46 protein-coding genes (1 of these 46 running past the window's edge) are annotated in these 52,834 nt (G+C 67.4%); 29 read left to right on the forward strand and 17 right to left on the reverse strand.

The features are described from left to right. From AB4Z47_RS21300 to AB4Z47_RS21310, 3 genes are all read right to left on the reverse strand, one after another. Window positions 1-1,674, reverse strand: partial view of a glycosyltransferase gene (locus tag AB4Z47_RS21300; protein ID WP_441953057.1) — the 5' portion only. 267 nt of this gene lie to the left of the window's left edge; only the first 1,674 of its 1,941 coding nucleotides appear in the window; its start codon is at window positions 1,672-1,674; its stop codon lies beyond the left edge, outside the window. 85 nt (window positions 1,675-1,759) lie between these two features. After that, complete coding sequence (gene glf / locus AB4Z47_RS21305; RefSeq protein WP_441953058.1) at window positions 1,760-2,992, reverse strand: UDP-galactopyranose mutase; 1,233 nt, start codon at window positions 2,990-2,992, stop codon at window positions 1,760-1,762. Window positions 2,993-3,398: 406 nt separating this feature from the next. Continuing rightward, entirely contained in the window at window positions 3,399-4,121 is a 723-nt protein-coding gene (locus AB4Z47_RS21310; protein ID WP_441953059.1) for an SDR family NAD(P)-dependent oxidoreductase, read from the reverse strand. A 105-nt stretch (window positions 4,122-4,226) separates the two neighbouring features. Between AB4Z47_RS21310 and AB4Z47_RS21315 the strand changes: the two genes are divergently transcribed. Next, a complete protein-coding gene (locus AB4Z47_RS21315; RefSeq protein ID WP_441953060.1) occupies window positions 4,227-4,871 on the forward strand; it encodes a TetR/AcrR family transcriptional regulator in 645 nt (214 codons plus the stop codon). A 231-nt stretch (window positions 4,872-5,102) separates the two neighbouring features. Here AB4Z47_RS21315 and AB4Z47_RS21320 read toward each other — a convergent pair whose 3' ends face one another. Continuing rightward, entirely contained in the window at window positions 5,103-5,867 is a 765-nt protein-coding gene (locus AB4Z47_RS21320; protein WP_441953061.1) for a MerR family transcriptional regulator, read from the reverse strand. Window positions 5,868-6,185: 318 nt separating this feature from the next. Further along, entirely contained in the window at window positions 6,186-7,874 is a 1,689-nt protein-coding gene (locus AB4Z47_RS21325; RefSeq protein WP_441953062.1) for a SpoIID/LytB domain-containing protein, read from the reverse strand. Between the two features lie 307 nt (window positions 7,875-8,181). Between AB4Z47_RS21325 and AB4Z47_RS21330 the strand changes: the two genes are divergently transcribed. Beyond that, complete coding sequence (locus AB4Z47_RS21330) at window positions 8,182-10,506, forward strand: N-acetylmuramoyl-L-alanine amidase (RefSeq protein ID WP_441953063.1); 2,325 nt, start codon at window positions 8,182-8,184, stop codon at window positions 10,504-10,506. 438 nt (window positions 10,507-10,944) lie between these two features. Here the strand turns inward: AB4Z47_RS21330 and AB4Z47_RS21335 are convergent, their stop codons facing one another. Next, complete coding sequence (locus AB4Z47_RS21335) at window positions 10,945-11,745, reverse strand: HAD family hydrolase (RefSeq protein WP_441953104.1); 801 nt, start codon at window positions 11,743-11,745, stop codon at window positions 10,945-10,947. 184 nt (window positions 11,746-11,929) lie between these two features. Between AB4Z47_RS21335 and AB4Z47_RS21340 the strand changes: the two genes are divergently transcribed. The 10 genes from AB4Z47_RS21340 (at window position 11,930) to AB4Z47_RS21385 (ending at window position 25,024) form a co-directional block, all read left to right on the forward strand. Then, window positions 11,930-12,907 carry an ABC transporter permease gene (locus AB4Z47_RS21340; RefSeq protein WP_441953064.1) on the forward strand — a complete coding sequence of 326 codons (978 nt, stop codon included), beginning with the start codon at window positions 11,930-11,932 and terminating at the stop codon, window positions 12,905-12,907. A 73-nt stretch (window positions 12,908-12,980) separates the two neighbouring features. Beyond that, the gene (locus tag AB4Z47_RS21345) at window positions 12,981-13,901 is read left to right on the forward strand and encodes an ABC transporter permease (protein ID WP_441953065.1); all 921 of its coding nucleotides are present in this window, start codon (window positions 12,981-12,983) and stop codon (window positions 13,899-13,901) included. Between the two features lie 202 nt (window positions 13,902-14,103). After that, on the forward strand, window positions 14,104-15,846 hold the full coding sequence (locus AB4Z47_RS21350; RefSeq protein WP_441953066.1) for a dipeptide ABC transporter ATP-binding protein: 1,743 nt from the start codon (window positions 14,104-14,106) through the stop codon (window positions 15,844-15,846). Between the two features lie 13 nt (window positions 15,847-15,859). Next, window positions 15,860-17,560: an ABC transporter family substrate-binding protein gene (locus AB4Z47_RS21355; RefSeq protein WP_441953067.1), complete on the forward strand. Its 1,701-nt coding sequence runs from the start codon at window positions 15,860-15,862 to the stop codon at window positions 17,558-17,560. Window positions 17,561-17,592: 32 nt separating this feature from the next. Beyond that, window positions 17,593-19,272: an ABC transporter family substrate-binding protein gene (locus AB4Z47_RS21360; RefSeq protein ID WP_441953068.1), complete on the forward strand. Its 1,680-nt coding sequence runs from the start codon at window positions 17,593-17,595 to the stop codon at window positions 19,270-19,272. A gap of 50 nt (window positions 19,273-19,322) precedes the next feature. Then, on the forward strand, window positions 19,323-19,925 hold the full coding sequence (locus AB4Z47_RS21365; RefSeq protein WP_441953105.1) for a hypothetical protein: 603 nt from the start codon (window positions 19,323-19,325) through the stop codon (window positions 19,923-19,925). 83 nt (window positions 19,926-20,008) lie between these two features. Further along, window positions 20,009-20,731 (forward strand): FadR/GntR family transcriptional regulator, encoded by a 723-nt coding sequence (locus AB4Z47_RS21370; RefSeq protein ID WP_441953069.1) that lies wholly within the window; start codon window positions 20,009-20,011, stop codon window positions 20,729-20,731. 23 nt (window positions 20,732-20,754) lie between these two features. After that, window positions 20,755-21,471: a sterol desaturase family protein gene (locus tag AB4Z47_RS21375; protein WP_441953070.1), complete on the forward strand. Its 717-nt coding sequence runs from the start codon at window positions 20,755-20,757 to the stop codon at window positions 21,469-21,471. Window positions 21,472-21,739: 268 nt separating this feature from the next. Then, window positions 21,740-22,696, forward strand: coding sequence for a hypothetical protein (locus AB4Z47_RS21380; RefSeq protein WP_441953071.1), 957 nt, complete (start codon window positions 21,740-21,742; stop codon window positions 22,694-22,696). A 36-nt stretch (window positions 22,697-22,732) separates the two neighbouring features. After that, complete coding sequence (locus AB4Z47_RS21385) at window positions 22,733-25,024, forward strand: heavy metal translocating P-type ATPase (protein ID WP_441953072.1); 2,292 nt, start codon at window positions 22,733-22,735, stop codon at window positions 25,022-25,024. 79 nt (window positions 25,025-25,103) lie between these two features. On the opposite strand, the gene AB4Z47_RS21390 is transcribed toward AB4Z47_RS21385, so the two are convergent. Further along, window positions 25,104-25,973: an NAD(P)H-binding protein gene (locus AB4Z47_RS21390; protein ID WP_441953073.1), complete on the reverse strand. Its 870-nt coding sequence runs from the start codon at window positions 25,971-25,973 to the stop codon at window positions 25,104-25,106. A 94-nt stretch (window positions 25,974-26,067) separates the two neighbouring features. On the opposite strand from AB4Z47_RS21390, the gene AB4Z47_RS21395 reads away from it, so the two are divergent. The 3 genes from AB4Z47_RS21395 to AB4Z47_RS21405 all read left to right on the forward strand — a co-directional run bounded on the left by AB4Z47_RS21395 (window position 26,068) and on the right by AB4Z47_RS21405 (window position 28,137). After that, window positions 26,068-26,880, forward strand: a complete 813-nt coding sequence (locus AB4Z47_RS21395; protein ID WP_441953106.1) for a helix-turn-helix domain-containing protein — start codon at window positions 26,068-26,070, stop codon at window positions 26,878-26,880. Between the two features lie 134 nt (window positions 26,881-27,014). After that, window positions 27,015-27,773, forward strand: coding sequence for an SDR family NAD(P)-dependent oxidoreductase (locus AB4Z47_RS21400; RefSeq protein WP_441953074.1), 759 nt, complete (start codon window positions 27,015-27,017; stop codon window positions 27,771-27,773). Window positions 27,774-27,783: 10 nt separating this feature from the next. Beyond that, complete coding sequence (locus tag AB4Z47_RS21405) at window positions 27,784-28,137, forward strand: MerR family transcriptional regulator (RefSeq protein ID WP_441953075.1); 354 nt, start codon at window positions 27,784-27,786, stop codon at window positions 28,135-28,137. Between the two features lie 90 nt (window positions 28,138-28,227). Here AB4Z47_RS21405 and AB4Z47_RS21410 read toward each other — a convergent pair whose 3' ends face one another. Then, the gene (locus AB4Z47_RS21410; RefSeq protein WP_441953076.1) at window positions 28,228-28,416 is read right to left on the reverse strand and encodes a hypothetical protein; all 189 of its coding nucleotides are present in this window, start codon (window positions 28,414-28,416) and stop codon (window positions 28,228-28,230) included. A gap of 123 nt (window positions 28,417-28,539) precedes the next feature. Here AB4Z47_RS21410 and AB4Z47_RS21415 point away from each other — a divergent pair, with 123 nt between their 5' ends. Next, window positions 28,540-28,767 (forward strand): hypothetical protein, encoded by a 228-nt coding sequence (locus AB4Z47_RS21415; RefSeq protein ID WP_441953077.1) that lies wholly within the window; start codon window positions 28,540-28,542, stop codon window positions 28,765-28,767. A gap of 153 nt (window positions 28,768-28,920) precedes the next feature. On the opposite strand, the gene AB4Z47_RS21420 is transcribed toward AB4Z47_RS21415, so the two are convergent. Continuing rightward, window positions 28,921-29,667 (reverse strand): lysophospholipid acyltransferase family protein, encoded by a 747-nt coding sequence (locus AB4Z47_RS21420; protein ID WP_441953107.1) that lies wholly within the window; start codon window positions 29,665-29,667, stop codon window positions 28,921-28,923. Window positions 29,668-29,879: 212 nt separating this feature from the next. On the opposite strand from AB4Z47_RS21420, the gene AB4Z47_RS21425 reads away from it, so the two are divergent. Beyond that, window positions 29,880-30,776, forward strand: coding sequence for a hypothetical protein (locus AB4Z47_RS21425; protein WP_441953078.1), 897 nt, complete (start codon window positions 29,880-29,882; stop codon window positions 30,774-30,776). Between the two features lie 42 nt (window positions 30,777-30,818). Continuing rightward, entirely contained in the window at window positions 30,819-32,357 is a 1,539-nt protein-coding gene (locus tag AB4Z47_RS21430; RefSeq protein WP_441953079.1) for a Rieske 2Fe-2S domain-containing protein, read from the forward strand. Window positions 32,358-32,474: 117 nt separating this feature from the next. On the opposite strand, the gene AB4Z47_RS21435 is transcribed toward AB4Z47_RS21430, so the two are convergent. The 3 genes from AB4Z47_RS21435 to serS all read right to left on the reverse strand — a co-directional run bounded on the left by AB4Z47_RS21435 (window position 32,475) and on the right by serS (window position 37,275). After that, complete coding sequence (locus AB4Z47_RS21435) at window positions 32,475-33,806, reverse strand: DMT family transporter (RefSeq protein WP_441953080.1); 1,332 nt, start codon at window positions 33,804-33,806, stop codon at window positions 32,475-32,477. A gap of 244 nt (window positions 33,807-34,050) precedes the next feature. Further along, entirely contained in the window at window positions 34,051-35,838 is a 1,788-nt protein-coding gene (locus AB4Z47_RS21440) for a putative bifunctional diguanylate cyclase/phosphodiesterase (RefSeq protein ID WP_441953081.1), read from the reverse strand. A 174-nt stretch (window positions 35,839-36,012) separates the two neighbouring features. Then, window positions 36,013-37,275 (reverse strand): serine--tRNA ligase, encoded by a 1,263-nt coding sequence (gene serS, locus AB4Z47_RS21445; RefSeq protein ID WP_441953082.1) that lies wholly within the window; start codon window positions 37,273-37,275, stop codon window positions 36,013-36,015. 92 nt (window positions 37,276-37,367) lie between these two features. Here serS and AB4Z47_RS21450 point away from each other — a divergent pair, with 92 nt between their 5' ends. From AB4Z47_RS21450 to AB4Z47_RS21475, 6 genes are all read left to right on the forward strand, one after another. Next, window positions 37,368-39,074: an aldehyde dehydrogenase family protein gene (locus AB4Z47_RS21450; RefSeq protein WP_441953083.1), complete on the forward strand. Its 1,707-nt coding sequence runs from the start codon at window positions 37,368-37,370 to the stop codon at window positions 39,072-39,074. A gap of 74 nt (window positions 39,075-39,148) precedes the next feature. Beyond that, window positions 39,149-40,270, forward strand: coding sequence for a septum formation family protein (locus AB4Z47_RS21455; protein WP_441953084.1), 1,122 nt, complete (start codon window positions 39,149-39,151; stop codon window positions 40,268-40,270). Window positions 40,271-40,280: 10 nt separating this feature from the next. After that, window positions 40,281-40,631 carry a metallopeptidase family protein gene (locus AB4Z47_RS21460; RefSeq protein ID WP_441953085.1) on the forward strand — a complete coding sequence of 117 codons (351 nt, stop codon included), beginning with the start codon at window positions 40,281-40,283 and terminating at the stop codon, window positions 40,629-40,631. Window positions 40,632-40,795: 164 nt separating this feature from the next. Then, window positions 40,796-41,107: a PE domain-containing protein gene (locus AB4Z47_RS21465; protein WP_327111376.1), complete on the forward strand. Its 312-nt coding sequence runs from the start codon at window positions 40,796-40,798 to the stop codon at window positions 41,105-41,107. A gap of 53 nt (window positions 41,108-41,160) precedes the next feature. Beyond that, entirely contained in the window at window positions 41,161-42,330 is a 1,170-nt protein-coding gene (locus AB4Z47_RS21470; RefSeq protein ID WP_441953086.1) for a PPE family protein, read from the forward strand. Then, window positions 42,327-43,154, forward strand: coding sequence for an ESX secretion-associated protein EspG (locus AB4Z47_RS21475; RefSeq protein ID WP_441953087.1), 828 nt, complete (start codon window positions 42,327-42,329; stop codon window positions 43,152-43,154). Before AB4Z47_RS21470 ends, AB4Z47_RS21475 begins: the two co-directional genes overlap by 4 nt. 227 nt (window positions 43,155-43,381) lie before the next feature. Here the strand turns inward: AB4Z47_RS21475 and AB4Z47_RS21480 are convergent, their stop codons facing one another. The 4 genes from AB4Z47_RS21480 to AB4Z47_RS21495 all read right to left on the reverse strand — a co-directional run bounded on the left by AB4Z47_RS21480 (window position 43,382) and on the right by AB4Z47_RS21495 (window position 46,584). Next, on the reverse strand, window positions 43,382-44,368 hold the full coding sequence (locus AB4Z47_RS21480; protein WP_441953088.1) for an MASE1 domain-containing protein: 987 nt from the start codon (window positions 44,366-44,368) through the stop codon (window positions 43,382-43,384). A 129-nt stretch (window positions 44,369-44,497) separates the two neighbouring features. After that, the gene (locus AB4Z47_RS21485; RefSeq protein ID WP_441953089.1) at window positions 44,498-45,163 is read right to left on the reverse strand and encodes a histidine phosphatase family protein; all 666 of its coding nucleotides are present in this window, start codon (window positions 45,161-45,163) and stop codon (window positions 44,498-44,500) included. After that, window positions 45,160-46,074, reverse strand: coding sequence for a prephenate dehydratase (gene pheA / locus AB4Z47_RS21490; RefSeq protein WP_441953090.1), 915 nt, complete (start codon window positions 46,072-46,074; stop codon window positions 45,160-45,162). The genes AB4Z47_RS21485 and pheA overlap by 4 nt, the downstream gene beginning before the upstream one ends. Window positions 46,075-46,167: 93 nt before the next feature. Then, window positions 46,168-46,584 (reverse strand): hypothetical protein, encoded by a 417-nt coding sequence (locus AB4Z47_RS21495; protein WP_441953091.1) that lies wholly within the window; start codon window positions 46,582-46,584, stop codon window positions 46,168-46,170. Between the two features lie 154 nt (window positions 46,585-46,738). Between AB4Z47_RS21495 and AB4Z47_RS21500 the strand changes: the two genes are divergently transcribed. From AB4Z47_RS21500 to AB4Z47_RS21520, 5 genes are all read left to right on the forward strand, one after another. Next, window positions 46,739-47,506 (forward strand): DUF2470 domain-containing protein, encoded by a 768-nt coding sequence (locus AB4Z47_RS21500; RefSeq protein WP_441953092.1) that lies wholly within the window; start codon window positions 46,739-46,741, stop codon window positions 47,504-47,506. A gap of 165 nt (window positions 47,507-47,671) precedes the next feature. After that, the gene (locus AB4Z47_RS21505; protein ID WP_441953093.1) at window positions 47,672-48,466 is read left to right on the forward strand and encodes a CPBP family intramembrane glutamic endopeptidase; all 795 of its coding nucleotides are present in this window, start codon (window positions 47,672-47,674) and stop codon (window positions 48,464-48,466) included. 122 nt (window positions 48,467-48,588) lie between these two features. Beyond that, window positions 48,589-49,959, forward strand: a complete 1,371-nt coding sequence (locus AB4Z47_RS21510) for an LCP family glycopolymer transferase (RefSeq protein ID WP_441953094.1) — start codon at window positions 48,589-48,591, stop codon at window positions 49,957-49,959. Window positions 49,960-49,969: 10 nt separating this feature from the next. After that, window positions 49,970-50,518, forward strand: coding sequence for a ferritin (locus AB4Z47_RS21515; protein ID WP_441953095.1), 549 nt, complete (start codon window positions 49,970-49,972; stop codon window positions 50,516-50,518). Between the two features lie 71 nt (window positions 50,519-50,589). Beyond that, window positions 50,590-51,138 (forward strand): ferritin, encoded by a 549-nt coding sequence (locus AB4Z47_RS21520; protein ID WP_441953096.1) that lies wholly within the window; start codon window positions 50,590-50,592, stop codon window positions 51,136-51,138. Between the two features lie 213 nt (window positions 51,139-51,351). Here the strand turns inward: AB4Z47_RS21520 and AB4Z47_RS21525 are convergent, their stop codons facing one another. Further along, entirely contained in the window at window positions 51,352-52,272 is a 921-nt protein-coding gene (locus AB4Z47_RS21525; RefSeq protein WP_441953097.1) for a DUF5926 family protein, read from the reverse strand. Window positions 52,273-52,834: the final 562 nt, after the last annotated feature.

The following is a 52,834-nucleotide window of genomic DNA, read 5'->3' on the forward strand; positions in this document are numbered from 1 at the left end:
CGGCACGTTCAGCTGAGGTGTCTCATGGTGTTCGGTATGCGCCGAGCGGAAGTTGTGCACCACGCCCTTGGCCAGCCGGACCACCTTGGCGATCGGATTGGCCGGCTCGCCGACCGCCCCGACGCCGATGTGACTGGCCAGTGGCAGTTCGGTCGACGAGGGCAGGATCACCGCATCCGGGTACTGCTTGCGTAGTTCGTGCACCGCGCCGAGCGCGCTCGGCAGCAGCTGGAACAGCCGTTCGGGGCCCGCGAGGAAGTCGCGGATAGCCAGGTTCTGGATCGCAACCGTCGAATACTCCAGGCACAGTAGGTGTTTCAAGGTCGCCTTGATCGTGTTGACGACCATCCCGCGCCCGTTGCCAGGCAGGTGCAGCGAGGCGACCACCAACCGGTTACGCAGATGGAAGTACGCCTGCCAGTCGATGGCGTCGTCCTTGTCGCTCCAGGCCATGTGCCAGACGGCAGCGCCGGGCAGGGTGACGGTCGGGTACCCGGCGGCGCGGGCGCGCAGGCCGTACTCGGCGTCGTCCCATTTCAGGAACAGCGGAAGGGGCTGGCCGAGTTCCTCGGCGACCCGGCGTGGGATGACGCAGGTCCACCAGCCATTGAAGTCGACGTCGATGCGCCGGTGCAGCAGCTTGGAGTTGTCCCGGTCCTTGAGCGGGTACTTCGAGAAGTCGTGGTCGTACTCGACGTTCGGCGCGGCGGTCCACATGAAGATGCCGCGGTCGACGACCTCGCCCATGACATGCAGGTGCGAACGCTCCTGCAGGTTGAGCATCTGGCCGCCGACCAGCACCGGCGACTTCGCGAACCGGGCGAAGGCCAGTGCGCGCAGGATCGAGTCCGGCTCGATCTCGATGTCGTCGTCCATGTAGACGATGTACTCGGCGTCGGTGGTCTTCAGCGCCTCGTACATGACCCGGCTGTAGCCGCCGGAACCGCCGAGGTTCGGCTGGTTGTAGATGGCCAGCCGATCTCCGAGCGCCGCGGACGATTCCGCGAAGCCGGGCTCGTCGACCACCTTTTTGGTGCCCTGATCCGGAATGATCACGGCCTTGATCTTTTCCAGCACCAGCGGGTCCGAGCCCAGGGCGGCAAGGGTCTTCACCGCGTCGGTCGGCCGGTTGAAGGTGGGCATGCCGACCGCGATGCTGCCTTCGCCCGGCGCCTCGACCGGCGCGTACCAGCCGCCGGACAGCAGCGTGACCGCCGTGTCGGTAGTGATGTCGAACCAGATCCAGCCGCCGTCTTCGAATGGGCCGAGGTCGGCCTCGAACTCGACGACAACCGAGTCGGTGCCCGCCGCGACAGCGAACTCCTTGCCCTGCACGTGGATTCGCGAGCCGTCGGCCTTGGACCGGTACACGTCCACGCGTCCGTGTCCGGCCAGTTCCAGCCGGAGCACGACCGACTCCAGGACGCTCCAGCGCCGCCAGTAGCTCGCGGGCAGCGCGTTGAAATAGGTGCAGAACGAGACCTCGGATTCCGCACCGATCGATAGCGACGTGCGGGTGGTGGCATGCGCGCGACGGGCGTTGGTCGCCGACTCCTCGACGTAGAGGGTTCGCACGTCCAGCGGCTCACCCGGCCGGGGCAGGATGATGCGCTGCAGCAGCGAGGTCGCGCGGGTTTCGATGGTCATGTCTTCCAAGATGGATTGGGAGGTCATTCTGCTCCTGCATTGTTGCGGGATGCCCGCACCCGGACGGCTTCGGTGCGCAGGGCTCGGTGCGTGTGACTCATCGTCCGGTGGCTCATCTGGCCTCCTGGTCGTCCACGAGCGGCGCTCCGTCTTCCAAGTGCGGGCGCAGCACATTGTCGAACGTGCTCAGCGCGCTGCCGATCGCCATATGCATGTCCAGGTACTGATACGTGCCGAGGCGACCGCCGAAAACGACCTTCGCCGTCGCGGTCTCGTTCTTGGCCAGGTCGCGGTAAGCCAGGAGCTTGGCCCGGTCCTCAGGGGTGTTGATCGGGTAATACGGTTCGTCACCGGTCTGCGCGAACCGCGAATACTCCCGCATGATCACGGTCTTGTCGGTCGGGTAGTCGCGCTCGGGGTGGAAGTGGCGCGGCTCGATGACGCGGGTATAGGGCACGTCCGCGTCGTTGTAGTTCATCACCGAGGTGCCCTGGAAGTCGCCGGTCGGCAGCACCTCGGTCTCGAAATCGATAGTGCGCCAGCCCAGCTCGCCCTCGCTGTAGTCGAAGTAGCGGTCCAGCGGGCCGGTGTAGACGACAGGTGCGTCCGGGCTCTCCGCGCGCAACTGGTCACGCACCTCGAACCAGTCGGTATTCAGCCGCACTTCGATCAGGTCGGAGGCGGCCATGTTCTCCAGCCACTTCGTGTAACCCTCGCGGGGCAGGCCCTCGTAGGTGTCGTTGAAGTAGCGGTTGTCGAAGGTGTAGCGCACCGGAAGGCGGGCGATGTTGCCCGCGGGCAGTTCCTTCGGGTCGGTCTGCCACTGCTTGGCGGTGTAGTCGCGCACGAACGCCTCGTAGAGCGGGCGGCCGATCAGCGAGATGGCCTTCTCCTCGAGGTTCTGCGCGTCCTTGGTGTCGATCTCCGAGGCCTGCTCGGCGATCAGCTTGCGCGCCTCCTCCGGCGAGAAGTAGCGGCCGAAGAACTGGGAGACCAGACCGAGCCCCATCGGGAACTGGTAGGCCTGCCCCTTGTGCAGTGCGAAGACGCGATGCTGATACCCGGTGAACTCGGTGAACTGGGTGACGTAATCCCACACGCGCTTGTTGGAGGTGTGGAACAGGTGTGCGCCGTACTTGTGGATCTCGATCCCGGTTTCCGGATCCGGCTCGGAATACGCGTTACCGCCGATGTGATGGCGGCGTTCGATCACTAACACCCGTTTGCCCAGCACGGTGGCGGCACGTTCGGCAACGGTCAGCCCGAAGAATCCGGAGCCGACGACGATCAGATCGAACTGTGAGGCGGAGTTGACGGAGTTACCCGGGGACGATGCGACGGTCACGGGAGCCCAGAGTATCGGAAGTCTCCGCCGCGTCCGGGTGGAGTCGGATGCGGCGCTGGGCGGCGCTGCTCTGGCGGACGGTTCCGTACCGGGAACATCCAAATTTCGCCGGATGTTTGCCGAAATGATATCGGCCCGCCGGTGTGCGGCGGTTTACTGCTCGCCCGACTGATCGCACGTCGAGTTCGCTGCCGATCCGGGATGCGGGCCGAAGGGCGATCATGCCGCCCGCACCGACTCGATCGCCGTGGTCGACTACGCGCATCGCGAATTTCGGCGCGCACCCCGCCACTGGGCCGTGGGCATCGGCGCCCGGAGACCCGGGAGAATCGCGCTGGCCAGGGCATCGACGATCGACCCAGCCGTTCGTCGGCATCCCCGTGGGTTGTGGGTTCAGCGCACGGGCTCAGTCCGGGAAGCCCACGTCGAGCTCGACCTGGTCCCGCTCGGTGTACATCCGCCAGTAGTAGTCGCCCAGTTCGTCGTGACCCATCCTGAGGATCTCGATTCCGTCGGGAACCAGTTCCGGGTGCTCATCGACGATCCGCTCCGCCGTGCTGCCGCCGATCAGCACGCCGATATTGAGCAGCCCGACGTAGACGCCGGTGCCGCGCAGTTCGACCTCGAGCTGGCGAATGTAGCCGCGCTGCGCGGCGAGGGCGATGCCGAAGTTGGACAGGTAGGGCAGTGGGTGGCGCTCGGACGCACCCGAGGAGAACAGCAGCGAACCCTCGCCCCTTTCGATCATGCTCGGGGCGAGCGCCCTGGTCATGAGGATCGGCGAGTGCAGCTTGAGCGCGATCGGAACGGCGAGACCGGGGACGTCCACGTCCAGCGTGGACGGGATGCGGTCGGTCATCTCGCCCGCCGCGCCGTGCATCGCCACCTCGATCGGGCCGAAGCTCGCCTCGATCTTCTCGATCACGCCCGCGATCTGTGCCGCGTCGGTGACGTCGGCGGGAAAGGCTGCGGCCTCGATTCCCTCGGCCGTCAGCTCGTCCGCATGCCGCCGCGCCTTGTCTGGGTTGCGGCCGATGACGGCCACCCGGAACCCTTCGCGGCCGAATCTCCGCCCCGTCCCGATACCGAGACCGGGGCCGAACCCGAAGATCGCAATGGTCTTGGACATTTCCACTCCCTTAAGTTGAGCCATTGTTCAAGTTCTCCCTGACGGTAACATTAACTTGAACCTATGCTCAAGATATTCCGAGCAGCCGATTTGTAGGATCGGCCCGTGGACAAGCCGTTACGCAGCGACGCCCAGCGCAACCGGGACGCGCTCGTGACCGCCGCCCGCGCCGTCTTCGAGGAACGCGGCCTCGATGCGCCGCTGAAGGAGATCGCCGCCCGCGCCGGCGTCGCCATCGGCACGCTCTACAACCGATTCCCCACCCGCGACGACCTCATCGCGGCCGCGGTGGAGGACCGGATCGAAGCCGGAAGCCGCATCGCCGAGGCAGCGTCGGCCATCGACGACCCGTGGGATTCGTTCGTCTACCTCGTCGAGCAGGTCTGCGCGCTGCAGGCCGCCGACCGCCTGCTCAGCGAGCTCGCCGTTCGCGCGCCCCCCAGCCGCGCCATCGCGCAGGCACAGGAGTACGGGCATGGTCTGATGCGCCGGATCATCACCCGCGCACAGGAAGTCGGCGCACTACGCGCCGACTGGGTGCTCGAGGACATCGCCTTCATCACCTGGTCGCACACCCGAATCGTCGAGGCCACCACTCATATCGCTCCCAGCGCCTGGCGCCGCAACCTCGCCCTGGTCCTCGATGGACTGCGCGCGGAGGCCGCCCACCCACTGCCGGTCCCCCCGATCACGGAAGACCAACTGATGCACGCACTCGGACGCGACCGAACCGGCGACGACCGATCGTAAACGGCGGCAAGGTCGGGCATGGGGTAAGCGGATGAGTCCGCCTCCGCGATGTCACCGATACGGTCGAGGCCGCGGCGCCGGTGGATGGTGGCCGCACTGCGGCGGGAAGGCGAGAGCGCCTGCAGGGCGGCCGAGCTCGGCGCGACCATGCCGAAAGCAAGCCGCTCCGGGTGCGCAATGGCCGACGGCCGGTACGCCTCCTCTGCGTACCGGCCGTCGGCCGGGTGCGGTCTAGAGTCTGCGCTCGGCGTAGACCTTCATCGCGTCTCGCACGAACTCCGCGGTGCCTGCCCCGTGCACGTCATAGTTGGCCGCGAATCGCGGGTCGGCGACGTACATCTCGCCGAGGCCGACGAAGGCCTCCTTGACCACCGAGCGCCCCTGCCAGCCGATCCCGATCCAGTCGTGGTGGCGCTGGGCAATGGCCTGCACCTCGTCGCTGTCGGGCGTGCGCCCGGCGGCGTGCGCCCGGCCGTAGTCGGCGGCGATGTCGAGGTGGGTCTGCTGGAACGCCTTCTTTTCCGCGTCGGAGATCGAGCGCCACCAGCGGTCGCCGCTCTCGTAGGCCTCCTTGCCCCAGCGTTCGATCACCTCGTCCTTGTATTCGGTGTGATCGAAGCCGTCGAAAACTTCTGCTGCCACGAGTTGTTCACCTCTTTCGGTCTTCTGCAGCGTGCTGTGAACCGACTCGATCCGGCGCCGGATCCGATCCTGTTCCTGCCGAAGCAGTTCCAGGTGTGTGCGCAGCGCGGCGGCGGTGTCCTGTTCTCCGGCAAGGACGTCGGCGATGACCGGGAGGCCGAGGCCGAGTTCCCGCAGCAGCAGGATGCGTTGCAACCGCACGAGGGAGCCCTGGTCGTAGTAGCGGTAGCCGTTGGCGCCGACCCGGCTGGGCGGCAGCAGCCCGAGCTGCCCGTAGTGGCGCAGCGTGCGACTGGTGGTACCGGCCGCCTTCGCCAGATCCTGAATGGACCATTCCCCGGTGACCGTGGCCATGACCGTGTTCTCCCTTCTGCTCTCGTCGGTGCAATCAGCATGCAAGTTGACGCTACGTCAAGGTCAACCCCATTCTTCGGATGTCAGCGATCGCCCGACCGGAACAGGCGCGGGTGTGGCCTTGGCCGAGCACGACACATGGCGAACGACCAGCGCCTGCCTGCCGCACTGAACATTCCCTCCCGCAAACAACTGGCGGACCTGTGACGCACCACGCCGTGTCGCTGGATGACACGGCGGCTGGCCTGTGATGTGTCGGCACATCGCTGCGGCAACGTCGAGAGACGCCTGCGTGATGTGCTGCTTGCCCGCCAGGTGTCAGGGGTGGTGGGCAGGTCCGATGGAACTGGCGGGGGTCGGGCGCGCGGCACTGGGCGAAACCGCGCCGTCGGGCGGGATCGCGCCATTTTGTGTGACCGGACCACTGGGCGGGATCGGACCAGCAGGGGGCACATCGGCAGGCGGCACCGAACGAGTGGGTGGAACCGCATCAACCAGCGGAACTACACCGTCGGGTGGCACCGCGCCACCGTGCGTAACCGAACCACTAGGCGAGGCCGAAACACTGGGTGGGACCGACCCAGCAGGAGGCCCACCGGCAGGCGGAACCACACCGGTCGACGGCACCCCACCAACCAGCGGAACCACACCGTCAGGTGGCACCGCGCCACCGTGCGTAACCGAACCACTAGGCGAGGCCGAAACACTGGGTGGGACCGACCCAGCAGGAGGCCCACCGGCAGGCGGCACCGATCGAGTGGGTGGAACCGCACCAACCGGCGGAACTACACCGGTCGACGGCACCCCACCAACCGGCGGAACCGACCCAGCAGGTGAGGCAGCGGGGCCGGGCGGAATCTGGGTCCCCTTCGGGTCTGGCACCATCTGCAGCAATGTCGTGAAGTCGACGACCCGCGCGCCGAGCGTCGGCGTCGCGATGATGACGCCGTTGGTGTAGTACCGGTAGGTCCCCGACTGCTGCGGCAGGATCATCTCCGGTCCGATCGGCTGCCCGACCGCACTGTTCGCGCCGCCGATCCGCCGGTACTCGGCATCGATCATCGACTCGGCGATCGGCGCCTGGGTGCGCGGGCCCTCGGGCGCGGCGGTGGCGAACAGGTCACTGGGTGCTGGGCCCACATCGAAGGTGGAGATGTCCGCGGGCTCGCCGCCGTCGGGTGCGGCGGAGTACTCCGACCGGAGGATCCGCCCGTCGCGCAGCAGCACCGTACCCGCGGTGGCGGCAACCGCCGCGGTCGCCCGCGGATCCTCCTTCGCAGTGCCGGGGTACATCTGACAGTCGGTGGTGTCGCAGGTCTGCGCGTACGGATACCGCTGCTCGGCAAGGGTGTACGAGCGCGCGGCAATCGCCTGCGCCCGCAGCGCCTCGGCCGCGCCGTTGTCCGCCCAATCGGCCTGCACCTCGGCCGGGACGACGCCGAGCACATAGTCTTCGACATCCACCTGGTTGACCGTGCGGGCTTCGCCGTCCTCGGTGGCCATGCCGAGCGCGCCGCGGTAGGCGGGCCCGCCACACAGCGTGAGATGTTCCGCGGCAGGCCGATTCGGACCAGGATCGACTGGATAGACCCACGGGTCGTCGGTCTCGGTCTGCCACAGCACGTCGCCGTCGCAGCCGATCGTCACGACCACGTTCGCGCCGCCGTCGGGCAGCGGTGTCAGATGCGCGGCCTGACCTGGCGCGAGTTCGCGGCCCGCCACCCGTAGACCGGCGTCGGCATAGACATCCAGCGAGGAGTCGTCCTGCTCCATGAGACGGACCCGGACGGCGTTCGGCGGGATGGCGCCCAGGGCCGCGCCGGGGTAGTAGTGCGCGAGGATTCGTTCCGCGCCCCACCCGTCGCGCGCGCTCTCGAAGGCGCCGACCTGGCTCATGCCGCGTCCGTGCCCCGGTCCAGCGACGGTGCGGTAGGGCTCGTCGCCCCACCGGCCCCACAGCACGGGCACGATGGCCGCCAGAAGCACGGTTCCGCCGGTGACCAGCACAGGGGGCGGCGAGAAAGTCGGTTGGACACGGGCCCGCCGCCGTTGCCTCGGTGGCGGGCATTCAGCTTGCTCATTCCGGTTCCGCGTTCGTCGCATCCGTTCACTCCCACTTTCCGGGACCGGTCGATTCGGCGCATGTCGGCATGTCGAACGAGCCGGTCGCAATACGAGAGCTACATTCGAGCAATCATAATCCTCAACCAGAGGTTTAGGCGTGTGACAATTGTGGCTATTGTGATTGTTGATACGTCAGGAAGCAACCCTGATTTTGCTCATGATCACTGGTTCGACCTGATTGGAGACGCTCGTGCGGTACCGCAAACCGAAACGTTCCTACGTGCTCCCGGTTGTCACCACCCTCGCGGTAGCAGCGCCACTCGGCGCGCTCACGCTCGGTGATTCGACCGAGTACCGCGCCGCCACAGACGACAACCTGGCCGCTGTGCCCGCCCAACTCGCCGAGGTCATGCTCAACAGCACGCCCGACATCGTGCTGCCGCTGCGCGAACTGACCGGACTCGACCTGCCCGATCTGCATCTTTCCGATCTGCGTATGCTGCCGATTCCGAGGTCCATTCCGGTTCCGCAAGGGCTCCCGCTACCACCCGGCGTGCAACTGCCCGAAGAAATCCCCTTACCCAACTTGAATTCCGGCCAAACCTCCGGCCAGAACATTCATTCAGGTCCGATGTCCAACAGCGAGAATTCGATTCCCGAACAGGACCTGGGGGGCGTGCGTTTCATCGCCGATCCCAGCCAGCTGGAGCCTGGCACCACCCCTGATACCCCCGCGCTGTCCCCCGGCGCCGTGCCGCCCGAGCTGATGACCCAGGTCGGCGCCCAGGTGAAAGAACTCTCCAGGGACATCCCGTTCAGCATGGTCGCGCTCACCGCCAAGGAGTTGGACAACACCAAGGCGACGATCCGCGCTCGGCAACCCGACGGCACCTGGGGCCGCTGGTACGACACCGAACCGGTCGACACCCACCGCACCGACCGCTCCGGCAAGGGCGCCACCGACGGCACCGAGCCCATCTACGTGGGCAATACAAATGCGGTGCAGGTTCTGGTGACCCGCAAGCAGGCCGCGCGGCAGACCCCAACCCCCCTCACGCAGCCCGCCCTGCGTTCGGACGACCCGGCGCAGCACTCCGCCGACGCGCTGACCGCCGTGCTCATCGATCCGGGGCGCGGCGCCATCGACGGCTCGCTCGACAACGTGGCCGCAGCGCTGCCCGGCAGCGGGCCGAACGTGATCACCCGCGCCCAATGGGGCGCCGACGAATCGATCCGCTGCGACGAGCCGACCTACGACGACGATCTCGGCGGCGTCACCGTGCACCACACCGCCGGCCGCAACGATTACAGCAAATCCGAATCCGCGGGCATCGTCCGCGCAATCTACACCTACCACGCGAAAACGCTCGGCTGGTGCGATATCGGCTACAACGCGCTCGTCGACAGGTACGGCCAGATCTTCGAGGGCCGCTTCGGCGGGCTGGACCGCCCGGTACAAGGCGCGCACGCGGGCGGGTTCAACGAGAACACCTCCGGTGTCGCGCTGATGGGCAACTACGAATCCGAGCAGCCCACGAACGAATCGCTCACTGCGATCGGCAAGTTCATCGGCTGGCGCACCAAAGTCGCTGGACTGGATCCCAAGGGCTACACCACGATGTACTCCGAGGGCACCCAATTCACTCCCTACGCGCAGGGTGAGGCCGTGCGGCTGCCGATCGTCTTCGCGCACCGCGACGTCGGCAACACCAGCTGCCCCGGCGACGCCGCCTACGCACTGATGGACCGGATCCGCGACCTCGCGGCCGGCGCCCCGGGTGCATCCGGGCCGAACAACCAGACCCCGCCGCGCAGCCAGACCGATCTGGCGGCCCTCGCCGCGCTGACCACCAAGCTGCTGAACATGGTGCAGGAGAACATCATCGCCAGGCACTGGTCGGCGACCGGCGGCCCGAACGGTCCACTCGGCGGCCCCCGGTCGGACGTGCTCCCCGCAGCACAGGGCCAGCAATACGCGAAATTCACCAACGGCTATGCCTACACCACATCGAACGGGCAGGTCGTCGAGGTGCTCGGCACCATCCTGGACCGCTTTCTCCAGCTCGGCGCCGACGCGGGCATCCTCGGTCTCCCGACAACGAACGCGTACCCGGTCCCAGACGGTCAGCGCGCCGACTTCCAATACGGCTCGCTGATTCTCAACCAGCCCACCGGCATCGTCACCACGGTTTGGAAGACCTACAACGACACCTACCAGCAGGAGATGAACCGCAACCGGAACGGTGCGGTGGCAGGTCCCGCTCCCGCGGGCGTTCCGGCCCCGGATGGGTCCCAAGCTCCCACTGCCCCTACGGGCGACCCTGCACCCGCAGTCGATGCAACTCCGGATGGCAACCAGACTACGGACGGTCCCCAGTCACCCGCTGGTCCCGCTTCGGCGCACACAGACACCCCCGCCCCGGACCGGGCCGAGACCGCACCCTCCGCCAGCTCAGCCCCGGATCTTCAGACACCAGCTCATGTCCAGACCCCCGCAGGCCCGGCAGCGGTCGCCCCTGCGGGTACCCCGGTACCCGCAGGTGAGCACGCCCTTTCCCCATCCCCCGAAGGCTGAATTACCGAACCACACAGCACCACCCTCTTCGGAGCCCGCCGCCGACAAAGCGCGCGGGCTCCGAACGCTTTGTGGCTCAACATCCAGCCACTTCAGCAGCCGCAAACGCGCGGTGCCAGAGTCCCACCCAACGCGATCGCATCGGCCCGACCCCCGATTCCGAGCGCAGCGAGACCGAGCATTTCCCGTTCGCGGCCCAGCTCGCGTCCGAGCGGCCGCCGCGTCCGCGACGCAGTCGCCAGCGGCGGTCGCACAGACATCAGGCGCAGTGGGGTCGCGAACACGCAACGCCGTATGCGGCACTCGATTCCACCGTGCGATCGCCTGCTAGCGCGACCACTCGGCTGGGCTCCCGGTTCCGAGCGCAGCGAGACCGAGCATTGCCTGTTCGCGGCCAAACAAACACAGCCGCGCAGCGCCGCAGGCGCTGCCAACGATTCAGACCCACCAGCGTTCGAGCACCCGGGCCACACCGTCGTCAGAGTTGGATTCGGCGATCTCGTCGGCGGCGGCGAGGGCTTCGGGGTGGGCGTTGCGCATCGCGACACCGTGGCCCGCCATGGTGAGCATGGGGACGTCGTTGGGCATATCACCGAACGCGATGATGGTGTCCGCCGCCACGCCGAGGCGCTGCGCGACCACCGCAAGGCCCGATGCCTTGCTGATGCCTGGTGCCGACAGTTCGATGAGCCCGTGCTCGGTCGAGTAGGTGATATCGGCGCGCTCCCCGATCAGCGGCGCGAGCACAGTGCGCATGTCGGAGCTACGCGCACCCGGTAGGCGGATCAGCATCTTGATGGCGGGAGCGTCGATGACCTCCTCACGGGCGACACAAGTGTCGTCGGGATTGAGCCAGGCGTGCTCGTATTGCGGCGAGCTGACGAACTGCGGCGTCACCGCGTCGTGCGCGCTCGCACCGACCCGTTCAGCAGCGAGACCGCAGCCGGGCAGCGCCTGTTCGGCCAGGTCCGCGAGCCAGCTGAGCGTCGCCACGTCCAGTGTCATGCTGGCCAGCACACGATCGGCGGCGCTGTCGTAGATCACCGCGCCGTTGCCGCACACGCACAGCGGCGCGTACCCCAGCCCGGCGACCACCGGGTCGATCCAGCGCGGCGGACGCCCGGTGGCGAGCACGAACGGCACTCCGTCGGTGATCAGCGCACCCACGGCCGCCCTGGTCCGCGCGGTGACCCGCTCGTCGTGATCGATGAGCGTCCCGTCCACATCGGTGGCCACCATCTTCGGCTTGGGCAGGTGCAAGAGCGTCACCTATTCCATCCTGCCGGACGACCCGGCCGCCCGATCCACTGCCAGATCGATCCGGACATGCCCGAACACCGCGTGCCACACGCGCACGCACCCGCATCCTTATGATCGGGGGCAAGACCGACGCTGGCCCGCCAGCCGAAAGACCAGAGGACTGATGACCGGCTTCCTGCTACGACGCGCGCTCAACTATGTCGTGCTGTTGCTGCTGGCTTCGTTCTTGACGTTCAGCCTGGCGTCACTGACGTTCCGGCCCCTGGACAGTCTCGAACAACGCAACCCGCGACCGCCACAGGCAGTGATCGACGCTAAGGCCGAGGAGTTGCACCTCAACGATCCGATTCCGCAGCGCTACCTCACCTGGATCAAAGGCATCCCACAGGGCGATTTCGGCACCACGCTGGCGGGCCAGCCGGTGGGCGAGGAGCTGCCGCGGCGGGTCGCGGTGAGTCTGCGACTGCTGATCGTCGGTTCTCTGGTCGGCACGGTGCTCGGCGTTCTGATCGGCGCGGCAGGGGCGATCCGGCAATACAAGTTCAGCGACTACTTCACAACGGTGGTGTCGCTGCTCGTGCTGAGCACGCCGGTGTTCTTGCTCGCCACGCTGCTGAAATATGGTGCGCTGGAGATCAATTCGCTCACCGGCTCGCAGATCTTCCTCTATACCGGCGAGACCTCGGCGAGCAAGATCGACGGTTTCTGGCCGCAGCTGCTCGACCGCGTCCAGCACCTGATCCTGCCCACGGCGGGCCTCGCCCTCGGCGGCATGGCCGGCTACAGCCGCTACCAGCGCAACGCCATGCTCGACGTACTGCAGAGCGATTTCATCCGCACGGCCCGCGCCAAGGGCCTGACCCGCAACAAGGCGTTGTACAAGCACGGCCTGCGCACCGCCCTGATCCCGATGGCGACGCTGTTCGCCTACAGTCTCGGCGGCCTGATCACCGGCGCCACGTTCACGGAGAAGATCTTCGGCTGGCACGGCGTCGGCGAATGGCTGGTCGACTCGATCAATGCCCAGGACCTGTACGTGGTGGTGACGGTGACCGCGTTCGCAGGTCTGGTCGTGCTGGTGTCAGGTCTGCTTTCCGACATCGTGTACGCGATTCTCGACCCCAGGGTGCGTGTGTCGTGAGTGAGCGCAGCGAGCGAACCATCAACACAGCACCGTCGGTCACGGCGGAGCCGAGCGCTAGCGAGGCGCAGTCGTGACCGAAGCCGAAATCATCGTCCAAGGTGCGCCCGAGGTCACCGCGACCGGGCGGCGCAAGCTGGTCTGGCGGCGTTTCCTGCGCAACAAGTCCGCCGTCGCCGGCGCGTTGATACTGATCGCGCTGTTCGTCGCGAGCTTCGCACTCCCGCAGTTCCTGGCCTACGACTACCAACAGTTGGACTACACCGCGCTGCTCAAACCGCCGAGCCCCAAGCACCCCTTCGGCACCACCCAGATCGGCCAGGACGTGCTCGCGCAGACCTTGCGTGGCCTGCAGAAGTCGCTGGTCATCGGCCTCTGCGTCGCTCTGTTCTCCACCGCCATCGCGGCCACCGCCGGCTCGGTGGCCGGGCTGCTCGGTGGTTGGACCGACCGCGCCATCATGTGGCTGGTCGACCTGCTGCTCGTGGTACCGAGCTTCATCATCATCGCGTTGTTCGCGCCGCGCACCAAGGGCAGCGGATCCATTCTGCTGCTGATCGTCCTGTTGGCCTGCTTCGGCTGGATGATTTCGGCGCGCATCGTGCGCGGGCTGACGCTCAGCTTGCGCGACCGCGAATTCGTCAGAGCCGCACGGTATATGGGCGCACCGACCCGCACGGTGATTCTGAGTCACATCATCCCGAACATCGCCTCGATCCTGATCATCGACACCACGCTCACCGTCGGTTCGGCGATCATGGCCGAAACCGGGCTGAGCTTTCTCGGTTTCGGTGTGCAGCCGCCGGATGTGTCGCTCGGCTCGCTGATCGCGACAGGTACCAAGTCGGCGCTGACCTATCCGTGGCTCTTCCTGTTCGCGGGTGGTTTGCTGATCGTCACGGTGCTGTGCGCGAACCTGGTCGGCGACGGCCTGCGCGACGCGTTCGATCCCGGCGCCAAGCGGGCTCGGTCGAAGAAGAAGGCGCACGCATGACCGGTCAGGGCCCGGAGGCGGCAGCTCGCGTCACCACGCAGGGCCCCCGGTCATGCGAGAACAAACACCGCATGACCGGTCAGGGCCCGGAGGCGGCAGCTCGCGTCACCACGCAGGGCCCCCGGTCATGCGAGAACAAACACCGCATGACCGGTCAGGGCCCGGAGGCGGCAGCTCGCGTCACCACGCAGGGACCTACAGCGTGTCCGACGGCGAGGTGCTCGCCGTCGTCGGCGAATCCGGTTCGGGCAAGTCGGTGTCCTCGCTGGCGGTGATGGGCCTGCTACCGGAGCAGGCGCGCGTCAACGGTTCCATCCGGTTCCGCGGCCGCGAGTTGCTCGGGCTCGGCGACCGCCAATTGTCCAAGCTGCGTGGCAGTGCCATCAGCATGGTGTTCCAGGACCCGCTGTCCGCGCTCACACCGGTCTATCGGGTGGGAGATCAGATCGCGGAAGCCCTGCTGGCGCACGGCGCGATGGGCAAGGCCGAGGCCGCGAAGCGGGCGGTGGAGTTGCTCGACCTGGTCGGCATCCCCGACCCGGAGGTGCGGGCCAAGGCATTCCCGCACGAGTTCTCCGGCGGCCAGCGCCAGCGCGTGGTCATCGCCATGGCGATCGCCAACGATCCAGCGCTGATCATCTGCGACGAGCCGACCACAGCGCTCGATGTGACGGTGCAGAAGCAGATCCTGAACCTACTGCGCAAGGCGCGCGACATCACCGGAGCGGGCGTCATCATGATCACCCACGACATGGGTATCGCCGCCACCCTCGCCGACCGCGTCGCGGTGATGTACGCGGGCAAGATCGTCGAAACCGCCGCCACCGCAGAACTGTTCAGCGCACCACGGATGCCGTACACCGTAGGGCTGCTCGGCTCGATCCCGCGCATGGACGGTCCCCCGCGCCGACCGCTGATCCCGATCGTCGGCGCGCCGCCCGCTATGCACGCACTGCCGCCGGGCTGCTCGTTCGCACCGCGCTGCCCGATCGCGATCGACGATTGCCTGGCCGCCGAACCGCCGCTGGAGAAGACCGACCCCGGGCATGCCGCCGCCTGCATCCGCACCGCCGAGGTCGGCACGGACGCGCTGTTCGAGGCCTACCGCAGTGAGATCTCCGAGCCGGAGGCCGAGGCGGAAGTCGAATCGCAGGTGGTGCTGCGGGTCTCCGACCTGGTGAAGACCTTCCCGATCACCTCGGGAGTGGTACTGCGCCGCCGCAAGGGCGAGATCAGGGCGGTCGACGGCATCAGCTTCGACGTGCGGGCCGGTCGCACGCTGGCGCTGGTGGGGGAGTCCGGCTCCGGCAAATCCACGACACTCACCCAGATTCTCGATCTGATCCGCCCGCAGGCCGGGGCCATCGAGATCATGGGCAGCGACGTCGCGACCATGAGCAAGGCGCGTAGGCGCGAGATCCGCAGGAAGATGCAGATCGTCTTCCAGGACCCTACCGCCTCGCTGGACCCGCGCCTGCCGATCTTCGACGCCATCGCCGAACCGTTGCGCATCGACGGGCGTCCACGCACCGAAATCGCCCGGCGGGTACCGCAATTGCTGCACCAGGTCGGCCTGCGTTCCGAACATGCCGACCGCTACCCCGCCGACTTCTCCGGTGGGCAGAAGCAGCGCATCAGCATCGCACGCGCCCTCGCGCTGGATCCGGAGCTGCTGGTGCTGGACGAGCCGGTGTCCTCGCTGGACGTGTCGATCCAGGCGGGTGTGCTGAATCTGTTGCGCAACTTGCAAACCGAGCGCGCGTTGTCCTACCTGTTCGTCTCACACGATCTGTCCGTGGTGCGCAACCTCGCGCACGAGATCGCGGTCATGTACCGGGGCAAGATCGTCGAATACGGGGCCGCGGACCAGATCTTCGCGGAGCCGAAGCACGAGTACACGCGGGCGCTGATCGACGCCGTGCCGGTCCCGGCCGTCAGCCGTTAGGGAGGAGAGCGCGATGCGGATCCGAACAAGCCGCGGCCGCACCCGATCACATTCGGTGCGCTGGGCGGTTCCCGTCGTCGCGTTCGGACTCGTGGTCGCGGGCTGTGGCTCGGACGGTGCCGATTCGGCCGAGGGCCTTTCCGACACGCTCGGCGCCACCAGCGACATCAATCCCCGAAACCCGGACGAGGTGCGCGAGGGCGGCAACCTGCGGCTGACCACCACTACGTTTCCGGCGAACTGGAACACGCTGTCCAACGACGGGAACGACGGCGAGATCGGCGATATCGAGCGGCCTTTGGTTCCCCGCGCGTTCGGCACCGATGCCGCAGGGCAGCTGGCCGTCGACACCGACTACTTCACCGACGTCCAGCTGACCAGCACCGACCCGCAGCAGGTCACCTACACCATCAACCCGAAGGCCGTGTGGTCCGACGGCACTCCGATCACCTGGGAGGACATCCGCTCCCAGGCCAACGCGCTGAGCGGCGCCGACAAGCGCTTCCTGATCGCCATCACCAGCGGCTTCGACCGGGTCGACAAAGTCGAGCGCGGCGTCGACGACCGGCAGGCGATCATCACCTTCAAGCAGCACTACGCGGAATGGCGCGGGCAGTTCGCCGGAAACATGGCACTGTTCCCCAAGTCGGTGACCGCCGACCCCGAGGCGTTCAACCACAGCCTGGTCGACAATATGGGTCCGACTGCTGGCCCGTTCGTGGTCCAGTCCACCGATCGGGCACAGGGCCGAATCGTGCTGGGCCGCAATCCGAAGTGGTGGGGCGATAAGCCGAAGCTCGACACCATCACCTACAGCGTGCTCGACCGTGCGGCGTGGGTGGGCGCGCTGCAGAACAACGAGCTCGACGCGGTGCGTCTGGCCACGATCGACGACGTGAAGACCGTCCGTAACACCTCGGGACTGACCATCCGCCGGGCACCGGGTAATCGCTGGCGGCACATCACATTCAACGGATCCCCCGGCTCCATCCTCGCCGATCCGAAACTGCGCGTGGCGATCTCGAAGGCGATCGACCGCCAAGGCATCGCAACCGCCACCCAGAACGGACTGGTGGAGCACCCGAAACCGCTGACCAACCATGTCTTCCTGCAGGGTCAGGAGGGCTACCGCGACAACAGCCTCGGCTACGACCCAGCTGCGGCGGCACGCGAACTCGATGCCCTCGGTTGGAAACTCAACGGGGCCGTCCGGGAGAAGGACGGCCGCAAGCTGGTTATCCGTGACGTCATGTACAACGACCCGACCTGGGTGCAGATCGCGCAGATCATCCAGCAGAACCTGGCCGGGATCGGGGTCGGGCTGGTGATCGACACCAAGCCGGGGGCAGGCTACTTCACCGATGTCATCCAGCCCGGCGACTTCGACGCCGCCCAGTTCGTCTTCATGGGCGACGCGTTTCCGCTGAGCAGCATCCCACAGATCTACGGCTACCACCCCGACGACCTACAGGGCAATTACGGCCGGATCGGCTCGCCCGAACTGAACGCTTTGATCGACCGCACCCTGTCCGAGCTGGACCCGGCGCACGCCATCGACCTGGCCAACCAGGTAGACCGGGCGGTATTCGAGGAAGGTCACTCGCTGCCGCTGACCCAGTCCGAAGGAAACTTCGGCGTCCGCGCAGACATCGCCAACTACGGGTCCCCCGGGCTCGCGTCCCACGACTACACCAAGATCGGTTTCCTGAAGTAGAAACGCAGCAGCGCTGCGGGAAGGAGCGAACCATGCGGATTCGTTCACTCACGACACGACTGGCGGTTGCCGTCGTCGCGATCGGACTGGTGGCTTCCGGGTGTGGCTCGGACGACGAGGACGCCCCCGCGGGCTCGTCCGCCTCGCTCGGCACCACGAACGACATCAATCCACGGGATGTCGGCGATCTGCGCGACGGCGGCAATCTGCGCCTGGCGATCTCCGCGTTTCCCGCGAACTGGAACACCTTGTCCAACGACGGGAACGACGCCGAGATCAGCGGGCTCGAGCGGCCGATGATGCCGCGGTCGTTCAAAACCGATGCGGCGGGTGAGCTCTCGATCAACACCGACTACTTCACCGATATCCAGCTGACCAACACGAGCCCCCAACAGGTCACCTACACCATCAACCCGAAGGCCGTGTGGTCCGACGGCACCCCGATCACCTGGGAGGACATCCAGTCCCAGGCCAACGCACTCAGCGGCGCCGACAAGGCGTTCCTGATCGCCAACAACACCGGCTTCGACCGGGTCGAAAAGGTGGAGCGCGGCGTCGACGACCGGCAGGCGATCATCACGTTCAAGCAGCACTTCGCCGAATGGCGCGGGCAATTCGCGGGCAATACCTTCCTTTTCCCCAAGTCGGTCACGGCTACGCCCGAAGCGTTCAACAAGAGCCTCGTCGATGGCATAACGCTGACCGCGGGACCGTTCCTCGTCCAGTCCACGGACCGAGCACAGGGACGAATCGTGCTGGGCCGCAATCCCAAGTGGTGGGGCGCGACCCCTAAGCTCGACACGATCACCTTCAGCGTGCTCGATTCCTCCGCTCAGCTCCCGGCACTGCAGAACAACGAGATCGATGCGGTCGGCCTCGGTACCCGCGACGACCTGAAGACCGCGAAGAACACGCCCGGCATCGCGATCCGGCGGGCGCCGGGCAACGCCTGGAACCACTTCACCTTCAACGGCGCACCGGGATCGATCCTGGCCGATCAGAAACTTCGCGTGGCCATCTCGAAGGCGATCGACCGCCAAGGCATCGTCACCGCCATCCAGAACGGCCTGGTCGAGAATCCGAAACCGCTGAACAACCACATCTTCCTCCAAGGGCAGGTTGGCTATCAGGACAACAGCCTCGGATACGACCCGGCCGCGGCCGCCAAGGAACTCGACGACCTGGGCTGGAAGCTCAATGGCGACGTCCGGGAGAAGGACGGCCGCAAGCTGGAGATCCGCGACGTCATGTACCAGGACGAGACCTGGGTGCAGGTCGCGCAGATCATCCAGCAGAACCTCGGCGCGATCGGCGTCAAGCTGAACATCGAAACCAAGCCGGGCAAGGGCTACTTCACCGATGTGATCCAGCCCGGCAACTTCGACGTCGGGCAGTGGACCTGGGTTGGTGACCCGTTCCCGCTCGCGAGCCTCAACCAGATCTACGGATACAACCCGAACGATTTGCAGGGCAACTACGGCCGGATCGGCTCGCCGGAACTGAATGCGCTGATCGAGCAGACGGTGTCGGAACTCGACCCGAAGAAGGCGATAGAGCTGGCGAACCAGGTCGATCGCAAAGTGTTCGAGGAGGGCCACTCGCTGCCGCTGATGCAGTCCCCAGGCAACGTCGGGGTGCGCGCCGACTTGGCGAACTACGGCGCGGCGGGTCTGGCGTCCTACGACTACACGAAAATCGGTTTTGTGAAGTGAGTTTCGGCCACCCGTTGGCCTATCCGATCACGGTGACGATCGGCGCTCTGGTGGTCTGTGCCGCCTGGGCGCCGCTCGCCACTCTGGACCAGATGGCGGCGATCGCGGCCGTCGCGCTCGGCGTCATCGGATACACGGGCTATCGGATCGGCGTTGCGTGGGGCGTACTTCCGTTCTGGCGTTCGGGAACCGCACGAACCGCGCGGGTTACCCGCATCCGCCAGCAGCACCGCTTGCTCAGCCGCTCGTGGTTGCAGGTCAGCGGCACGGGTCGGCCACGCTGGCTCCCGGTCTACTTCGACCCGGCGCTGACCACCCTCACCGAAACCCAGGCCGAATTCACCGACCGCACGATTCACGTCGCGGGGCGCCGCCTCTATCCCTCCGGGCGAATCCTCGATGTGGAACCACCCGGCCGCCTGATCGACAATCCCAGCCGCCCAGACCCCGATGCGCCCGCGCTCGCTGCAACCGCCACCCGTCTGCGCCGCCGCATCCTGCTCGACGCGCAATCCACCGTCGCCGCCCCGTTCGCCGCACTTCTGTGGGTCTACCTCGACAACGGCGGCTTCCCCGCGTTCCTGGGCGCCACCGCGATAGCCGCCGCCACCACCGTATGGCTCTCGGCCATCCTCGGCTCGGACCCCACCTGACGCGGTACGACCGCGGCGTTTACCCATCCCCGAAATTGGTCTGACCACTTGACCTCCTGACCATGCTGGCGCACAGTAGACGCATGGCGTTGCAACCAGTGGTCAAGCGGTCGGTGTCGGCGGATGTGTTCGAGCAGATCGCCGCCGATGTGCTCAGTGGGGAGTTGGCGCCCGGTGCGACGCTGCCCAGCGAGCGGCAGTTGGCGGAAGCGCTGGGGGTGTCGCGGCCCGCGGTGCGGGAGGCGTTGCAGCGGCTGGCGGCGGCCGGGCTGGTATCCGTGCGGCAGGGAGACGCGACGACCGTGCTGGACTATCGGCGCGGGGCGGGGCTCGAGGTCCTTCCCCGGCTGCTCGTGCAGGCCGGCGAACTCGACCCCGCCGTGGCGCGCAGCATTCTGGAGGCACGGCTGCACAACGGACCGAAGGTGGCGGAGTTGGCCGCGCGGCACGCCGGCGTGACCGGGGCCGACGAGGTCGCGGCGCTCCTGAACGCCTCCGTCGAAGCGCTTGCCGCCGAAGAAGATCCGATCGCCCAGCAGCGGCGTGCGATGGAGTTCTGGGACCACGTCGTGGACGCGGCCGATTCGATCGTGTTCCGGCTGATGTTCAACATGTTGCGCGCCGCCTATGAACCGGCGCTCGCGGCGCTGGCTCCGATCATGTCCACCGAGGTGGGCAACGTCGAGGCATACCGCGAACTGGCCGCCGCCATCGTGGCGGGACGGCCACAGAAGGCCGCCACCACGGCTCGCGCCCTGCTCGAGCCGGCGACCACCGCTCTGATCGAGGTCCTCGGCGGACCCTGATCACGCACCACCTAGGAAGAACCATGACGAAACCCAAGGTATCCGAAGGCGATTCGGTCGAGTCGGATGCGCGGGCGCGGGTGCGCCGGGACGAGCGGGCATCGCGCCGCGGACTCACTCTCGGCGAAGCCTTCCGAGAATTCCTCCGACATCCGTCGCCGTGGATGATCGGGACCATACTGGTCGGCGCCGCGATCGGCCGGGTCGGCGTCGGCGACTGGCAGCCGACCGACCTATTCGTGCCCGCCGTGATGCTGGCGGCATTCCCCGTCTTCGAGTGGATCGTGCATGTCACCGTCTTGCACTGGCGGCCGAGGCGGCTCGGCCCGATCCCGATCGACAGCGAGCTGGCCCGCAAACACCGCGAGCACCATGTCGATCCGCGCAATATCCCGCTGATATTCATCCCGACCAGGACACTTTCGGTGCTGGTCGTCGTGCTGGTCGCCCTGGCCGGGTTCGCCTTCCCACGCCTCGGCCTCGGCCTGACCTTCCTGATCACCATCACCCTGCTCGGTCTCGGTTACGAGTGGACGCACTACCTGATCCACACCGACTACAAGCCGAAACGCGCGCTCTACCGAGCGGTGTGGCGCAATCACCGCCACCATCACTACAAGAACGAGCACTACTGGTTCACGGTCACAAGCTCCGGCACCGCCGACCGGCTGTTCGGCACCTATCCCGATCCGTCGACGACCGAAACCTCGCCTACCGCCCGCCACCTGCACTCTGCCTGACCCGGCCGATGCCCGCACTTCCGCAGAGTGCGGACATCGGCCACAAGGAGCGGCTTCCTACATGTCGAGGTCTCGAAATCGGGCCGACACACAGGTCGCCTCGGCCCTTTCGGTGGCCGCGGTGACCTACCGCCGACCAAGCCCGGTCCGCACGAACCCATCGTCGCGGACCGGGCTTTTCGTTTGGATATCGACACTTGACATGTTAATACCCTAGGGGGGTACGGTAGAAACGACAAGGCGGCGGCAACAACGAGGAGAACCGACAGTGAACACAACCACCAAGTTCGCCGGCTTCGCTCTCGGCCTTGCCTCGGTCTTCGGGATAGCCCTGGCGACCGGCGCGGCAGTCGGCCCGGAGCCTGCCGCGCCCGCCCACGATCCGGCCGCGCACGAGGACAGGTCCGCACCCGGCGGATCCCGCTCCGACGACATACCCGGAGGAATGATGGCCACCGACCGCGGATACACCCTGCGGCTCGACACCACGCAGACCACGGCGGCCCCGAATGTCCCGCTGCGCTTCCGCATTCTGAACCGGGACGGCGCACCCGTCACCCGCTACGTGCGCAGCCACGACAAGGATTTGCATCTGATCGTGGTCCGCAGGGACATGGTGGCCTTCCAGCATGTGCACCCCGTGCTCGACGGCAACGGAACCTGGAGCGTCCCCCTCGACCTCACCCGATCGGGCGACTACCGGGTGTTCGCGGATTTCGTCCCGGAGGACGGCGACAACCTGATCCTCGGCGCCGACCTGCGCGTCGCGGGCGGATACGACCCACAACCGCTGCCCCCGGCAGCCACGACCAGCACGGTCGGCGGCTACACCGGGACGCTGGACGGCAGCGTCATCCCCGGGAAGGCCTCGAAAGTCACCGTATCGATGCACCGCGACGGCAAGCCGGTCACCGACCTGCAGCCCTATCTCGGGGCCTATGGCCACCTGGTAGCGCTGCGCGCCACCGATCTCGCCTACCTGCACGTCCACCCCGACGGCCACCCTGGCGACGGCGTGACCGCGTCCGGACCGAGCATCACCTTCTCTGTCACGGCGCCGAGCGCGGACGACTACCGACTGTTCCTAGACTTTCAACACGAGGACGTGGTCCGTACCGCCGAATTCACCCTGACTGTCGCGCCGAACGCCACCACTCCGGCCGGCGAACCGGCGCGCACCGAACAGAGCGGCCCGCAGCCCGTACCGAGCGGCCACAGCCACTGACGGGCACCACCCACGCCACACAGAATGGAGCGCCCGATGACCACCGCGACACAACCACCCACCGCCGGGCGGGTCGAATTGGTGATCGGTGGCATGACCTGTGCGTCCTGCGCCAATCGCATCGAGAAGAAGCTGAACAAGCTCGACGGTGTCACCGCGACCGTGAACTACGCCACCGAGAAGGCGCGGGTCGATTTCACCGGCGATGTCTCGCCGGGCGACCTGATCGCTACCGTCGAGCAGGCTGGCTACACCGCGGCACTACCCGCCCCGCCCGAGCCGCGGAAAACCGCTCCCGAGGATGATCCCACCGCAGCGCTGCGCACCCGCCTGCTGGTCTCGCTGGCGCTGACGGTACCGGTGATCGCCATGGCGATGATCCCCGCGCTGCAGTTCACCAACTGGCAGTGGCTCTCGCTGACCCTCGCCGCGCCGGTCGTGGCATGGGGGGCGCTGCCGTTCCACCGCGCGGCGTGGACGAACCTACGTCACGGCACCTCGACCATGGACACCCTCGTGTCGATGGGAACTCTCGCGGCGCTTGGCTGGTCGCTGTATGCGCTGTTCTGGGGCACGGCCGGGACCCCGGGCATGACGCATCCCTTCGAATTCACCATCTCCCGCACGGACGGCACCGGGAGCATCTATCTCGAGGCCGCGGCGGGCGTCACCACCTTCCTTCTGGCCGGGCGCTTCTTCGAGGCACGCTCCAAGCGGCGCGCCGGTGCGGCACTGCGTGCCCTGCTCGAGCTCGGTGCCAAAGAGGTCTCGGTGCTGCGCCGTGCGAGCGGCGGGCCCGGAGGAGGCAGCGAGAGTAACCACGCAGGGACCCGGGAGCAACGAATTCCGGTGGAGCAGTTGGCCGTCGGCGATCGGTTCGTGGTCCGGCCCGGCGAGACGATAGCCACCGACGGCGTCGTGCTGGAGGGGTCCTCGGCCGTGGACGCCGCCATGCTCACCGGCGAATCGGTGCCGGTGGAGGTCGGCCCGGGCGACACCGTAGTCGGCGCCACCGTGAACGTCGGCGGGCGGATCGTAGTGCGCGCCAGCCGGATCGGGTCCGACACCCAGCTGGCGCAGATGGCGCGGCTGGTCGAGGACGCGCAGACCGGAAAGACACAGGCGCAGCGGCTGGCCGACAAGATCTCCGGGATCTTCGTGCCGATCGTGATCGTGCTGTCGGTCGCGACGCTCGGATTCTGGCTCGGCACCGGCGGTTCTGTGGCCACCGCGTTCACCGCGGCGGTGGCCGTGCTGATCATCGCCTGCCCGTGCGCGCTCGGGTTGGCCACCCCGACCGCGCTGATGGTCGGCACCGGGCGCGGTGCGCAGCTCGGCATCCTGATCAAGGGCCCTGAGGTGCTGGAATCGACCCGGCAGGTGGACACGGTGGTGCTGGACAAGACCGGCACCATTACCACCGGCCGGATGGCACTGCTCGACGTCGTCGTTGCCGAGGGCGAAGATATCAACAGCGTCCTGGCATTGACTGGGGCACTGGAGGATTCGTCCGAGCACCCGATCGCGCGCGCGATCGCCGATGGTGCCCGCGAGCGGGTCGGCGAGCTGAAACCGGTCGAAGGCTTCGAGAACGTCGAGGGCCTGGGCGTGCGGGGTGTCGTGGACGGCCACGCGGTGATCGCAGGGCGAGCCCGGCTGTTGGCAGACTGGTCACAACACCTCGACGATGGCCTGGAGCGGGCCATGCGCGCGGCCGAAGCCGAGGGCAAGACCGCCGTCGCGGTGGGGTGGGACGGCAGGGCGCGTGGCGTGCTCGTGGTCGCAGACGCGGTGAAACCGACCTCCCCGGAGGCAATCGCCCAGTTGCGTGCGCTCGGCCTCACCCCGATCATGCTGACCGGCGACAACAACGCCGCCGCCGAAGCGATCGCCGCGCAGGTCGGCGTCGACGCGGTGATCGCGGAGGTGTTGCCGCAGGACAAAGTGGATGCCGTCAAGCGCTTGCAGGCCGAGGGCAAGGTGGTCGCCATGGTCGGCGACGGCGTCAACGACGCCGCGGCGCTGGCCCAAGCCGATCTGGGGCTCGCCATGGGCACCGGCACCGACGTGGCCATCGAGGCCGGCGACTTGACCCTGGTCCGCGGCGACCTGCGCGCGGCGGCGGACGCGATCCGATTGTCCCGCAGGACACTCGGGACGATCAAAGGCAATCTGTTCTGGGCCTTCGCCTACAACGTGGCCGCCATCCCGCTGGCCATGGCGGGCCTGCTGAACCCGATGCTCGCCGGCGCCGCGATGGCGTTCTCCTCGGTCTTCGTCGTCAGCAATAGCCTGCGACTGCGAACCTTCCGCTCAACCGCCCAGTAGCGGAAACACCGGACGGGAAGGCACGCGTGATGCCATCCCGTCCGGGCAGGGCTGTGATAGCGGTCACATCAAACAAGGCTCATTTCGCCACCGCGGTCACGTCCGCGCCGAACGCCCTCGCATGATCGGCAGCCCATTCGGCGTATGTGCGGGCGCGACCGAGGATCTGGCGCACATCATCGGTGACGATCGCGTTGTGTCCCGCGCGGACGTAGGCCTGACCCGCCAGTGCTCCGTCCGCGAATTCGGCGGACATTCCGGCCGCGAGCATGTGCTCGCGCGCGTCGGCCTCCGGTATATCGACGACCTCCACCGGATGTCCGACGACCGCGGCCAAGGTCGCGGCCAGGTCGTGGGTGCTGCACAGCTCCGGACCGGTGAGCGTGTAGACGCGGCCCACATGCTCGGCGGACACCAGCGCCTCGGTCGCTACCGCGGCGACGTCGCGTGGGTCGATGACGCCCTGCGTGGCCCGGCCGGTCATGTTCGGCACCGGGTTTCCGGAACGGATGGCTCGAGCCCAGCTCAGTGTGTTGGAGGCAAAAGAGCTGGGGCGCAGAATGGTCCAGTCCACGCCGCTTTCGCGCGCGGCCTGCTCACCGGGCAGATGCCAGGTCCCGACCCGGCCGAGGCCCGTCTCGCCGGTGCCGATGGCGGAGAGCTTGACGATGCGGCCGATCCCCGCATCGCGGGCCGTGGTGATCAGGGCGCGGTCGGCCTCGGCGTACTCCGGGCCGAGCACTCCGACGATGAACGCGGCATCGCCGCCTGTCATGGCCGCCGCGATGGACGCGAGGTCGGTGTAGTCGCCGCGCACCACTTCGACGCCCGCAGGGACCTCGGCGCGACCCGGGTCCCTGGTCACTGCTCGGACCTGCTCGCCACGGTCTGCCAGCTGCCGGATGATTTCACTGCCGATAGTGCCTGTCGCACCGGTGATCACGATCATGCGAACAACCGTGCCCCGTATACGCCCAGGTCTCTAGGAAATTTCGGCACACCACCCGGACGGCGGTCTGCTTAGAGTGGATGCGGTGACCGCCATGCTGCACCCGCCGCCCGTCGTGACGGCCGACCTGGTCGAGACGTCCGAGCCCGCGCCGGAGTCGCTGCGTCCCTGGCTCGCCGAACTCTCCCGGATTCCGACGGTGCTCGACCTGCCCGAACCGTTGGCGCACGTTCCACAGACGGCGACCACGATCGTGCTGCGTGCCGAGCACGCCGGACCGCGCGACGCGCTCGTCGTCGGGCCGCAAACCAAGGCGACCTATTCGCAGCCGAAGAAGCCTGCGGGATGTGTCCGCCTGCGTCTGGCGCCCGGCGCCGTTCGTTCGCTGCTCGGCGTGCCCGCCGCGGACCTCACCGATCGCACCGTGCGGCTCGAAGACCTGCCAGGCCTCGCCGCCGACCTCGCCACCGAGCTGGTCGAACTAGCACCTGACGAGGTCCTCCGGTACCTCGAGGACGAGTTGCCGCACCGGATCGTCGACGATCCGGCACAGCGCGAGCACCGCCATCTCCTCGCCACCGCCGTGGCCGCCATCTCGGCCGACCAACCCGTTTCGGTGCCCGAGGTCGCGGCGCGACTGTCGGTCAGCGAACGCCAACTCCGAAACCTGTTCGCCAGCGGAATCGGCGTCTCCCCCAAGCACTTCGCCCGCATCGATCGCGTACGCAAGATCCTGTCCCATGCTGGAACCATCCCGTGGGCCGAATTGGCCGCCGCCAACGGCTACTACGACCAATCCCATATGTCAGCGGATTTCCGAACCCTGATGGGCGTCCCACCCACCATGTTCTTCCGCGGTCGCCTGCCCGCTCCGAGCCCATGCAAGCCGCTGAGCAAGCTGCGCTGAGGGCCCGCATTGAAAGCCGGGGTGGTTCAAGAGTCGTCAGCCGCGGCGAACTCGGATTCGACGGTGTTCGGCGCCAGCGCCCATCGTCCCCGCCCTTGACCTTTACGCCGGAGTCACGGTTTAGCGTCCCGAGCATGGAAGAGACGAACACCCTGCACGGCCGGGCGGTACTCATCACCGGGGGAGGTACCGGGATCGGCCGCGCGACGGCCCGGCAGTTCGCCGCCGCGGACGCCGAGGTCCTCATCGTCGGCCGGACCGCCGAACGCCTGGCGGAAACCGCGGAACAACACCCGAATATCCGGACGTACGTGGCCGACATCGCCGCGCCAAATGCCCCAGTCAGCATCGTCGCCGCCGCACTCGACACGTTCGGCCGCATCGATGTCCTGGTCAACAACGCCGCGATCACGCGTCCGGCCCCGCTCGGTGCGATCGACCGGAACATCGCCGAACAACAGGTCGCGACGAACCTCTTCGCCCCGGTGTTCCTCACCCAGCACGCCCTGCCGCATCTGACGCCCGACAGCTCGATCGTCAACGTCACCTCCAACCCGCCGCACCATGGCTGGCCGAACAACTCGATCTACGGATCGACGAAGGTGGCCCTCGACTTCCTGACCCATACGTGGGCTGTCGAGCTCGCGCAGCGTGGCATACGTGTCGTGTCGGTAGCTCCCGGGATTACTGCGACGCCGGTGCTGAGCCACGCCGGTTTCTCAGACCAACAGATCGCGGCGGCGGGAAAGGAGCTTCGGGCCCGAATCCCCCTCCGGCGGGTAGCTCAGCCGGAGGAGATCGCATGGTGGATCGTGAACGCGACGCGTCCTGCGGCCAGCTACCTCACCGGCACGATCATTCGCGTCGATGGCGGCCTCGGTGCGGGAGGATGAGAATAGAACGATGCTGATCGGAGAACTGGCCGACAAGGCAGGGACTACCATTCGCGCACTGCGGTACTACGAGCAGCAGGGCTTGCTGCACCCCCGACGAGCGCCGAACGGTTACCGGGCGTACGACGAGTCGACGGTCGCCCAGGTAGGCAACATCAAACTACTGCTCTCGATCGGCTTGACCAGCAATGACATCCGGACCTTCGGGCCTTGTCTCGATGGAGAAGTCACCGACGGCCCCGTCTGCCCAGCAAGCGCGCGGGTCATCGCCCGGAGGCTTACTGTGGTCGAAGAAAAGATCGCCGCGCTGGACGTCGTCCGGGCACGCCTCACCGAAGCGTTGGCCAAGACCCACGGCCAGTAGTGCTTTGATAAAAAAACCCAGCGGTTCAAATCATGTTGATATACCGGGCGTCGCGAGGTTCAGGGGCGGAGTAGGGCAGTATCCGGATGCCTAATGTTTGTCCTTCTTGCTGAGGTCGGCGAGCAGTCGGCCCGCCATCGCAGCGGGGTTGCCGACGACGGTGTGCAGCACCGGGCAGGTCATGAGAGCTGAGGCTCCGACGCGGAACACCACGAAATCGGTGCTTCCGCCACCTGGTTCGCGGTCGACGGCGTGATCTACGTTCTCAGCGTGCGCCACCCGAAGGCACCGAAACCTGCTTCGGAGACGCCCGCGCAAGTGAGTACTTCGACTGGATCCCCACGCCCTCTGGAAGCGGGTGTGCCACGAATACCACTATGGGCGGTAAAAGGAGCGGCAACGATGAACCATGATGAGCGCCAGAAATCCCCGATCCCGTCCGAGAGGGATGTTCATCTCTCGGTCTTCTGGCACGGTGCCCGCTTGGATTTCGTCGCGTGCGTCACCGCCGCGTGCTTGTTCGTCCAAGAGTGGCGCGCTCGGCACTGGCACGACTCGGTGCAAGTGTCCATGGACGACACCGACGGGTATCCGAGATTGCCGTGCGAGCAGCTATATCTGGAGCCATGACTCGTGGCGCGACGGCGAGCACGGCACCGCCGGAGCGCAGGATGCAATCCTGGCCTTCGATATCGATCCGCAAACCCTGCGCCAGAAAGATGGTGCGGGCCAGCCCGGTGCGGATGTCGTAAACCGGTTCCCGCGCCACCCGAACTCCTGTTACTACTGAGCCGCGTCCTTGCGCGCGGCCTTGGCCTCCGCTTCGGCGACATCCATGGCGTCCGCCTCCTCCAGGGTAGGGGCGCTGCCGCCGAGCCGGGCGGGGACCCAGTACGCGCCTGGTTCGTGCACGTAGTCCTTCTGCAGATCCAGCAACATGTCCTGCATTGTCGAGCGCAGCTCGGCGGTGAGTTCGGCGACGGGCTCGTACGGCTGGATCGGCTCGCCGACCACGATCGAGATGGGAGTGTTGGTGCGCCCGAGACGCTTTGGAAAACCCTTGGTCCAGACCCGCTGGGCACCCCAGATGACGATCGGGATGATCGGCACCTCCGCCTCGGTCGCCATGCGCGCCGCGCCGGACTTGAATTCCTTGATCTCGAAGCTGCGGCTGATGGTCGCCTCGGGATACACGCCGACCAGCTCGCCGCGGCGCAGATACTCGACCGCGGCTTGGTAGGAATCGGCGCCCGCGGAGCGGTCCACCGGAATGTGCCTGAGCGCCCGCATGATCGGACCGGAGATCTTGTTGTCGAAGACCTCCTTCTTCGCCATGAACCGGATGTATCGCTTGGGCGTGCGCACCGGTAGGCCCGCATAGGTGAAATCCATGTAGCCGGTGTGGTTCACCGCCAACACGGCACCACCCCGCGCGGGAATGTGTTCATCGCCCTTGACGCTGAACTTCAAACCTTCGAGGAAGAAGACGGTACGGGCCAGCCCGATGATCGTCCGGTAGACGGGTTCCACCATTCCGCTAGCGTAGTCGCTGCCTGTCCCCTCCGGCAGCACGCCGCCACCGCGCGCCGCGCCGGAGCGGAGACGACCCGATCACCCGACCACACGCCTTAGAGAAGAGGATCGCCGCAGTGGAACGTGCTCGACCGAAACCGCTTGAACACGAGCGGAAAACGCGGGATCGAGATCGGGCGGCAACGTCGCGACCCCGCTCCTCGGACGGGGTGGCCGCAGCGTCGATCCAGTACAGGCAAGCCGGACCTCGGATCGCGCGGGCGCGAGGGGTGCTGCTCGGCGGCTTGGCGCTGACCGGCGCTGTCCTGCTGACCGGCTGCGACTCCGCCGTTGGCATTCCGGACGACAGCACGCCGAGGGCGAGCGCGCGCGGCACGACGCCACCGGCCGCCGTTTCGATCACCGCGCCACCGAGCACCTCGACACTCCCCCAGGTTCCCGCCGACGCTCCGCCGGTCGGCGCGGTCCCCGGACTGCCCGCCGCCGCGGCCGCCGTGCAGCGCTGGGCAGCCGACCTGACATCCGACACCACTGCCGAGTTGCAGGCGAAATGCTGGACCATCGCGCCGCGGAACGTGGCCGGCATGTACGAGAACCAGGAGGCCATCCTGACCGCCCTTGCCCAGCCCGGCATATCAACCCAGGACATGGTCGTCTGGAAGAGCCGGACCGCCACGGTCGCCGTGGACCGCGCCGTCGTCGACACCGGCTACGCCTGCCCTCGGGTCGCCGTGGCGGGCGCGGACATCGAGTACAACGATGCCGACGCCAGGCACACCGTGCGCCGCTACCTGGCCAGGTTCGTCGGCGCCCCGCTCGACCCGGCCGACAAGGAAGGCGCCTACCCACTGATCTGCAAGGCGTCCCCGGCCACCTGGGATCCCACGGGCACCGGGCGTCCGGTCTCCGCGCCGCTGGCCGACAACCAGGGCATGCTCACCGGGACCACCAAGTTCGCCGACCAGGAGATCCGCTCGGAGCAGCTGCGCACGAACTACATCGCGGTGCTGGTTCCGGTGACCGACTCCTCCGGTGTGACGCAGACCCGCACCTTCACTCTGCTGTCCGGCCCGGACGGCTACTGCATCGGCGACGTTTCGCCGTAACCACTACCCTGGTTGGCTGGTAACGGTCAGGAGGAGCAGCTAGTGCAGATCACCAGCGTCGGACACGCCGGATTCCACATCCGCACCGCGGCCGGGTCGATCCTTTGCGATCCGTGGGTCAACCCCGCGTACTTCGGTTCGTGGTTCCCGTTCCCCGACAACACTGAGCTGGACTGGGACGAGCTGGGCAATTGCGACTTCCTGTATGTCTCGCACCTGCACCGTGACCACTTCGACGCGGGGCACCTGGCGAAGTACGTCAACAAGGACGCGACCGTGTTGCTGCCGGACTATCCGGTGCCGGACCTGCGGCGGGAACTGGAGAAGCTCGGCTTTCACGAATTCGTCGAGACGGAGGACTCGGTCAAACACACGGTGACCGGGCCGGGCGGCGAGCTGGACATCATGATCATCGCGCTGCGCGCGCCGGCCGACGGACCGATCGGGGACTCCGGACTTGTCGTCTCCGACGGCGAGACCACCTGCTTCAACATGAACGACGCCCGCCCCGTCGACATGGACGTATTGCACGAGGCGTTCGGTCACGTCGATATCCACCTGCTGCAGTACTCGGGCGCCATCTGGTACCCGATGGTCTACGACATCCCGGCCCGCACCAAGTCGAACTTCGGCAAGCAGAAACGTCAGCGCGGCATGGACCGGGCGCGCAGCTACGTCGAACAGGTCGGCGCCACCTGGGTGGTGCCCTCGGCAGGCCCGCCCGTGTTCCTGGACGATGAGCTGCGCTACCTCAACGACGACCGCGGCGACGAGGGCAACATCTTCCCGGACCAGGTGGTCTTCCTGGAGCAGATGCGGATCCACGGCAACTCCCAGGGGATCCTGATTATCCCCGGTTCGGTCGCCGACGTGCACGGCGCCGAGCTGACGCTGACCCACCCGAGCGATCCCGCCGACATCTACGGCAACAAGGCCGAATACATCGAGCGGATGGCGCAACGACACGCGTCGGACCTGATAGTCGAGAAGGCGACCTGGGCCACCGCGAAGGGCTCACTGCTGGAACCGCTGCGGAAGCTGTTCGAACCGATCATGGCGCAGAGCGATCTGATCTGCGACGGCATCGGCTACCCGGTCGGCCTGGTGATGGGCGAGGAAACTGTGGTGCTCGACTTCCCCAAGCGGGTCGTGCGTGGCCCGATCGAAGGCGAGGGCAAGTACCGCTACGGCTTCCGTATCGCACCGGAACTGGTACACACGGTGCTGCGCGACAACGAGCCGGACTGGGTGAACACCATCTTCCTGTCCACCCGCTTCCAGGCCTGGCGCATCGGCGGATACAACGAATTCCTCTACACCTTCTTCAAATGCCTCACCGACGAGCGGATCGCCTACGCCGACGGCTGGTTCGCCGAAGCGCACGACGATTCCGCCTCCACCGAACTCGACGGCTGGGAAGTCCAGCGACGCTGCCCGCATCTGAAGGCGGACCTGTCGAAATTCGGTGTGGTGGAGGGGAACACCCTCACCTGCAACCTGCACGGCTGGCAGTGGGATCTGGAGTCGGGACGGTGTAAGACGTCCAAGGGGCACGAACTGCGCTCACGCAAGCTGGCCTGAGCACCAGGCCCGACCGCCAGTTCCTCCGCGCAACGCCTGCTCGCCGTCCCTGCCGCGCAGCCACCCGGCCTTCCACAACGGCATGACCGCCGGCGCGGCGACCACGGCACCACCGACTCAGGACTTCGACCGAGTGGCGATGCCGACCGCGACGAGCGTCAGCACGCAGCCGACGATCGCGGTGGCCGACAGGCCCGCGCTGGTCGGGGTGAGGACGTCGAGGACGAGTGAAGCCATCAGCTGTCCCGCCACCGAGGTGAGGCCGAGGAGCAGGACGCCGATCCAGCGGACGGTCCACGCGGCAAGGGCGATGAAGGCGACGCCGATCAACCCGCCGAGATAGAGCCATGGTTCGGTGGGGAATTCGGCTGGACCGCTAGCGGTCGAGACCACTGCGGCCTCGATGACGAGCAGGGCGAGCAGGCCTACGCAAAAGTTGACGATGGTCGCCGAGAACGGCCCACCGACCGCACCCACCTTGCCGTTCACCGCCTGCTGCCAGGCCAGGCCGATCCCCGCGAGCGCGGGCAGCACGACCAGCAGCGCGGTTGGTGCGCCGCGCAGCGCATCCGGGACCGAGAGGCCACCGGTGGCTCTGGTGTGGCCGAATTCGGCCACCAGCACTGCTAGCACGCCGAGCGCCGCGCCGCCCAGGCGCAACGCCGTGATCGGCGTGCGGCCGCCCGGGCCGAGTCCGAGCCTGTCGACCACCAGGCTGCTGAGCAACTGTCCCGCGACGGTCGCCACAGTGAACGCCGTGACGCCGATGGCCACGACGGTGAGACCCTGGCACGCGACGAAGAACGCGCCACACAAACCGCCGAGCAGCTGCCACGGCCGCAGCACGCCGTCGGACAACGCCCGCCGCACCCGCCGCGCGCCGTCGCGCAGCCGCCCATTGAATGCGAAGGCCACCGCGAGCACCAAGAGCCCGGTGCCGAAACTGATGGTGGCGGCGGCAATCCCGTCGTGCAGCCGCGCACCGAGCGCACCATTGATCCGCCCCTGCACCGCGACACCGGCGCCGATACCGAACCCGAAGAGCACTCCGAGTCTCACCTGCGCGGTCATGCCCCGCACGCTACCGGGCGGATCCCCCTCGACGCGTGGCATACGGCTGCGGCAAAACGCGACTAGCGCCTCGAACGTACCGGAGGCCAAGGCGCCCGAGGTGCCCCACAGCACGAATCCAGCGGCGAAACCCGCGAAGGTAGGCGTGACGGTCCGCAGTGTGAAGCCCGCGGTCAGCAGCACACCGCTCAGTACGAGCAGCGCACACCGCGAAACCATGTCGGCCCACGCCCCGGAGGGCACCTCGAGCAGGAACGACGTCGTAGACCACATCGCGAACAGCAGTGAAATCTGCCCCGTGCTCATCCCATGGTCGGCGAATAGCAGGGCATACAGTGCGTAGAGCGGAATCAATTCACCGATGCCTTTGAAGAGCACCGCCCGAACCGTCAGCGAGCGCAGGCTGACGGGCTGCGAGGTGGGGCGCTACCCGTCGACCGGGCGCGCAGCGATTTGGCGAATCAACAGCCGTAGACGAGCAAACGCATGTCGTCATGCATGTACGCCGTCGCAACACGGCGTCAACAGAATTAACTCGCCGCGTCAACAGGATCGGCCACACGACACCAAAGGGATCAAGGCACCCGCGTCGAATGAATCAGCCACACGAGCGCCAACGGAATCAAGGCATCGGCACCCAGCCGTTGGCGTGGATCGAGTCGCCGTCGCCGAGTTCTCGGTCCGCGACGCCGGGGCCGACCCGGCCCTGGTGCTCGTTGAGGTCGCTGATCAGCTCGGACACCGGATGCGAGTCGCTGTAGTGGTAGCCCTGGGCGAGCGCGAAACCCAGCTCGGTGAGCACCGCGGCCTGGTATTCGGTTTCCACGCCCTCGGCGATCACCTGCAGGTCGAGCGCGCTGGACAGGGCGGCGATCACGCCGAGCAGTGGCGGCGCGGGCGAGTCCGAGCGGATCGCGGCGACGAAGGACTGGTCGACCTTGAGGATGTCGCTGGGCAGGGTCGCCAGCCTGCTCAGCGAGGAGTACCCGGTACCGAAGTCGTCGATGGCGATGCGCACGCCCCGCTCACGCAAAGTATGCAGATTCGCGATCGCGGTCTGGGATTCGGCGGCCAGCTCGCTCTCGGTCACCTCGAGCACCAGCTGATCGGCGGGCCAGCCGGTACCGGCGAGGATGCTCGCCACCCGGTCGGCGTAATCGGACTCGGCCAGCTCGAGCCCGCTGACATTCACGTTCAACGTCAGGTCGAGCTGGGCGAAGGTCTCCTGCAGCCGCGCCGCGTCCGCGCATGCCCTGCGCAGCACCAGTTCGTCCAGATCGGCGATCAGGTCGTACTCCTCGGCGACGCGGATCAGACCCTCGGTGGTGACGTCCGGCTGCGCACTGGAGGACCAGCGCAGCAGCGCCTCGACGCCGACCGCCTTGCCGCCGCCCTCGGTCAGGCTGACGATCGGCTGGTAGTGCACGTCGAGCGCGCCTCGGTCGATCGCCTCGCGCAGTTCCACCGCCAGCGGCAGCTGCCGGGAAGATTCGAGCACCGTCCGGTTGCGACCCGCCTGCTTGGCCCGGTACAGGCCGACGTCCGCCCGGCTGACCAGCAGCGATCCGGACTCTCCCGGCTGCCAGGAGGTCACGCCTGCCGAACACCCGGTGGTCACCGCCGCGCGGAGCTGTTCGGTGAGCAAGATCGCGGCCTGCTCGGTGGTGCTCGGCAGCAGCAGCGCGAACGCGTCGCCACCGTAGCGGGCCAGTCGCTGATCCGGGGCGAGCAGTTTGGACCAGGTGTCGGCGACCCGCTGCAGGACCGCGTCGCCCGCACGGTGACCGAGATGATCGTTGATCTTCTGGAAGCGGTCCAGGTCGACCAGCACGAGCGCCAGGCCGTGCCCGTTCCGAGTGGCCTGCTCGATCGCGGTGTTCAGTGCCCGATCGAAGCCGCGACGGTTGAGCAGGCCGGTGAGCACGTCGATGTCGGCCTCCGACGCCATTCTGGTCAGCACACCGACGACCACGCCGACGCCGACGGTCACCCCCGCCGGTATCAGGCCCGACCACCATGGCAGCGCGGGGGTCACCGGCCGCGCGGGCAGCACCCACAGACACAGGACGAGCGCGAAAGCGATGTGGGCCGCCGCCTGGGACCAGGCGAAGAACAGCGCGGCATCGCATGCGATGAACACGTAGAACGCGGCGAGGCTGATGGCGCCCACCGTGTTCGGGAACGAATGCACCGCGATCGTCACCAGCACCGTCGCGATGGCGACGTAGACGTGGTGGATCGTATGGGGCAGCCGTGGCCCCCATGCGAGCAGCGTGAGACCGAGCACCAGCGCTACCGCTGCCGCCCCACCAACCAGCGCCCGATTACCCTCGTCGCCAGGGGCGATTCCGGTAATCAGCAGACCCAGAATCCCACCCATGACGTAGAACGCCCCGGTAGTCCGAGCCATGACCATAGCTGTCGCCAGCGCAGACGCGGCCCGTACCCGAGTTCGGGTATCGCCGCGAGACCCGATTCCTCGCACAGGGAATAGCCTAGACACAACGGATCTCGGCGGTTGCCACATCCCGGGAATCCGGTGCGGCGAACCGGTGGCTATTCACTTGAAGATCATTGCGCGCGCCTAGTTCGGCGGTCGCAACACGTCGGTGCCGACGAACGGAACCAGTGCCGCCGGAACACGCACCGAGCCGTCGGCTTGCTGATGATTCTCCAGTATCGCCACGATCCAGCGAGTCGTCGCCAAAGTACCGTTCAAAGTGGCTGCGATCTGCGGCTTTCCGTTCTCATCGCGGTAGCGGACGGCGAGACGACGGGCCTGGAAGGTGGTGCAGTTGGAGGTCGAGGTGAGTTCCCGGTAGGTCTGCTGAGTGGGCACCCATGCCTCGCAGTCGAACTTGCGCGCGGCCGAGCTGCCCAGATCACCGGCGGCGACGTCGATCACCCGATATGGCACCTCGACGGCCGCGAGCATGTCCCGCTCCCACTCGAGCAGCCGCTGGTGCTCGGCGTCGGCCTCCTCCGGAGTGGTGAAGACGAACATCTCCACCTTGTCGAACTGGTGCACGCGGATGATGCCGCGGGTGTCTTTGCCGTAGCTGCCCGCCTCCCTGCGGAAACACGACGACCAGCCCGCATACCGCTTGGCCCCGCCGCTCAAGTCGAGGATCTCGTCCGCGTGGTAGCCGGCCAGCGGCACCTCCGAGGTACCGACGAGGTAGAGGTCCTCGTCCTCGAGGTGGTACACCTCTGCCGAATGCTTGCCGAGGAACCCCGTGCCCGCCATGATCTCCGGACGAACCAGCACCGGCGGGATCATCATGGTGAAGCCGTTGGTCACGGCTTTCTGCGCGGCCAGCTGCAGCAGACCCAGTTGCAGCAGCGCGCCATAGCCGGTGAGGAAGTAGAACCGCGCGCCCGAGACCTTCGCGCCGCGCTCCATGTCGATCAGGCCGAGCGACTCGCCGAGCTCCAGATGGTCCTTCGGCTCGAAGTCGAACCCCCTTGGCGTACCGACGGTTTCGAGCACGACGTAGTCGTCCTCGCCGCCCGCGGGCGCACCCTCCTGCACCACATTCGAGATGGCGCGGTGCGCGGCGTCCAGGTCGGCGTTGGCGGCGTGCTGCGCGACCTCGGCCTCCTTGACCTTGACCGACATCTCCTGCGCCTGCGCGAGGAGCGCGGACCGCTCCTCCTTGCTCGCCTTACCGATCAGCTTGCCCATCACCTTGTGCTCGGCACGCAGGTTGTCCGCGGTGGCCACCGCGGCACGTCGCGCCGCGTCCGCCTCGAGCAGGGCGTCGACGAGGGCGGGGTCTTCGCCGCGGGCGCGCTGCGAGGCACGGACCGCGTCGGGGTTGTCCCGCAGGAATCGGAGGTCGATCATGGGCCATCAGCCTAGTGGTCGCCGTGTTGCCTTTTCACGCCGATATCCCAGGATGTGAGCCAACGGCCCAGGATCGCGCGCATAGTTGGGTTGTGGGTACCCCTTTCGACGAGACAGCCATCGACAACGCGCTGGCCGACCTCTGCGCGGGCGAGAAGGCATGGGCCGCGACCTCGCTGCGCCGTCGCCGCGAACTGCTCGACGAGATCCATGCCCGAACCGGACGCTTCGCCGAGGACTGGGTACGGGCGGCACGCACCATCAAGGGACTGGACGAGGACTCGCCGCTGGTCGGCGAGGAGTGGATGTCCGGACCGCTCGCCCTGTTGCAGGCCACCGCCGCGCTCTCGGCGAGCCTCTCCACGCTGGAGACCGGATACAGCCCGCTGACCGGCATCGCACTGCGGGAAGCGCCGGGCGGACGGATCGCGGTGCCGATCCTTCCGCGGGGCGTGTACGACCGGCTCCTGCTCAACGGCTTCCGCGGCGAGGTGTGGCTGCGTCCCGGCGTCGACGCGGAGACCGCGCGCAAACAGGCCGGGCTCGCCCAGCTCGATCCCACCACGACCGGCGGCATCGGCGCCGTCCTCGGCGCGGGCAACATCACCTCTATCGCGCCGCTCGACGCGCTCTACGAGTTGTACGCGCACAACCGGGTGGTCGCGCTGAAGCTGAACCCGATCACCGACCCGCTGTACACGGTGTTCGAGATGGTGTTCGCGCCGCTGCTCGAGCTGGGCGTGCTGCGGATTCTCACCGGGGGCGCGGCGGAGGGCAGCTACCTGGTACACCACGACGACGTCGCGCACGTGCACATGACCGGGAGCGCGCACACGCACGACGCGATCGTGTGGGGCCCGGGCCTGGAGGGGCTGGAGCGCAAGAAGGAGCACCGGCCGCTGCTGGACAAACCGATCACCAGCGAGCTGGGCGGCGTCTCACCGACCATCGTGGTGCCCGGCGACTGGTCCGACGCCGATCTGCGCTACCAAGCCCAGCATGTGGCGACCCACCGGCTGCACAACGGCGGCTACAACTGCGTCGCCGCGCAGGCGATCGTGCTCGGCGCGGACTGGGATCGCAAGGACAAATTCCTCGCCGAGCTGCGTGCCGCGATCGAGCGGGCGCCGCAGCGTGCCGCGTACTACCCGGGCAGCGATGGGCGTGTCGCGGACGCGCTTGCGTCCTATCCGGATGCCGAGCGCCTCGGCCCCGGCGCGGGCCGGGTCCTGGTCGAGCAGCTGCCGCGCACCGACACGCCGCTGCTGCGTACCGAATACTTCTCGCCCGTGCTCGGCGTGGTCGAACTGCCTTACGCGGGCGGTGAGTTCCTGCACCGTGCGGTGGAGTTCGCGAACACCGAGCTGACCGGAACGCTCGGCGCGAACGTCATCGCCCATCCGGCGACCATCCGCAGGCTCGGCATCGGCTTCGACCGCGCGATCGAGCGGCTGCGCTACGGCGCGATCGCGGTGAACACCTGGACCGGGCTTGCCTTCCTCGCGCCGCGCGCGGCATGGGGCGCCTTCCCCGGGCACACCCTGGACGACGTGCAGAGCGGAATCGGCATGGTGCACAACGCTTTTCTCCTGAACGACGTGGAGCGCACGGTGGTGCGCGGTCCATTCCGGCCCGTGCCGCGCTCGCTGTTGCACGGCGAGCCCGCCCTCTCGCCGAAGCCGCCGTGGTTCGTCGACAACGCCACCGCCGCGACGACCGGACGGAGGCTGACCGAGTTTTACGCGAGCGCCAACCCGGCCAGGCTGCCCGGGATCTTCCTTTCGGCGTTGCGCGGCTGACCCGACGCGCGGGGCTCGTGTCGATCAGGCCAGGTCGTAGCACCGCGGCGCAGACACTGCCATGATGGATCGCGATGTCACCCGCACATGTGCCCCCGCAGAAGCTCAGGCGCGGCGCGTCGACGCGCGCCGACGAGGTTCGCCGATTGTTCGATTCCGCGAAGGCCGCGGTGTCCGACGGCGACCTGCATCTGTCCGCGCCGACCCTGCGCTGGGGTCTGTTCGCGGTGGCCGGCGGCGCGGTTCTGGCTGCCCTGGTGACGCTGTTCGTGACCGGCTTCGACAACGAGGGCCTGGAGGCGCACAACCCGGGCTCGCCCGCGCAGACCGTGCTGGACAAGGAGTTCGGCACCGCCGCGACGGGCGACTGCCTGAGCTGGACCAGGAGTGATCGGTCCGACCTGGTCAAGGTGAACTGCTCGAGCAAGCACATGTTCGAGGTCGCGGCCGATATCGACATGAGCAGGTATCCGGGCAAGGAGTTCGGCCCCGGCTCGCGGTTCCCGGACTCACTGCGGCTCACCGAACTGAAGGAGGAGCACTGCGTTCCGGCGGTGCAGGAGTACATGTCCGGGCACTTCGATCCGCGCGGCAAATACATCGTCGGCCTGATGTATCCCAGCCCGGACGGCTGGCAGCACGGTGACCGCACGCTGCGCTGCGGACTGCAGGTAGCGGCCAGCGCGGGCACGCCACCTTCGGTCGGCCGCGCCGCCGAGCACGACCAGTCCAAGGTGTACGAGCCGGGCATGTGCCTCGGCATCAACCAGAACCTGCCGACCGATCCGGTGGATTGCGCACAGCCTCACGCCGTGGAGATCGTCTCCACCATCGACCTGGGCACGCGTTTCAACGGCGGACCGCCGCCGAAGGAGGAGCAGGACAAACTCGTCGAGGAGGAGTGCGCGCGGACCTCGACCGACTATCTCGGCGGCCCGGACGTGATCCGCAACAAGACGCTGACTCTGTTCTTCGACTACATCGACGCCCGCAGCTGGATGGCGGGCAGCCGCAAGCTGGATTGCATGCTCGGCAAGGGGGCCGATCGGGAAGGCTTCGCGCCGATCACCGGTTCGGCCAAGGGGGACATCCTGATCAACGGCCAGGCACCGGTGCCGCCGCCGAACAGCGGGCGCTCGACCCCCGCGCCGCTGCCCGGCGCAGCCCCGCTGCCGCCGCAGTCCAAGCCGAGGTAGACCGGCGCCGATGCCCGTCTCGATGTCCGCGGACCGGTTCGAGGAACTGGTCGGTGACGCGCTCGATCTCATCCCGCCTGAGTTGACCCGTGCGATCGACAACGTGGTCGTGCTGATCGAACCGCGCGATCCGGAGGATCCACACCTACTCGGGCTCTATCACGGCATCGCGCTCACCGAACGCGACAGCCATTACGGCGGAACGCTTCCGGACACCGTCACGATCTACCGCGCGGCCATTCTCGACATCTGCGCCGACGAATCGGAGGTGGTGCGACAGGTGGCGATCACTGTGATCCATGAAATCGCACACTATTTCGGGATTGACGAAGACCGTCTGCATGAGCTGGGATGGGGCTAGTCTTGACCGAGCTGAATGGCGTACCCGGAACGATGGGTGTGTAATCGGCAGGGAGACCGGAAAGTAGGGGATTCGATGGAACCGATCGCGTTGCTGTCGCGTCCTATCACTCGTAGGGGGAATTCTCGTGGTTCCGCCCCATAACCACTAGAAGGAGTCGAGTCATGGTCGGACACGTACTGATCGCACCCGAAGCCATTCTCGCCGCCGCGGCCGAACTCGACCTCGTTGCCGAGCGACTGGCCGCCGCAGCAGCGATAACCGCGCCCGCGACGCACGTGCTGCCCTCTGGCGCGGAGGAAGTCTCGTTCCTCGGCGCCGGTCATTTCAACCAAGGGGCGATGTCCCACGATCGTGCTGTCGCGCAGGCCATTCTGGAATGCCACCACGCCGCCGCAACGCTGCGCATGCAGTTGGCCCAGCACATCGCCGGAGATGTGGTGCGGGCCACAGGCATCAACGCCATCCAGGTGTAGTTCCGACACCGAGACCACCCGTCAGCAGCATCTAGTCAGGGGAGAAGACAAACATGGTTGCAGGAGTCACCGGGGTGATCTGGGCCGCCCGACCGTCGGAGATCAATTCGGCCACCCTTCACGCGGGCGCGCACGCGATTCCGATCTCGGCGGCCGCCACCGCCTGGGGCGGTCTCACCGCCGCCTGGGTCGACGCGACAACGACTGTCGCCAGGGTGATGGCCGAACTCGGAGTCGGCATGCAGGGCATCAACGGTATCGCCGCCCTGAGCAGGCTCACAGGTTTCCTCGGCTGGTCCGAACAGCAGGGCGTCCAAGCGGCCGCGATGGGTGCGAAGGCTGCGGGGAACGTCATCGCATACACCGTCGCCGCGTTGGCTATGCCGAGCCCGCCGGAGATCGCGGCCGTCAACACCGCCCTGGCCGCCTCCGCGAACCCGCCGGGGGTGTTGACCGGCGCCTTCGAAGCCGCGGAGGTCGCCAGGAACCTCATGGACATCCGTGCCGCGCTGGTCATGGAGACCTACGAGGCCGCGACAAGCGCCATGCTCGCGACCCCCGCCGAGTTCCTGATGCCGCCACCGATCGCCAGCGGCGCCGGAACGGCCAGCCCCGGGCAAGCGGCAGACGCGGCGTTCGAGGTCCCGGCCGATCCGATCCAGACCGCCGTTGCCGCCACGCAGGCGTTCTTGAGCAACCCCGGCGTGGCGAGCGCTGCCACACAGGCCGCCCAGGCTGTCGGTTCGATCGCCACCACCGGTGTTTCGACCGTCGGAAATGTCGCGGGCAGCGCGATCGCCGCGGCCACCAACACCGCGCCCGCCATGGTCGGCATCGCTCCGATGGCCATGGGCGCCGGTGTGGCTACCGCCGGTAGCGCCGCCGCGACCCGCGCCGTGTCGTTCTCCGGCACCGGATCCCCGGCGGGCATGAACAATGGCTCCCTCAAGCTCCCGGAAGGCTGGGGCACGAACGGCACGATCGGTGGCGGCTCCCCAGCGCAGGAGTCCGTCGCGGTCAACCGGGTCGACGCGGCGCCGGTCCGGTCGGCGAATACGGGCAACGGCAACCCCCTGCTGGGGAACCAGGCCCGCAGCGCCGAGGACGAGGAGACCGAGCACAGCGGCCGGGACTACCTGCGGTCGACCGAGCACTTCAACGACGGTCGGTTTGCCGCCGATGGGGTCATCGGCGGTGGTGACTTCAGCGGGACGGCTAGGTGACCGTACTCGGTGCGGGCCATGGCCCATCGACGCTCGAGGCGGTCGTCCTGTCCCTCGACGAGATGCAGTTTCTCCTGGAGAAGCTGGAGATCGAGGTCCCGGTCGTGTTGAACGCGAGGGGACGCTACGACAACGTGACCAACCACAGGGCGGCGATGGACGCGGCCGCCGAGTCCCTCACCCAGCGGGAGCTACTCATCGATGATGTGGTGCACCTCGATCTGGAGGACCGGCTGCGCGCACTGAACCGGCCGCACTGGATCATCCCGCTGCGGTTGATTGTCGATGGGTACGTCAGTCGCTTCTGTCTGGCGAAGAGCGTCGACCTCTCGGTTGTCGCTCTTCGCGGACAGGACTCCTACGTCATCGACGAGGCGGGGATCGATCTGCCTGGCACAGTTCTTGCGGCACTCGGCTACGCCGAACCACTCGAGCTCTACGGCATGAACGCTCCGACCGGCCAGCTCGCCACGATCTTCGGAGACACCGGTGACGCCGCGGCCACCGCGGAACGACTGACGAAGGTCGGCAACCCTGCGCACGATGCGAGAACCCTGGCCGCCGCCCTGGTCGAGATCCACTCGTATGCCGAGATCGTCGGCGTGGTGTACGGCGACGGCACCCGGGATGTGACCGACAACCACATCGCCGTATTCAACACGCGCGCAGGACGATTCATCGCGACCGCAAGCAAGTCCGACGACGGCGTCAAGTGGACCTCACTCAGCAGCGGAACCACCGCACGACTGCGCACGGCGATACAGGATCTGATCGACTCACTGCCGGAACGCGAAGACTTCCCGAGGAACCCGAAGCTTTCCTGAACACGCGGTGTCCTGACACTGCGACGGCACTCGGTAAGTGCATGGCTCCTGCGCCGATAAAGCGGTAACAGGCCTGGTGCTGGCGGCGCCGTCGCCAGCACGACCGTGGTCGGCAGCCTGGGAGTGGGGTGGGCAGCTGGACACCGACAATGTGTCCTGACAGCACGGTACTGGCGCCCCCCATGGGCCCCATCTCGATCGGCGACCAGCTGTATTCCGGGCGCGGATCACTGGATGGGTGACTTGACCCGGTTCAGGATGTCAGTGAGGCCCTCCAGTGGGCGGCCCCGATTCAGGATGATTGCCGCGTGGGCGAGCTGCGCGCAGGCCTCATCTAGAGCTGCCCTGGCGCGGTCGCGCTGCGCCGTGATCGTCGCGTGCAGCAGGGCAGTGAGGGCGACGGACCCGTTGAATGCCTGCAGCGTGATCATCTTGGCCGTGAGGTCGAGGCCGATGAATGTGGAGAAGTTCCGAGAAGCGGCGAAGATGACGACGACCGACCCGACCAGGGCGCACGGCAGCGCGCCGGACAGGTGAAAGCGCAGTGCCGCCCAGATCAGGAACGGGAAGATCATGAACAGCAGGTGTGCCGACTGGAGCGTGGCCACCAGAACGACGACAAACGTGCCGAGAATCAGTGTCACGGCCTCGAGTACCCGCAACGGGCTGACCCGGGTGGGTATTCGCCAGGACCAGGCGACGAGGATGAGCGGGGTGACCAGGAGCACACCCATCGCGTCACCGGTCCACCACACCGACCAGGCCCCCCAGAACTCGTGTGCGGGGGTGGCGCCGGCGACGACGCGGGTCAGGCTGCCAACGGTGGCGCTGATCAGCATTCCGACCATGGCACCCAGGAAGACCAGCGCCAGCACGTCGGCGACCCTGTCGAAATTCCGGCGGAATCCCATCCGCTCGAGCAGCAGATACGCGGCGACTGGTGCCAGTGTGTTCCCGGCGGCGATTATCAGTACGGCGAGCGCCGTCGGTCCGAGCAGGATGTTCACCGCGAAAGCGCCGAGGGCAATGCCCGGCCAGATCCGCAATCCCAGCAGCAGCAGGCACGCAACGCCGACCCCGGTCGGGGGCCAGAGTGGGGTGACCTGGTTGCCCACCAGCGCCAGTCGCAGCCCGATCTGAGCAGCCACGAAGTAAGCGCCGGCGGTGAAAATGATCCACAGTGCCGCAACGGCATATCTGCGGGAACGGCCCACTAGCCGAGCATAGATCCGTTTCGTACGTGGCGGGAGGGCGCACCGATCGGTGGATTCCCGTCCGCGGCGGACTGCCGACCGGGCCCGGGTGCGGGCCACCGGCCGTCGCACTACCGGTGGGCGTTCGGCCTAACCCATCGGGTCGTCGGAAGTCGGCGCGACGTCGTAACCGAACGGTGGGGTGAACCGGCCCCAACGAATACACTCCCACCCACCGTCGGGCATCGAGACCAGCTCGATGGTTTCGGTGTTGTCCAGATGGTTGTTCGTCGTGAATGGTGGTTGCACACCGGCGAGCGTGCGGCCGACGAGTCGCATGGCGGCGCCGTGGCTGACCAGCAGCACATCGCCATCGCCCGATTCGGGCGCCAGATAGGTCTCCCGCAGCTGCACGATCGCGGGCAAAAACCGGTCCAGGACATCCTGGCCGGATTCCCCTCCTGGCACGCGCTGGGTGAGGTCGCCGTTGTGCCAGGCACGGTAAATTCGCTGAAAGGTCCGGTGCGCCTCTTCGCTGTGCTGTCCTTCCAGCTCACCGGCCTGCACCTCGTGCAAACCGTCGAGCACGGTGGCGGGCACACCGGTCGCCGCCTCGATGTAGTTCGCCGTCTGCCGTGCACGCAACGCCGCCGAGCTGAACAGAACTTTCGGCGGATCGAGCAGCCCCTCGCCGAACGTCTTCGCCTGTGCGGCACCGCGTTCGGTGAGCGGCAAGCCCGGCACCCTGGTGTCGAGCAGCTTGGCGACATTCCCTTCGGTCTCTCCGTGCCGGACCAGGATCAACCTTCCGCTCACAGGTCCGCCACCCCTTTTCTCAGCTGAACCAACCACTCCGCCGCCGCTTCGTCCGATGGCGGTGGCATGCCGGACGCCGAGGTCGCCGCCCAGGATCCGAGGAAGCGGATCCGCGCGGTGCGGTGCAACGCCTTGAGCGCCTCGGCCACCGCCGTGTCGTCGATATGTCCGACGCAGTCGAGATAGAAACGGTAGGTGCCCATGCCGGTTCGGGTCGGACGGGACTCGATCCTGGTCAGATCGATACCGCGCGTGGCGAACTCGGCGAACGCGCGCATCAGCGAACCGGGCTCGTTCGGCAGCTCGAGCACGATCGAGGTGCGGTCCGTTCCGGTGGCGTGCGGCGCCACCCTGGGTCGGGTGCACAGGACGAAACGTGTGATCGCCTGCTCGTGGTCGGCGACACCGGAGGCCAGCGCGACCAGCCCGAGTCGTTCCCCCGCCAGCGCCGTCGAGACGGCGGCGTCCGCAATGCCCGCCACTACATCTTCCGCGGCCGCGGCATTGGATGCCGACGTGTACAACCGGGCGTGCGGCAGGTGCTGTGAAACCCACAACCGCACCTGGGCGGCGGCCACGGGATACGCGGCGAGCGTGCGCACGTCCCGCATGGTCGTCCCCGGCTTCCCGAGAATCGTGAAGCTCACCTCTAGCTCGGTTTCGGCGACGATCTGGAGGCGCGGGCCGATCGCCAGGGAGTCGAGTGTTGCCGAGATCGAGCCCTCGACCGAGCTCTCGATCGGCACCACCGCCCCCTCGACGTCGCCGGAGCGGATCAGGTCCAACGCGGCGCCTTGACTGGGCGCGGCGACCCGCTCGACGGGCCCGTCGAAGGCCCCCGAGGATTCGAGTTCGGCGAGGGCCATCTCGGTGAAGGTTCCGGACGGCCCGAAGTACGCGATTCGCGGCACGGTTACGACAGTACTTGCGTGTTCGCCCGGCCTTCGCGGATTGCGCCGAGCATGCCACACGCGACGGGTGTACAGCGGCCGTAATTCTTCGGCTCAGCTGCCGGTCAGCACGCTCAACGCGCTGGTGACCCGGTCGACGGCCTCGGTTTCGATGGCGAGCAGGACCGATCGAACGGCCTCGACCGCAGGCGGTCTCAGCGCGGTGAGGAAAGCGACATCGGGGTTGCTCAGTGCGGCGCGGATGTCGTCGCCGCACAGCGCTGCGGCCGTCGCGGCGACAATGGCCAGCGCTCGTTCGCCGGACGAAGTGCGTGCCACGAAACCGCTATCGGCGTGCGCCACACCTGCGAGGAAATCGGCGATCTCAGCGTCCGGCGCGTCCAGTCCGAGGATCGGCGCGACCGCGCCTGCGCCGACGTCGCACACCAAATCGTCGACCAGGCTGCGCCGGGCGGGCACCGACAACGTCACCAGCACCGGTTCCCCGGCCGCTTCCGTCCGCTCTGCCACGTCCTCACGGTAACAACCCGTCGAGGCGGCTCGAACGCAGGCGATCCGCAGGGCCTGCGGTAGTTCGCTCCATGGAACGCTTGCGAAATTCCACGTCCCTCACTTAGCTTAGGGTAACCTAATCATGCTGAGCGCCCGACTACCGGAGGTTTGTATGCCGCGTCCGACCCCGACTGTCGCCCCTTCCACCGCCGAGCGGGTGCGTAGCGCTTGCGCGCATGCCGAGCATGCGGTGTTGGCCATGCCGGGCACCGACACGACGCCCACCTCCGTGCACCACGTGCGTCAGTGCGGTGACGCAGTGATCGCGGTGCCGACCACCTCGGTCGCGGCGTTCCTGGCGGGCAATTCGGGCGACAGCGGAGCACCCGCGGTGCTCGAGCTGACCGACCACGCACCGCTGCCGCTACGCGAACCGGTGCGCGCACTGGTCTGGTTGCGCGGCTGGGTACGCGCGGTGCCCGCGCGGGCGCAACGCGCCTTGGCCGGCGAAGTGGCCAGGGAGAACCCGCATCCCGGCCTGCTCGACATCGGCCACGGCGCAACCCTGCTGCGACTGGTGATCGGCTCCGCGGTGGTGGCCGACTCGACGGGTGCGGAATCGGTGAGCAGCGACGAGCTACGGCAGGCCCAACCGGATCCGTTCTGCGCCATGGAATCCGCCTGGCTGCAGCACATGGACGCCGACCACGCCGACGTCCTCGCCCAGCTGTCCCGGCACCTGCCGCCCAGCCTCCAGCGCGGCATCGTGCACCCGCTCGCCATCGACCGCTACGGCCTCACCCTGCGCGTCGAAGGACTCGACGGCGACCACGACTTCCGCCTGCCGTTCAGCGCACCGGCCGACGACATCGAGGCGCTCAGCCGTGCCGTGCGGACCCTGGCCGGCTGCCCGTTCCTCAACGGCCTGCGCCGCATCTGATTTCGCGGTCCACGGAGCCGGCCGCAACCAGCGCCGGACCATGGCCGCGGTTCTGTCGACCAGCCCCCTCGGGACCCGGGTTCGCGCGCGCACCGATCCCGATCGGAGGAATTCCGACGCTGACGCGCCGCGCACCCCGCGGTCCGCGCGCAATAGATTCGACGCATGCGTGCGAAGTCCGGTGCCGAGTGGGACGAGACCGAGCCGACGGATCGGGAGCGGCTCGGGATCAAACTCGAGATCCTCGTGGTGTTGCTCGTCACATTCGGCCTCAGCGGGCTGAACGCGGCCCTCGCGCTGGTGGACAGTGCGCTCGCACCAGGCGGGGTCCGCGGACGGACCGTCGCGCTGAATCCGTCGCGATCCACCCAGTCCACGATCGATCTGCTCTTCCAGCTGCTCAGCGTGCTGCGCCTGGCCGGGTGGGCGGCGCTCGGCCTGTATCTGCTGTGGCGCGGCGGCATGGGACCGCGACTGATCGGCCTGGCGAACCGGATCCGGTGGCGCGCGGATGTACTGCCTGGCATGGTGCTCGCCGCGAGCATCGGGTTGCCAGGGCTCGCGCTGTATCTCGTCGCGCACGCCTTGGGCTTCAGCGTGACGATCGTGCCCGCCTCGCTCGGCGACTACTGGTGGCGTTTGCCCGCGCTGATCCTGTCGGCCTGCGCAAACGCGGTGGCCGAGGAGGTCGTCGTGGTGGCGTTTCTGATCACCCGGCTGCGCAGGCTCGGCTGGTCGGCCAACTCCGCGCTGCTGGCCTCGGCCCTGCTGCGTGGCAGCTACCACCTGTACCAGGGTCTAGGCGGCGGGCTCGGAAATCTGGTGATGGGATTCATCTTCGGACGATACTGGCAGCGCACGAACCGGCTGTGGCCGCTGGTGCTCGCGCACGCGACCATCGACACGATCGCCTACCTCGGCTATACAGTTCTGCGCGGCCATGTTTCGTGGCTTCCGTGACGCAACTGTTTCCTCCGGCGCGCTAACGGCTGGGTTTCCCCCGCGAATTACGGAGGACAGCGTCCACCTCGGTGCCGACACACGCGGCACCCGGAGCCCGCCCGATAAGTAGAGTCTCAGTGATGAACGGCGACGACCCCCAGCGCAACGCGCGGATGCGCCGGGTGCCGCCGCCCGGCCGGCCAGGCGAGCCCCGGATGCGGCGCGCCGCGCCGGCGGCGGGTGATCCGCAACCACCGCGCATCGAGCCCACCCAGGTGCTGCGGCGCGACGGCGCAGCTGGTCCGTATCCGCCGCCACTCGCCTATTCGCAGGTCCCGCCGGCGCCGGTGCCGCCGCGCAAACCCTCGCACGGACGCACGCATGCGCCGACCCAGCGCCCGGTCCCGCACCACGAAGGCCCACCGCACGCCCCCACCCAGCGCCCAGTCCGGTACGGCGAGGGACCGCCACACGCACCTACGCAGCAGCCGCGTCCGTACCACGAAGGTCCACCGCCACCGCCACGGCCGCCACACGGCGAGCGGCCGCCGCGAGCGCCCCGACCCCGCCGCAAGCGCCACCCCTTCCGCTGGTTCCTGGTGTTGCTGCTGGTCCTGGTACTCGCCGCCGTCGGAGCCGTGATCCAGCTGGACCGCTCGCTGAACCGGATCCCCGCCCTGGCGAACTACGCCGACCGAGTCGGAAACACGCCCGGCACGAATTGGCTGCTGGTCGGTTCCGACGGACGCGGCGGCCTGAGCCCTGAGCAGGAGCAGGAGCTCGCCACCGGCGGCGAGGTCGGGCCAGAGCGCACCGACACGATCATGCTGGTACATGTTTCCGAATCGGGTAAGACCACCCTGGTCAGCCTGCCGCGCGACTCCTACGTGAGCATCCCCGGCCAAGGCAAGGACAAGCTCAACGCCGCATTCGCCCTCGGCGGCCCGGCGCTGCTCGTGCAAACCGTGGAGATCGCCACCGGCGTGCGCGTCGACCATTACGCGCAGATCGGCTTCGGCGGCTTCGCCAGCGTGGTCGATACGCTCGGCGGCATCGACGTGTGCGTCCCGAAGCCCATCGACGACCCGCTCGCAGGCATCGACCTGCAGGCGGGCTGCCAGCGGCTGGACGGCCCCCAGGCACTGGGCTTCGTGCGCAGCCGCGCCACCGCCCTCGCCGACCTGGACCGGATGAACAACCAGCGGATCTTCATGGCCGCCCTCCTGAAGAAGGCGACCAGCGGTGCCACCCTTGCCAACCCGTTCAAGCTCTGGCCGCTGGCCACCGACACGGCAAAGTCGCTGAAGGTCGACGACGGCGACCACATCTGGGACCTGGCGAGGCTCGGCTGGGCGCTGAAGGGCGAAACGGTCGCGACGGCGGTGCCGGTCGGCGGATTCGCCGACACCGATAGCGGCAACGTGCTGCTGTGGGACAAGAACAAGGCGAGCCGGTTCTTCGAGGCGCTCGCCAAGGACCAGCCCGTGCCGGAGGATCTGCTGACCAGGTAGCGTCGATGACATGCCGGACACCGATGTCGCTGAGTCCTTCCCCGACTTGCTGCGCGCACAGATCCGTCACGGGTTCACCGCCGCTCAGCAGTATCTCGCCGCCGCCGTGTACTTCGACGCGAAACGGTTGCCGCAGTTGGCCGGACACGGCTACGGCCGGTCGCGGGAGCAGTACGCGCACGCCCTGCGGATGGTGCAATACCTCCTCGACCGTGACCTCTATGTGCAGATCGGCGGATTGGACGAGATCCGCTCGACCTTCGAAGACCCGCGCGCCGCAATAGCTTTCCTGCTGGAGATCGAACAGACCCACAGCGCACAGATCAGCGACCTGGCCCGCGCGGCGCGCGTGTCCGGTGACTATCTCGGCGAGCGATTCATCCAGTGGTTCCTCGAAGAACAGGTGCGGAACGTAGCCAGAACGACCACGCTGCTGACTGTCATCGATCGTGCCGCGGGTCAGTTGTTCGACGTCGAGGAGTTCGTCGCCCGCGAGCTTCGGGCGCAGCAACCCTTCGACGGCACGGCGCCGAAAATGGCAGGGGCAGCGAAGAATTAATTAGGCAACACTAGCCTCAATAAGGTTGCACTTGGATGACATGCCGCGTGACCAGAGCTAATGTCGCTGCTATGTCCAGCCATCCGGAATCCCCCCGCAGCAAATTTCATGGCCTGCTGCACGACCAGATCCGGCACGAATTCAATGCCGAACATCAATACATTGCGATCGCGGTGTGGTTCGATAACGCGGATCTGCCCCAGTTGGCCAAGCGTTTCTACGCGCAAGCGGTCGAAGAACGCAACCATGCGATGATGATCGTGCAGTACTTCCTCGATCGGGATATCAGTATCGAGCTTTCCGGCGTCGATGCCGCCAAATCCCACTTCGAGACTGCCCGCGAACCGATCGCGCTGGCCCTCGCCCAGGAGAAAACAGTCACCGACCAGATCATCCAGCTGGCGAGCACGGCCCGGGAAGAGGGCGACTACCTCGGCGAACAGTTCATGCAGTGGTTCCTGAAGGAGCAGGTCGAAGAGGTCGCCAATATGACGACCCTGCTCACCATCGCCGATCGCGCGGGGTCGAACCTGTTCGACCTCGAGGAATTCATCGCCAGGGAAATGAGCGGCCCCAGCGATACGTCCGGTGCCCCTTCGGCGGCGGGCGGCAGCGTCTGACGACGTTTTCCGAAAAGCAACAGGCCCAGCTCTTCACGAGGAGCTGGGCCTGTCGCCGTGTTATAGGAATGCCCTACTGAACGCTCGCCGAATCGAGCAGCGCGTCCATGGCTTCACCACTTTTCGAATCGGTTCGGAGAGACTGCCCTTACCTCCCACCGGCGTTCGATGGCATCGAAAACCCGACAAAATTTCGGGCGACAATTTCCCGGCTCAGCGCAGGGTGATCTGACGAGACCGCAGGCCGTCGCGCGAACGCCGCTCGTCGGCCGTCAGCGGAGCATCGGTGGCCAGTGCCTCCGCCAGCCGGGCGCCGAACTCGACGGCAGGCTTCACCCACTCGTCGGCATGCCGCTCACGATCCAGGTCGAACACCGGCACCAGCACGCCGTGCGTGCGGAACGAGCCCGCGAACCGCGAGCCGTCACCGAGGTGCAGACCACCCGACGCGTGCAGACGGGCCAAGGCCTGCATCAGGTCGTCCTCATCCTCCGGCCGGACCCAGCGGATGTGGGCCTTCTCGCCCGCGTCCACCCACCAGGCCGCGCCGACCGCGTCCACGTCCAGCCCGAGCCGCGCCGACGGCATGATCGCCTGTTTGGCCTGCTCGATGGTCGCCGCGACCTGCGGGTCGGGATCGACGCCCTCGGGCACCCACCAGTCGAAGTCTTGGTGCACAGTGAGATCCAGCCCCACGCCGGGCTCGATCACGTCGGCCAACCTCGGGCCGCCCGCCACGCTCTCCACGGAGGTCAACGAGTCGCCGGGCTCGGCCGACTGCGTCCACAGGATCGCCGCGGCGAGATCAGCGGCCGGATCGGCGCCCTGAAACTGCACCTGCGCGCCGACGTAGCCGCTCGGCTGATCATCGGCCCGCACCAGCGCGGCCACCGCGCCGGGCAGCACCGTGGCGAGCACGACCGGGCGCTCGGCCGCAACCTCGGGCGACAGCGTCAGCTGAGCGGTCGCCGACGGAACGAACTCGCGCAGCGCGACGAGATCGCACTCCGCGGCCAAGCCCTCGAACGGACGCGTGACGGCCTGCGCCGCCTGCTCCAGCGCCGCCCGCCGCTCCGCGAGACGCTGCGCCCGGCTCCCGCCGGGCTTAGGACTGTTGCGCTTGCTCTTACCCACGAGGGGTCAACCTACAGGGTGAGATGTCGAATTGGCAGCGCTGTGTTTTCGGCCGCGCGGGCGCGGCGTGTTCGCGGCCCCTTKGTGGCTCGCGTCCGAGCGACCGCCGCTGGCGACTTCGTCGCGGACGCGTCGGCCGCTCGGACGCGAGCCGGGCCGCGAACAGGGGAATGCTAGGTCTCGCTTCGCTCGGAAGTGTGGGTTGGGCCGATGTGGTGGGTTTGGGGGCAACTGCGGCATCGAGCGTTCGCGACATTTGAAATGCACGGCGGACGAATGGTTGTCGCTGGCGACTTCGTCGCGGACRCGTCGGCCAACTGGACACGAGCGGGGTCACCAACAAGCAATACACAGTCCCGGCCCACACAAAACAGCAATCACCCAGGCGCCTGCGTTGAACCGCGACCGCGGCAGACCGTTTGCGACTGGCTCGAATGAACAGAGGACAAGCAGTTGTCGCTCGCAAGTTCATCACGGACACGTCGGCCAMCYRGACACGAGCGGGGKCACCAACAAGCAATACACAGTCCCGGCCCACACAAAACAGCAATCACCCAGGTGC

This window comes from Nocardia sp. 2TAF39 (assembly GCF_052114905.1).
In the GTDB taxonomy this organism is placed as follows: domain Bacteria; phylum Actinomycetota; class Actinomycetes; order Mycobacteriales; family Mycobacteriaceae; genus Nocardia.

Bases quoted from the DNA above. Each gene is read 5' to 3' on its own strand.
- AB4Z47_RS21310 (WP_441953059.1), bottom strand. From the start codon at position 4,121: ATGTCCAAGACCATTGCGATCTTCGGGTTCGGCCCCGGTCTCGGTATC.
- AB4Z47_RS21320 (WP_441953061.1), bottom strand. From the start codon at position 5,867: ATGGCCACGGTCACCGGGGAATGGTCCATTCAGGATCTGGCGAAGGCG.
- AB4Z47_RS21335 (WP_441953104.1), bottom strand. From the start codon at position 11,745: ATGGTGGCCACCGATGTGGACGGGACGCTCATCGATCACGACGAGCGG.
- AB4Z47_RS21340 (WP_441953064.1), top strand. From the start codon at position 11,930: ATGACCGGCTTCCTGCTACGACGCGCGCTCAACTATGTCGTGCTGTTG.
- AB4Z47_RS21355 (WP_441953067.1), top strand. From the start codon at position 15,860: ATGCGGATCCGAACAAGCCGCGGCCGCACCCGATCACATTCGGTGCGC.
- AB4Z47_RS21360 (WP_441953068.1), top strand. From the start codon at position 17,593: ATGCGGATTCGTTCACTCACGACACGACTGGCGGTTGCCGTCGTCGCG.
- AB4Z47_RS21370 (WP_441953069.1), top strand. From the start codon at position 20,009: ATGGCGTTGCAACCAGTGGTCAAGCGGTCGGTGTCGGCGGATGTGTTC.
- AB4Z47_RS21375 (WP_441953070.1), top strand. From the start codon at position 20,755: ATGACGAAACCCAAGGTATCCGAAGGCGATTCGGTCGAGTCGGATGCG.
- AB4Z47_RS21385 (WP_441953072.1), top strand. From the start codon at position 22,733: ATGACCACCGCGACACAACCACCCACCGCCGGGCGGGTCGAATTGGTG.
- AB4Z47_RS21390 (WP_441953073.1), bottom strand. From the start codon at position 25,973: ATGATCGTGATCACCGGTGCGACAGGCACTATCGGCAGTGAAATCATC.
- AB4Z47_RS21395 (WP_441953106.1), top strand. From the start codon at position 26,068: ATGCTGCACCCGCCGCCCGTCGTGACGGCCGACCTGGTCGAGACGTCC.
- AB4Z47_RS21400 (WP_441953074.1), top strand. From the start codon at position 27,015: ATGGAAGAGACGAACACCCTGCACGGCCGGGCGGTACTCATCACCGGG.
- AB4Z47_RS21405 (WP_441953075.1), top strand. From the start codon at position 27,784: ATGCTGATCGGAGAACTGGCCGACAAGGCAGGGACTACCATTCGCGCA.
- AB4Z47_RS21415 (WP_441953077.1), top strand. From the start codon at position 28,540: ATGAACCATGATGAGCGCCAGAAATCCCCGATCCCGTCCGAGAGGGAT.
- AB4Z47_RS21440 (WP_441953081.1), bottom strand. From the start codon at position 35,838: ATGGCTCGGACTACCGGGGCGTTCTACGTCATGGGTGGGATTCTGGGT.
- serS (WP_441953082.1), bottom strand. From the start codon at position 37,275: ATGATCGACCTCCGATTCCTGCGGGACAACCCCGACGCGGTCCGTGCC.
- AB4Z47_RS21455 (WP_441953084.1), top strand. From the start codon at position 39,149: ATGTCACCCGCACATGTGCCCCCGCAGAAGCTCAGGCGCGGCGCGTCG.
- AB4Z47_RS21460 (WP_441953085.1), top strand. From the start codon at position 40,281: ATGCCCGTCTCGATGTCCGCGGACCGGTTCGAGGAACTGGTCGGTGAC.
- AB4Z47_RS21465 (WP_327111376.1), top strand. From the start codon at position 40,796: ATGGTCGGACACGTACTGATCGCACCCGAAGCCATTCTCGCCGCCGCG.
- AB4Z47_RS21470 (WP_441953086.1), top strand. From the start codon at position 41,161: ATGGTTGCAGGAGTCACCGGGGTGATCTGGGCCGCCCGACCGTCGGAG.
- AB4Z47_RS21500 (WP_441953092.1), top strand. From the start codon at position 46,739: ATGCCGCGTCCGACCCCGACTGTCGCCCCTTCCACCGCCGAGCGGGTG.
- AB4Z47_RS21505 (WP_441953093.1), top strand. From the start codon at position 47,672: ATGCGTGCGAAGTCCGGTGCCGAGTGGGACGAGACCGAGCCGACGGAT.
- AB4Z47_RS21510 (WP_441953094.1), top strand. From the start codon at position 48,589: ATGAACGGCGACGACCCCCAGCGCAACGCGCGGATGCGCCGGGTGCCG.
- AB4Z47_RS21515 (WP_441953095.1), top strand. From the start codon at position 49,970: ATGCCGGACACCGATGTCGCTGAGTCCTTCCCCGACTTGCTGCGCGCA.
- AB4Z47_RS21520 (WP_441953096.1), top strand. From the start codon at position 50,590: ATGTCCAGCCATCCGGAATCCCCCCGCAGCAAATTTCATGGCCTGCTG.